The sequence below is a fragment of the Sphingomonas sp. ERG5 genome (genome assembly GCF_000803065.1).
Lineage (GTDB): Bacteria > Pseudomonadota > Alphaproteobacteria > Sphingomonadales > Sphingomonadaceae > Sphingomonas.
In genome coordinates, this window is sequence record NZ_JSXI01000056.1 from 1 (window position 1) to 54,596 (window position 54,596).

At 64.6% G+C, this 54,596-nt stretch carries 59 protein-coding genes and 1 tRNA gene (1 of these 60 running past the window's edge); 25 read left to right on the plus strand and 35 right to left on the minus strand.

The features are described from left to right. From OO12_RS17820 to OO12_RS27055, 4 genes are all read right to left on the minus strand, one after another. Nucleotides 1–779: TIGR04222 domain-containing membrane protein (locus OO12_RS17820; RefSeq protein WP_034160084.1), on the minus strand; the 779-nt coding region annotated here is incomplete at its 3' end. A 13-nt stretch (nt 780–792) separates the two neighbouring features. Beyond that, a complete protein-coding gene (locus tag OO12_RS17825) occupies nt 793–1,368 on the minus strand; it encodes a glycine-rich domain-containing protein (RefSeq protein ID WP_034160085.1) in 576 nt (191 codons plus the stop codon). A 105-nt stretch (nt 1,369–1,473) separates the two neighbouring features. Continuing rightward, on the minus strand, nt 1,474–2,049 hold the full coding sequence (locus OO12_RS27050) for a hypothetical protein (protein WP_052216008.1): 576 nt from the start codon (nt 2,047–2,049) through the stop codon (nt 1,474–1,476). After that, entirely contained in the window at nt 2,049–2,696 is a 648-nt protein-coding gene (locus OO12_RS27055; RefSeq protein WP_052216009.1) for a hypothetical protein, read from the minus strand. The genes OO12_RS27050 and OO12_RS27055 overlap by 1 nt, the downstream gene beginning before the upstream one ends. A gap of 165 nt (nt 2,697–2,861) precedes the next feature. Between OO12_RS27055 and OO12_RS17840 the strand changes: the two genes are divergently transcribed. Both OO12_RS17840 and OO12_RS17845 read left to right on the plus strand, forming a co-directional pair. Further along, the gene (locus OO12_RS17840) at nt 2,862–4,913 is read left to right on the plus strand and encodes a S9 family peptidase (RefSeq protein ID WP_034160086.1); all 2,052 of its coding nucleotides are present in this window, start codon (nt 2,862–2,864) and stop codon (nt 4,911–4,913) included. Nucleotides 4,914–5,024: 111 nt separating this feature from the next. Next, nucleotides 5,025–5,414, plus strand: a complete 390-nt coding sequence (locus tag OO12_RS17845) for an acyl-CoA thioesterase (protein WP_034160087.1) — start codon at nt 5,025–5,027, stop codon at nt 5,412–5,414. Here the strand turns inward: OO12_RS17845 and ppc are convergent, their stop codons facing one another. From ppc to OO12_RS17865, 4 genes are all read right to left on the minus strand, one after another. Beyond that, nucleotides 5,415–8,090: a phosphoenolpyruvate carboxylase gene (gene ppc / locus OO12_RS17850; RefSeq protein ID WP_034160088.1), complete on the minus strand. Its 2,676-nt coding sequence runs from the start codon at nt 8,088–8,090 to the stop codon at nt 5,415–5,417. It lies immediately after the preceding gene. 64 nt (nt 8,091–8,154) lie between these two features. Then, nucleotides 8,155–8,508 carry a hypothetical protein gene (locus OO12_RS17855; protein ID WP_052216010.1) on the minus strand — a complete coding sequence of 118 codons (354 nt, stop codon included), beginning with the start codon at nt 8,506–8,508 and terminating at the stop codon, nt 8,155–8,157. 52 nt (nt 8,509–8,560) lie between these two features. Continuing rightward, entirely contained in the window at nt 8,561–8,887 is a 327-nt protein-coding gene (locus OO12_RS17860) for a glyoxalase superfamily protein (protein ID WP_034160089.1), read from the minus strand. After that, complete coding sequence (locus OO12_RS17865) at nt 8,884–9,450, minus strand: HNH endonuclease (protein WP_034160090.1); 567 nt, start codon at nt 9,448–9,450, stop codon at nt 8,884–8,886. The genes OO12_RS17860 and OO12_RS17865 overlap by 4 nt, the downstream gene beginning before the upstream one ends. Before the next feature lie 95 nt (nt 9,451–9,545). Here OO12_RS17865 and gluQRS point away from each other — a divergent pair, with 95 nt between their 5' ends. Next, nucleotides 9,546–10,418 carry a tRNA glutamyl-Q(34) synthetase GluQRS gene (gene gluQRS / locus OO12_RS17870; protein WP_034160091.1) on the plus strand — a complete coding sequence of 291 codons (873 nt, stop codon included), beginning with the start codon at nt 9,546–9,548 and terminating at the stop codon, nt 10,416–10,418. On the opposite strand, the gene OO12_RS17875 is transcribed toward gluQRS, so the two are convergent. Then, on the minus strand, nt 10,415–10,777 hold the full coding sequence (locus tag OO12_RS17875) for a putative quinol monooxygenase (protein WP_200887503.1): 363 nt from the start codon (nt 10,775–10,777) through the stop codon (nt 10,415–10,417). The two genes, gluQRS and OO12_RS17875, sit on opposite strands and share 4 nt — an antisense overlap. Nucleotides 10,778–10,834: 57 nt before the next feature. On the opposite strand from OO12_RS17875, the gene OO12_RS27060 reads away from it, so the two are divergent. From OO12_RS27060 to egtD, 5 genes are read left to right on the plus strand one after another with little or no spacing between them, the layout of a single operon-like run. Beyond that, nucleotides 10,835–11,803, plus strand: a complete 969-nt coding sequence (locus OO12_RS27060) for a hypothetical protein (RefSeq protein WP_152616506.1) — start codon at nt 10,835–10,837, stop codon at nt 11,801–11,803. A 44-nt stretch (nt 11,804–11,847) separates the two neighbouring features. Then, complete coding sequence (locus tag OO12_RS17890; protein ID WP_034160094.1) at nt 11,848–12,081, plus strand: twin transmembrane helix small protein; 234 nt, start codon at nt 11,848–11,850, stop codon at nt 12,079–12,081. A gap of 18 nt (nt 12,082–12,099) precedes the next feature. Beyond that, nucleotides 12,100–12,669, plus strand: a complete 570-nt coding sequence (locus tag OO12_RS17895) for a cob(I)yrinic acid a,c-diamide adenosyltransferase (protein WP_034160095.1) — start codon at nt 12,100–12,102, stop codon at nt 12,667–12,669. Nucleotides 12,670–12,720: 51 nt separating this feature from the next. Beyond that, a complete protein-coding gene (gene egtB, locus OO12_RS17900; RefSeq protein WP_052216012.1) occupies nt 12,721–13,980 on the plus strand; it encodes an ergothioneine biosynthesis protein EgtB in 1,260 nt (419 codons plus the stop codon). A gap of 1 nt (nt 13,981) precedes the next feature. Next, complete coding sequence (gene egtD / locus OO12_RS17905; protein ID WP_034160096.1) at nt 13,982–14,959, plus strand: L-histidine N(alpha)-methyltransferase; 978 nt, start codon at nt 13,982–13,984, stop codon at nt 14,957–14,959. 24 nt (nt 14,960–14,983) lie between these two features. Here egtD and OO12_RS17910 read toward each other — a convergent pair whose 3' ends face one another. Both OO12_RS17910 and OO12_RS17915 read right to left on the minus strand, forming a co-directional pair. Further along, on the minus strand, nt 14,984–15,991 hold the full coding sequence (locus OO12_RS17910; RefSeq protein ID WP_034160097.1) for a DUF1176 domain-containing protein: 1,008 nt from the start codon (nt 15,989–15,991) through the stop codon (nt 14,984–14,986). A 124-nt stretch (nt 15,992–16,115) separates the two neighbouring features. Then, entirely contained in the window at nt 16,116–17,135 is a 1,020-nt protein-coding gene (locus OO12_RS17915; protein ID WP_034160098.1) for a DUF1176 domain-containing protein, read from the minus strand. Between the two features lie 71 nt (nt 17,136–17,206). On the opposite strand from OO12_RS17915, the gene OO12_RS17920 reads away from it, so the two are divergent. After that, a complete protein-coding gene (locus OO12_RS17920; RefSeq protein ID WP_034160099.1) occupies nt 17,207–18,076 on the plus strand; it encodes a 3-hydroxybutyryl-CoA dehydrogenase in 870 nt (289 codons plus the stop codon). A 29-nt stretch (nt 18,077–18,105) separates the two neighbouring features. Continuing rightward, nucleotides 18,106–18,603, plus strand: coding sequence for a YbjN domain-containing protein (locus tag OO12_RS17925; RefSeq protein ID WP_152616507.1), 498 nt, complete (start codon nt 18,106–18,108; stop codon nt 18,601–18,603). Here OO12_RS17925 and OO12_RS17930 read toward each other — a convergent pair. The 6 genes from OO12_RS17930 to OO12_RS17955 are packed head-to-tail and all read right to left on the minus strand — an operon-like array spanning nt 18,593 to nt 23,260. Next, nucleotides 18,593–19,045, minus strand: coding sequence for an SRPBCC family protein (locus OO12_RS17930; RefSeq protein WP_052216013.1), 453 nt, complete (start codon nt 19,043–19,045; stop codon nt 18,593–18,595). The two genes, OO12_RS17925 and OO12_RS17930, sit on opposite strands and share 11 nt — an antisense overlap. Further along, on the minus strand, nt 19,042–19,461 hold the full coding sequence (locus OO12_RS28665) for a hypothetical protein (RefSeq protein WP_034160101.1): 420 nt from the start codon (nt 19,459–19,461) through the stop codon (nt 19,042–19,044). The genes OO12_RS17930 and OO12_RS28665 overlap by 4 nt, the downstream gene beginning before the upstream one ends. Further along, on the minus strand, nt 19,458–20,669 hold the full coding sequence (locus OO12_RS17940; protein WP_034160102.1) for a molybdopterin-dependent oxidoreductase: 1,212 nt from the start codon (nt 20,667–20,669) through the stop codon (nt 19,458–19,460). The genes OO12_RS28665 and OO12_RS17940 overlap by 4 nt, the downstream gene beginning before the upstream one ends. Then, nucleotides 20,662–21,267 carry an NADPH-dependent FMN reductase gene (locus OO12_RS17945; protein WP_034160103.1) on the minus strand — a complete coding sequence of 202 codons (606 nt, stop codon included), beginning with the start codon at nt 21,265–21,267 and terminating at the stop codon, nt 20,662–20,664. Before OO12_RS17945 ends, OO12_RS17940 begins: the two co-directional genes overlap by 8 nt. Nucleotides 21,268–21,278: 11 nt before the next feature. Further along, the gene (locus tag OO12_RS17950; RefSeq protein WP_034160104.1) at nt 21,279–22,355 is read right to left on the minus strand and encodes an LLM class flavin-dependent oxidoreductase; all 1,077 of its coding nucleotides are present in this window, start codon (nt 22,353–22,355) and stop codon (nt 21,279–21,281) included. Next, nucleotides 22,352–23,260 (minus strand): aldo/keto reductase, encoded by a 909-nt coding sequence (locus OO12_RS17955; RefSeq protein ID WP_034160164.1) that lies wholly within the window; start codon nt 23,258–23,260, stop codon nt 22,352–22,354. Before OO12_RS17955 ends, OO12_RS17950 begins: the two co-directional genes overlap by 4 nt. A 36-nt stretch (nt 23,261–23,296) precedes the next feature. Between OO12_RS17955 and OO12_RS17960 the strand changes: the two genes are divergently transcribed. The 5 genes from OO12_RS17960 (at nt 23,297) to OO12_RS17980 (ending at nt 30,008) form a co-directional block, all read left to right on the plus strand. Further along, nucleotides 23,297–24,373 (plus strand): Gfo/Idh/MocA family protein, encoded by a 1,077-nt coding sequence (locus tag OO12_RS17960; RefSeq protein ID WP_034160105.1) that lies wholly within the window; start codon nt 23,297–23,299, stop codon nt 24,371–24,373. Between the two features lie 98 nt (nt 24,374–24,471). Next, nucleotides 24,472–26,808, plus strand: a complete 2,337-nt coding sequence (locus OO12_RS17965; RefSeq protein ID WP_034160106.1) for a TonB-dependent receptor — start codon at nt 24,472–24,474, stop codon at nt 26,806–26,808. Between the two features lie 15 nt (nt 26,809–26,823). Continuing rightward, nucleotides 26,824–27,576 carry a phytanoyl-CoA dioxygenase family protein gene (locus OO12_RS17970; RefSeq protein ID WP_034160107.1) on the plus strand — a complete coding sequence of 251 codons (753 nt, stop codon included), beginning with the start codon at nt 26,824–26,826 and terminating at the stop codon, nt 27,574–27,576. Between the two features lie 57 nt (nt 27,577–27,633). Next, a complete protein-coding gene (locus OO12_RS17975; protein WP_052216015.1) occupies nt 27,634–28,887 on the plus strand; it encodes an MFS transporter in 1,254 nt (417 codons plus the stop codon). A 74-nt stretch (nt 28,888–28,961) separates the two neighbouring features. Further along, nucleotides 28,962–30,008 carry a YeiH family protein gene (locus OO12_RS17980; protein ID WP_235364854.1) on the plus strand — a complete coding sequence of 349 codons (1,047 nt, stop codon included), beginning with the start codon at nt 28,962–28,964 and terminating at the stop codon, nt 30,006–30,008. Nucleotides 30,009–30,115: 107 nt separating this feature from the next. Here the strand turns inward: OO12_RS17980 and OO12_RS17985 are convergent, their stop codons facing one another. Then, nucleotides 30,116–31,120, minus strand: a complete 1,005-nt coding sequence (locus OO12_RS17985) for a LacI family DNA-binding transcriptional regulator (RefSeq protein WP_034160109.1) — start codon at nt 31,118–31,120, stop codon at nt 30,116–30,118. A gap of 153 nt (nt 31,121–31,273) precedes the next feature. On the opposite strand from OO12_RS17985, the gene OO12_RS17990 reads away from it, so the two are divergent. Further along, complete coding sequence (locus tag OO12_RS17990) at nt 31,274–33,433, plus strand: PBP1A family penicillin-binding protein (protein WP_052216016.1); 2,160 nt, start codon at nt 31,274–31,276, stop codon at nt 33,431–33,433. A gap of 131 nt (nt 33,434–33,564) precedes the next feature. After that, nucleotides 33,565–34,566, plus strand: coding sequence for a threonine aldolase family protein (locus OO12_RS17995; protein ID WP_034160110.1), 1,002 nt, complete (start codon nt 33,565–33,567; stop codon nt 34,564–34,566). Between the two features lie 24 nt (nt 34,567–34,590). On the opposite strand, the gene OO12_RS29315 is transcribed toward OO12_RS17995, so the two are convergent. The 3 genes from OO12_RS29315 to OO12_RS18010 all read right to left on the minus strand — a co-directional run bounded on the left by OO12_RS29315 (nt 34,591) and on the right by OO12_RS18010 (nt 39,366). Beyond that, on the minus strand, nt 34,591–34,725 hold the full coding sequence (locus tag OO12_RS29315) for a hypothetical protein (RefSeq protein WP_268747928.1): 135 nt from the start codon (nt 34,723–34,725) through the stop codon (nt 34,591–34,593). Nucleotides 34,726–34,903: 178 nt separating this feature from the next. Further along, nucleotides 34,904–37,051 (minus strand): TonB-dependent receptor, encoded by a 2,148-nt coding sequence (locus OO12_RS18005; RefSeq protein ID WP_200887504.1) that lies wholly within the window; start codon nt 37,049–37,051, stop codon nt 34,904–34,906. Nucleotides 37,052–37,215: 164 nt separating this feature from the next. Then, nucleotides 37,216–39,366: a TonB-dependent receptor gene (locus tag OO12_RS18010; RefSeq protein WP_034160168.1), complete on the minus strand. Its 2,151-nt coding sequence runs from the start codon at nt 39,364–39,366 to the stop codon at nt 37,216–37,218. 280 nt (nt 39,367–39,646) lie between these two features. Between OO12_RS18010 and OO12_RS18015 the strand changes: the two genes are divergently transcribed. Beyond that, on the plus strand, nt 39,647–40,477 hold the full coding sequence (locus OO12_RS18015) for an HpcH/HpaI aldolase/citrate lyase family protein (protein WP_034160169.1): 831 nt from the start codon (nt 39,647–39,649) through the stop codon (nt 40,475–40,477). Here the strand turns inward: OO12_RS18015 and OO12_RS18020 are convergent. From OO12_RS18020 to folK, 4 genes are all read right to left on the minus strand, one after another. Beyond that, entirely contained in the window at nt 40,460–41,209 is a 750-nt protein-coding gene (locus tag OO12_RS18020; protein ID WP_082006623.1) for a phosphatase PAP2 family protein, read from the minus strand. The two genes, OO12_RS18015 and OO12_RS18020, sit on opposite strands and share 18 nt — an antisense overlap. Nucleotides 41,210–41,270: 61 nt before the next feature. Continuing rightward, nucleotides 41,271–41,579, minus strand: a complete 309-nt coding sequence (locus OO12_RS18025; RefSeq protein WP_152616509.1) for a hypothetical protein — start codon at nt 41,577–41,579, stop codon at nt 41,271–41,273. 158 nt (nt 41,580–41,737) lie between these two features. Further along, nucleotides 41,738–41,813, minus strand: a tRNA-Lys gene (locus OO12_RS18030). Nucleotides 41,814–41,840: 27 nt separating this feature from the next. Then, on the minus strand, nt 41,841–42,326 hold the full coding sequence (gene folK / locus OO12_RS18035) for a 2-amino-4-hydroxy-6-hydroxymethyldihydropteridine diphosphokinase (protein WP_034160171.1): 486 nt from the start codon (nt 42,324–42,326) through the stop codon (nt 41,841–41,843). A 23-nt stretch (nt 42,327–42,349) separates the two neighbouring features. Here folK and OO12_RS18040 point away from each other — a divergent pair, with 23 nt between their 5' ends. From OO12_RS18040 to OO12_RS28155, 3 genes are all read left to right on the plus strand, one after another. Next, entirely contained in the window at nt 42,350–43,009 is a 660-nt protein-coding gene (locus tag OO12_RS18040) for a uracil-DNA glycosylase (protein ID WP_034160113.1), read from the plus strand. Continuing rightward, entirely contained in the window at nt 43,006–43,350 is a 345-nt protein-coding gene (locus OO12_RS18045) for a low molecular weight protein tyrosine phosphatase family protein (protein WP_034160114.1), read from the plus strand. Before OO12_RS18040 ends, OO12_RS18045 begins: the two co-directional genes overlap by 4 nt. 182 nt (nt 43,351–43,532) lie before the next feature. Next, a complete protein-coding gene (locus tag OO12_RS28155; RefSeq protein WP_152616510.1) occupies nt 43,533–43,769 on the plus strand; it encodes a hypothetical protein in 237 nt (78 codons plus the stop codon). Between the two features lie 307 nt (nt 43,770–44,076). On the opposite strand, the gene OO12_RS28670 is transcribed toward OO12_RS28155, so the two are convergent. Both OO12_RS28670 and aguB read right to left on the minus strand, forming a co-directional pair. Beyond that, nucleotides 44,077–44,220 carry a hypothetical protein gene (locus tag OO12_RS28670; RefSeq protein ID WP_160296841.1) on the minus strand — a complete coding sequence of 48 codons (144 nt, stop codon included), beginning with the start codon at nt 44,218–44,220 and terminating at the stop codon, nt 44,077–44,079. 40 nt (nt 44,221–44,260) lie between these two features. Further along, the gene (gene aguB / locus OO12_RS18055; RefSeq protein WP_034160116.1) at nt 44,261–45,109 is read right to left on the minus strand and encodes an N-carbamoylputrescine amidase; all 849 of its coding nucleotides are present in this window, start codon (nt 45,107–45,109) and stop codon (nt 44,261–44,263) included. Nucleotides 45,110–45,159: 50 nt separating this feature from the next. Between aguB and OO12_RS18060 the strand changes: the two genes are divergently transcribed. Together OO12_RS18060 and OO12_RS18065 are read left to right on the plus strand one after the other, a co-directional pair. Beyond that, nucleotides 45,160–45,558, plus strand: a complete 399-nt coding sequence (locus OO12_RS18060; RefSeq protein WP_034160117.1) for a low affinity iron permease family protein — start codon at nt 45,160–45,162, stop codon at nt 45,556–45,558. Next, nucleotides 45,555–45,923: a GFA family protein gene (locus tag OO12_RS18065; RefSeq protein WP_034160118.1), complete on the plus strand. Its 369-nt coding sequence runs from the start codon at nt 45,555–45,557 to the stop codon at nt 45,921–45,923. Before OO12_RS18060 ends, OO12_RS18065 begins: the two co-directional genes overlap by 4 nt. 39 nt (nt 45,924–45,962) lie before the next feature. Here the strand turns inward: OO12_RS18065 and OO12_RS18070 are convergent, their stop codons facing one another. Both OO12_RS18070 and OO12_RS18075 read right to left on the minus strand, forming a co-directional pair. Beyond that, nucleotides 45,963–46,937, minus strand: a complete 975-nt coding sequence (locus OO12_RS18070) for an agmatine deiminase family protein (RefSeq protein ID WP_034160119.1) — start codon at nt 46,935–46,937, stop codon at nt 45,963–45,965. A gap of 10 nt (nt 46,938–46,947) precedes the next feature. Then, nucleotides 46,948–48,579 (minus strand): M28 family metallopeptidase, encoded by a 1,632-nt coding sequence (locus tag OO12_RS18075; RefSeq protein WP_034160120.1) that lies wholly within the window; start codon nt 48,577–48,579, stop codon nt 46,948–46,950. A gap of 132 nt (nt 48,580–48,711) precedes the next feature. Here OO12_RS18075 and OO12_RS18080 point away from each other — a divergent pair, with 132 nt between their 5' ends. Beyond that, nucleotides 48,712–50,688, plus strand: coding sequence for an alpha/beta hydrolase family protein (locus OO12_RS18080; protein WP_052216017.1), 1,977 nt, complete (start codon nt 48,712–48,714; stop codon nt 50,686–50,688). 57 nt (nt 50,689–50,745) lie between these two features. Here OO12_RS18080 and rpsD read toward each other — a convergent pair whose 3' ends face one another. After that, entirely contained in the window at nt 50,746–51,360 is a 615-nt protein-coding gene (gene rpsD / locus OO12_RS18085) for a 30S ribosomal protein S4 (protein WP_034160122.1), read from the minus strand. 243 nt (nt 51,361–51,603) lie between these two features. Between rpsD and OO12_RS18090 the strand changes: the two genes are divergently transcribed. Further along, nucleotides 51,604–51,909 carry a chorismate mutase gene (locus OO12_RS18090; RefSeq protein ID WP_034160123.1) on the plus strand — a complete coding sequence of 102 codons (306 nt, stop codon included), beginning with the start codon at nt 51,604–51,606 and terminating at the stop codon, nt 51,907–51,909. 30 nt (nt 51,910–51,939) lie between these two features. Here OO12_RS18090 and OO12_RS18095 read toward each other — a convergent pair whose 3' ends face one another. The 5 genes in view from OO12_RS18095 to glyA are tightly spaced (at most 43 nt apart) and all read right to left on the minus strand, a layout consistent with a single transcriptional unit that may run on beyond the window. Continuing rightward, a complete protein-coding gene (locus OO12_RS18095; protein WP_152616511.1) occupies nt 51,940–52,251 on the minus strand; it encodes a hypothetical protein in 312 nt (103 codons plus the stop codon). A gap of 43 nt (nt 52,252–52,294) precedes the next feature. Then, nucleotides 52,295–53,041: an RNA methyltransferase gene (locus OO12_RS18100; protein ID WP_200887505.1), complete on the minus strand. Its 747-nt coding sequence runs from the start codon at nt 53,039–53,041 to the stop codon at nt 52,295–52,297. Then, complete coding sequence (gene nrdR / locus OO12_RS18105; protein ID WP_034160125.1) at nt 53,038–53,499, minus strand: transcriptional regulator NrdR; 462 nt, start codon at nt 53,497–53,499, stop codon at nt 53,038–53,040. Before nrdR ends, OO12_RS18100 begins: the two co-directional genes overlap by 4 nt. Nucleotides 53,500–53,503: 4 nt before the next feature. Then, nucleotides 53,504–53,833 (minus strand): hypothetical protein, encoded by a 330-nt coding sequence (locus tag OO12_RS18110; protein ID WP_034160126.1) that lies wholly within the window; start codon nt 53,831–53,833, stop codon nt 53,504–53,506. Between the two features lie 4 nt (nt 53,834–53,837). After that, on the minus strand, nt 53,838–54,596 hold the 3' portion of the coding sequence (glyA, locus tag OO12_RS18115) for a serine hydroxymethyltransferase (protein ID WP_034160127.1). It continues 558 nt past the right edge of the window; 759 of the gene's 1,317 nt are visible here — the last part of the coding sequence; the start codon falls outside the window, past its right edge — the gene reads right to left on this strand; the stop codon is at nt 53,838–53,840.

Below are 54,596 nucleotides of genomic sequence, written 5' to 3' on the forward strand. Positions count from 1 at the left end.
CCATCACCCCCGCCGCCGCTCGATCCGCTATCGCTGCCCGACTGGCTGCGCATGGTGTGAAAGCCCGACCAGCTCGACCCGACCAGCACGGTCGTCCCGAACAGCGCGACCGCGAGATCGGTTTCCTGCGGCAAGGGCGCGCGGCGCAGGCGATCCGCCCCGTCACGGGCGCGCCTGAGGGCTGCGGAGCCGCCGCGCGTCAGCCGGTCGATGGTCACCCAACGAATGACGGTGAAGACCAAAGTGATCACCAGCAGGATCGACAGGTAGCCGACCGGCTTGTCGCGTAGCGTACCCACTTCCCATTTGGTGGCGCCAAAGACGAGCAACATCAGATAGGGCAAAGTCTGCCAGAAGCGCATCTGCAGCATGGTCGTCTTGTCCATCAGCAACCCGCGGTCGATCAATGCGCGTTCGACCGGCCCGGCATTCCTGCCGATCGTTATGGCAAGAGTGGGCCAGTGGAGTGGTGTGGGCAGCGCGAGCACCGCGCGTTCGAGCGCATTCTGTCCGCTGGGGAAGCCGGCGATCGCGAAGCCGTGCCTGTCGGGCACGTTGAGCAGCCCCTTGTTCAGCAGCCGGGTGACGACGGTATCGGCGAGGCGCAGCTTGCCGCCGGCAAGCAGGGCAAGCTGATCGGGATCGTCAAGTATGACATCGCGTCCTTCGGGCTTCAGCCAGCGCGGGATGATCCGCCCGGCGGCGGCGACCAGGAACAACAGGATGACGTAGAGAAGCAGGAATTCGTGTCCGGGCAGGTCGAAAGGTCCGAGCGACATCACGTCTTCTCCTTCAGGTCAGGGACAGCCACAAGATCGAAAGCGTAAGCAGGGCAAGCGCGCCGGTGGCGATGAGCGTCGGACGGCGCGGCAGGATGAAGGCCTCGGCTGGATCGACCCGGCGCATCTGCGGGTCGCGAAAGAAGCGGCGCCGCGCATCGGGCCAGATATCAGCCGGCGGCGTCTGGCCGAACCAGCGTTCATAGGCGGCGAGCGTCGCGGCATATTGGTCGAAGAAGCGGTGCTGCTCATTCGCGCCGCCGGCGGCCGGGCCGTGATGCAGCGGTCGCCCGATGACGGTGGGGCAGAAGCGCTCCCAATAGTCGCGCGTGTAGGTGAGGTGCAGATGCCAGGCCTGATCGACGGCATCGGACGGGGTGACTTCGTGGCCCGCGACGGTCGCGAGAAAGACGAAGCGACGATATTCTTCGACCACCTGCCGGGTGAAATCGGCGCGCCAGCCATTCTCACGCGCAAGGCGATACTCGAAGGGGAGCGAGGCGGTTTCAGGGCCGATGATATAATGGGAGAGCTTCGACCAGACTGGGTGGTCAAGAACCGCAACGGGCAGACACGTAGTCTCGCTCATCTGATACCCTACTAAATCAATATGATTGATTTGTCAATCAACGGGTGACGTTGATCGGCTTGGGCAACCCTTGAAATGGGGGGCAAGTCTATCGCGTCCGCTCCGTTATTTCGGCGCCACAGCCGCCCGAAACCCTGGGTCCGCGAACAATTTGGCGACAAGCGTGTTGGACAGCGAGCTATGCGTTCGGAACGCGGCGGGAATGGCGATCGCGCCGATAAAAGAGGATGTCCAGTCGACCTCCGCCCTGATCGGTTCTTCGAAGATGGTTTGGCCGTCCCGGGTAACCCGAAACGTCGCAGCCGAGACGCCGGTGCCCTGCTTGAATCCCTCGCTCGCCCTGTTCTCGGTCAGCACCGCCGAAACGATCGTCGGCGATGTGGGATCATAGCGTCCGGCGGCACGCAGCTCGGTGATCAGCACTTCGCGCAGATACAGCGAGAAGCGTCCGGACGGAGGGCTCATCGTTGATCCGCGAATGACGATGCTGCGGTCGAACGACGCGTCTGCTGGACTGGAGACGACCGGGCCGACCGCCAGCGGGATCATCTCGAAGCCATTCGCCGCCTTCATTGCCGCGATACTCGGCTGCGCCTCGGTCATCTTGTCGTGCACGCATCCGCCAAGCAGCGTGAATGACGCCAGCAGGGTCAGACGCGAGAGCGCGATCGACCGGTTCATCACTGCCCGGCCGGCGCGGCCGTCGGCGTCATCTTGCCGGCAAGGCAGTTGACGCCGTGGGCCATCACCTGGTTGATGATCATCTTGATGCCGACATCGGTATTCTTCACCGGTATGCCGATCGACGGATCCTCTTTCTTGCCCATCGTCATGATGAACGCATGTTCGATATCACAGGCGATTGGAGCAACCCCTGGTCCCTGCAGCAATTCGAAATGGACCTGATAGCGGTCGGCGATCTGCAGCGCGGCAAGACCGAAGGTCAGACCGGTCTTGAAGCCCTTGCCTGCCGCGCCCTTTTCCGTGACGTTATTGAAGACGATCGTCAGCAGCGATTTACTGGGCACTGGCTGCTCGGCCAGTTCGGCAAAGACATGACGCTCGGTGATCGCCGTCGCCGCGAGTGGTTTCACCACTTTGGTCGCCTTGGCATTGGCGACGCCATCGGTCTGGAATTCGAGCAGGAACTGGGTCGGCTTTGGATCGGTCACCGTAACGACCTGTTCGGGTTTCAGATCGCCGAGCCGGTTGTCGACATAATATTTCGCCGCCATCGCCGGGCCGGTGCCGAACGATATAATGACCGCAAACACCGTGACAAAGCGTGCGCGCAGTCGTGCGGCGCGGCTGATCGGCCCAGAGTGCATGTGAATCCCCCGTGATGCCGCCCCCTGCGGCGCCTTATTGCTATTACAGGATTCTCGGAGCGCCAAATGGAAATAGCCTGAAAGGAAACGGGATAGTGCGGTGGCCGCTTCGCGATCGACAGACAAAGGGTTGCGCCTCCGCCTTGCGTCTCCCAATAACCGCCGATGACCAAGCCTCCCGTCGCCGAACGGCGCCAGCACAGCTTCACCACGCACGGCGTCACGATTGAAGACCCTTATGCCTGGCTCAAGGATCCGGGCTATCCCGATGTCGCCGACAAGGATGTGCTCGCCTATCTCGAGGCGGAAAACGCCTATTTCGAGAGCGTGATGGCACCGCACAAGGCGCTGACTGACCGGCTCTATGAGGAGATGAAGGGCCGCATCAAGGAAGACGATGCGTCGGTGCCGCAAAAGGACGGCGACTGGCTTTACTGGACCGCGTTCGAGACCGGTGGCCAGTATCGCAAATGGTGGCGCAAGCCCGTGGCGGGCGGCGACGACGTGCTGATCCTCGACGAGCCGGCGCTGGCCGAGGGCAAGGAGTATTTCCGCCTCGGCGCTTTCTCGGTCAGCGAGGATGGGCGGTATCTCGCTTATGCGATCGACGATAACGGCTCGGAGCGATTCGAGGTACGGGTCAAGGACCTGGCCAGCGGCGAGCATTTGCCCGACGTCATTCCCGGCATGTTGTCGGAAATCGTCTGGACGACCGACTCGACCGGCTTCCTCTACGGCCTCGCCAACGAACAATGGCGCACCGACAATGCTCGCTATCACCGACTCGGTACCCCGATTGCCGAGGATGTGGAGTTGTTCAAGGAAGCCGATGAAGGCTTTCGCGTTGGCGTGTCGGAAACCAGTTCGCGCAAATGGATCGTCATCGCCAGCGGCGACCATGTCACGAGCGAAATCTATCTTCTACCCGCCAACGAACCGCTCGCGACGCCGATCTTGGTATCGCCGCGCAAGGTCGGGCGCGAATATGATGTCGACGAACATGACGGCACCCTGTTCATCCACACCAACGATACCGATCCGAACTTTCGCCTGTGCACCGCGAATATCGCGGCACCCGGTGAGTGGGCCGAGCTGATCGGCCCGTCGCGGCATTTCTATATGACCGGCGTCGAGTGTTTCCGCGACTTCTTCATCGTCGACGGGCGCGAGGATGGGCTCGATCAGATCGAGATCCATGCGTACGAGGGTGGCCTGCCCAAGCGGATCGCTTTCCCCGAGGCGAGCTATGATGCGGGGCTTGGCAACAATCCCGAATATGACATGCAGGTGCTGCGCGTCGGCTATGAATCGATGGTCACGCCGGGCACCGAATATGATTATGACGTGGCGACCGGCACCCTGACCACGCTCAAGGTGCAGGAAATCCCCAGCGGCTATGATGCATCGAAATACGGCACCGAGCGGCTCAAGATCGTCGCGCGTGACGGTACCGAGGTGCCGGTGTCGATCGTCTATCCGAAGGACTTTCCGCGCGACGGGTCGGCACCGCTCTTCCTCTATGCCTATGGCGCGTACGGCTATGCCATCCCGCCGGGCTTCTCGACTGGGCGACTTTCCTTGCTCGATCGCGGCTTTGCGTATGCCATCGCGCATATCCGCGGCGGCGACGATCTCGGGCAGCAATGGTATCTCGACGGCAAGCTCGAGAAGCGCGCCAACACCTTCAACGACTTTGTCGACGTCGCGAAGGGACTGATCGCGGATGGCTGGACCAGCGCGGGCAAGATCGCCATCGCCGGGCGCTCGGCCGGCGGCGAGCTGATGGGCGCGGTGGTCAACAGCGATCCCGGGCTATGGGGTGCGGTGATCGCCGATGTGCCGTTCGTCGACGTACTCAACACCATGCTCGATGCCGATCTGCCGCTGACGCCGGGCGAATGGCCCGAATGGGGCAACCCGATCGAGGACAAGGCGGCGTTCGACCTGATCCGCGGCTATTCGCCCTATGACCAGGTGACGGCGCAGGATTACCCGCCGATGTTCATCTCGGGCGGCCTCAACGATCCGCGCGTAACCTATTGGGAACCGGCGAAATGGGCGGCCAAGCTACGCGAGCTGAAGACCGACGACAATATCCTGTTGCTCAAGACCAATATGGGCGCTGGCCATGGCGGCAAGTCGGGCCGGTTCGAAAGCCTGCGCGAAGCAGCCGAGGAGCATGCGTTCGTGCTATGGCAGCTTGGCGTGGAAGAGTGATCCCAGCCCGTTCGGCATGAGCCTGTCGAACGGCCGTTCTTTCTCCTTCATCCGTCGAAAGTGGAAAGCGGGGCTTCGACAAGCTCAGCCCTAACGGTTTAGGAAGCTGGCATGGTCTTCACTCTCACCATCACCGCGACTCCCGACGACATCGATGAGCTCGGCCATGTCAACAATGCGGTATGGGTGAAGTGGATCCAGGACATTGCCGTCGCGCATTGGACCGCGGTCGCGACGGTGGCGCAGCAAGCGGCCTATATCTGGGTCGTGACCCGGCACGAGATCGACTATCGCGGCAATGTGGGTGCGGGCGAGACGGTGACCGGCGAGACCTGGGTGCCGGACGCGCCGAAGGGCGCGCGCTTCGACCGCCATGTCCGCTTCACAGGCACCGATGGCAAGGTGAAGGTCGAGGCGGTATCGACCTGGGCGCTGATCGATCGCATGACCGGACGGTTGCTGCGCGTGCGGCCCGAACTGGCCGCGCCGTTCCTGGCCTGATTAGCCCGAATTGCGCAACGCGGTCGCGATCGCGTTGATCGACAGCAGGATGCCCTCGCCGATGCGCTCGTCGGTCTCGCCCGCACGGCGGCGCTTGATCAGTTCGATCTGCAGCAGGTTGAGCGGCTCGATATAGGGCAAGCGCAGCCGGATCGATTCATCGAGTGCGGGGTGTTTGGCAAGCAAGCGTGACTGACCGGTGATCTCCAGCAGCCCGTCACGCGCCTTGTCCCAGCCTGATCGGATCGCCCCGAACACGGGTTCGCGCAGCGCTTCGTCCTCGACCAGGGCGGCATAGCGTTCGGCGATGCGCATGTCCGACTTGGCCAGCACCATCTCCATATTGGCGAGGCTCGCGGCAAAGAACGGCCAGCCCTCGGCCATGTCCGCCAGCAATGCCCTGTCGGGAAAGGCGGTGATGGCATGGCCGACACCGTACCAGCCGGGCAGCATGACGCGTGCCTGCGCCCAGCTGAACACCCAGGGAATCGCGCGCAGATCCTCGATCGCATCGGACTGTTTGCGGCTTGCCGGACGGCTGCCGATCTTCAGGCCGGAGATCTCGGCGATCGGCGTCATCTGGCGAAAGAAGGTACGGAACCCCTCGGTGCCATAAACCAGGTTGCGATACGCCTTGAACGCGGTGCCTGAGATCGTGTCCATCGCCGCGCCGAACCGTGCGGTGTCGGCTGGAGACAGTTGGTCGGGTTCCAGGCTGGCGAGCAGCGTCGCCGACGCCATCGCTTCGAGATTGGTCGCGGCGCTTTCGCGCGTACCATATTTGCCCGCGATCACCTCGCCCTGCTCGGTGATGCGGATGCGGCCCTGTACCGTGCCGGGCGGTTGTGCGCGGATCGCGGCGAAGGATGATCCGCCGCCGCGCCCGACCGCGCCGCCGCGGCCATGGAACAGCTGCATTGCCACGCCGGCCTGCTCGAATACCGGCTTCAATGCGGTCGAGGCCTTGCTCAGGCTCCAGGTCGAGGTGAGATAGCCGCCATCCTTGTTCGAATCGGAATAGCCGATCATCACTTCCTGATGGCCACGGGCGCGTGCGATGATGGCGATCTCGGGCAGGCCGAGCCAGTCGGTCATGATCGCGGGCGCCGCCTCCAGATCGCCGATCGTCTCGAATAGCGGCACTGCCATGATCGCGGCGGTGGGCGTTGCGCCCGATCGGTAGAGCCCGAATTCCTTCAGCAGCAGGTTGATCTCGAGCAGGTCGGACACTGACTGCGCCATCGAAACGATATAATTGGTGATACAGCCCGGGCCATATTTGCCATGCGCCTCGGCGGCGGCGCGGACGATGGCCAGTTCGCCGGTCGTTTCCTCCGAATATTCGGCAAAGCTGCTGGTCAACGGTCGCGCATTGGACAGTTCGGCGCGCAGCAGCTTGACCCGCGCCGCCTCGTCGAGCGCAAGATAGTCCGGCTCGACGCCGGCGACCTTGAGCAATTCGGCGACGACGCGTTCATGCACTGCGCTGTTCTGGCGCAGATCGAGCGTGGCGAGGTGGAAGCCGAAGGTCTCGACCGCGCGGATCAGCCGGCCGAGCGCGCCGCCCGACGACAGCGCGCCGCCGCCGTCCGCCGCCAGGCCGTGCGCAATCGCAACGAGATCCGCGCGGAACGCCTTGGGATCGGGATAGGCCTCGCCCTTGAGCAGCGACGGGCGCGGGGCGGGCTTGCCGGTCAGCGTGAGATGTGTCGCGGTGAGCCGCGCGTAGATGCCCGATAGCGCGCGGCGATACGGCTCGTCGGCGCGGCTTTGGGCGCTGTCGCCGCTCGCATCGGCCAGCCGGCGCACTTCGGCATCGGTATCGGCGATGTCGGTCGAGATCGACAATTCCGCGCCCAGAGCGTTCACTGCATCGAGATAATGGCCAAGCACCGCCTCGCTCGCCTTGGCCAGCGCGGTGCGCAGGCTGTCGGCGGTGACGAAGGGATTGCCATCGCGGTCGCCGCCGATCCAGCTGCCGGGGCGCAGGAAGCTCGGTGTGCGCTCACCCAGGGCCCGGTCCCATTTCTGGTAGAGCGCCGGCAACGTGGGGAGGAAGACGTTGCGCAGATAGCTTAGCGCGGTCTCGACCTCGTCGGTAACGTAAAGCCGCTCCCGGCGCAGCACCCGGGTCTGCCACAACAGAGCGATCTGGCGCAGGATCGCTTCGTCGACCTGGTCGCCCTCGATCGTTGCGTCGATCCCGCGATCCTTCAGCGCCATCAATTCGGCGATGCGATTGCGATGGTCGATCATGCTCTTGCGCCGTACTTCGGTCGGGTGCGCCGTGAGCACGGGGACGACCAGCGCACGCTCGAGCAGCGCCATCACCGCCTGATGATCGATACCTTCGTCGGCGAGCCGCTTGAGCGCGGATTCGAGGTCGGCGCCAGCTTCGGCCGCGACACCCTGGCGATCCTCGGCGAGATTGGCGAGCATGGAGAAGAGCATGAAGCCGCGGACGAAATCGAGCGTCTCGTCGAGGCTGAGCCGGTCGAGCCCCAGATCGGTTTCGCCGGCGCCCTCGACCCCACGATGCCGGTCGACCGAGGCGGCACGGATATATTCGGTGCGCAGGAACAGTTTCTCGCCGCCATAAGCGCGAATCACGTCGCCAAGCAGCTTGCCGAGGAAGCGGATATCAGGATTGTTGGTGATTGGAGGCAATTCGGTCATGAGTTTTATGCTGCGCTGCGGCAAGCCTCAGGTCAACCGTTTCGGTACCAAAATAACGCGGATTTCAGCGTTCGAGTAATTTTGCTGCGTCGCGTTCGGGCGTTGTCAACGTTCCGTCGTGATTGGCGTTGGTCTGGTCGAAACGGGCAAGCTGCACGGTCTTGTACTCGTCGCGCGTGATGGTGCCGTCATTATTGGTATCGAGCCGCTTGGTCCGGGCGAGCCGTTCCGGGGCAACCTCGCTCAGTTCGACCGTGCCGTTCCTGTCGCGGTCGAGTCGGTCGAAGCGTCTGTCGAACCCGGCGACCAGATCGGCGCGCAAGATATTGACTGGTGGCTTGAACCCGGCGGCGTTCGTGTCGTCATCCTTGGAACAGGCGGTGAGCAGCATCTGCGCCAGGGCGGAAAGAACGATCATGTGGCGCATATGGACAAGCTCCCAAGGCCCGCGAAACGGCGGAGCCGGTCAATCAGTTTCGGCTGCCGTCAAAGCGCAGCATATTGCCGAATGGGTCGGTCAGGGTCGCCTCGTCGCTATCCACGCCCGGCCGTGCGAAACGTGCCTGTTTGGTGTGCAGCTCCTCGAACAGCGAACGGGAGTTCTTGACCTTGATCCACACCGCCGTTCCCGGCGTACCGTCGCCATAATGCTCCGACGGATGCAGCGCCATGCCGCCGGCGAAGCGATGTTCCCAATCGACCGTGCACCCGAGGAAATCGCGGTAGAATTCCAGCGCCTTATCTTTGTCGTAGATACGCAGGGTCGGGATTGCCGCATGCAGGACAGGCGCGCTCATGCCTCCAGCTCTACGTCCCAATAGAGCCAGTCGTGCCAGGTATCGTGGAGATAATGAGGCGGGAAGCGCCGGCCATGTTCCTGCATCTGCCAACTGGTCGGGCGGATCGCCGCGATGTGCAGCGGCATGTTCGCCTGTTTCGGCGTGCGCCCGCCCTTTTTCAGATTGCATGGTGCGCAGGCGGTCGCGACATTCTCCCAGGTCGTCCGCCCACCTTGCGCGCGGGGAATGATATGGTCGAAAGTCAGATCGTGCCCGCTGCCGCAATATTGGCACGTGAATTTGTCGCGCAGGAACAGGTTGAAGCGCGTAAAGGCCGGAAAGGCGCTTGGCCGCACATAGGATTTGAGCGCGATGACCGAGGGCAGCTTGACCGAATGGGTCGGGCTGCGCACTTCGCGCTCATATTGCGCGACGATGTCGACACGGTCGAGGAACACCGCCTTGATCGCGGTCTGCCACGGCCAGACCGAAAGCGGGTAATAGCTCAGCGGTGTATAGTCGGCGTTCAAGACGAGCGCCGGGCAACTGTCGGGGTGCCGGATCAGATCGGGATGATACATTTACAACCCCCCTTGCTTCCTGATGCGGCCTTCGCCGATCAGGATGACGCCATGATGACAGCATATCGCGCGACTCGCGGTCAAGAGCCGGTTTGATGCCGGGCAGCCTCGTCACGCGTTTCGCGCCGAGCCCGACCGGAGCGTTGCATCTGGGCCACGCTTTTTCCGCGATTCAGGCGCATGACCGTGCGCGACGCGCCGGGGGCACGTTCCTGTTGAGGATCGAGGATATCGACGGCACGCGCTCGCGGCCCGAGCATGTGCAGGGTATCTTCGATGATCTCGCCACGCTTGGCCTGACCTGGGACGGGGCGGCGTCGTTCCAGTCGGCGCGGCTTGCTGTCTATGAACAATCATTGTCGCGGTTGCGCGACAAGGGCTTGCTCTATCCCTGTTTCTGCACTCGCGCCGACATCGCGGCGAGCGGCGCCGCGCCGCATGGGTCCGCCGGTGCGGTCTATCCCGGCACGTGCCGCATGCTCGACCCGGCGACCCGGCGCGCGCGACTGGCAGCCGAGCCGCACGCCTGGCGGATCGACATGGCGCGGGCGGTCGCCGCGATCGGGGGAACCGGGGGGCTGGCGTGGCATGACGAACTGGCCGGGGTCGTGCAGGCCGACCCGCTGGCGCATGGCGATGTGGTGCTGGCGCGCAAGGACGCGCCGGCAAGCTATCACCTTGCGGTGACGGTCGACGATGCGGCGCAGGGCGTGACGCATATCGTGCGCGGTGTAGATCTGTTCGAGGCGACGCATGTGCATCGCGTGTTGCAGGCGCTGCTCGACCTGCCGGTGCCGCTTTATCGCCATCATGCGCTGCTGACTGATGCGGCGGGCAACCGGCTTGCCAAACGCAACGGCGCGCCCACCCTGGCGAGCTTGTACGCGGCGGGGCAGGATGGCCCGGCACTCGCCGACATGCTGCGCCGCGGACAGACGCCGCCCGGCTTTGCGCTGCCTCGGGATTAAGCGGCGGCGCCTTTGATCCATTGCGGCTGCAGCACTTCCACCTGTGGTGGCCCTTCGAGCAACGATGCTACTTCCTGCTCATAGTCGAGATAGGCCCGGGATTTCAGGAAGGCGCTCGCTTCCTCGGCGCTGCTATAGACTTGGAAAGCGCAGATCCGGTCGGGATCGCCGCCGAACGAATAGACATAAACCTCATGGGCTGCGTTCGCGTCGATCGCCGGCTGCATATGTTTCTGCCAGATCTTCTGAACTTCCGCGCGCATGCCGGGTTTGGTGCGGTGCTGAAGGAAAACTGCGTGCCCGCTCATATCGTATCTCCATGGTTTCACGAACCGGTGGTCCGGCACTTCCAGGTACATGACGATCTTGGCGCGGGAGATGTGACATCGAGACGAAAAAACAAAGGATCGAAACCGATGCGTCATTGCCGACCTGCCTGCCTGACCTTGTTGCCGATCCTGGCGTTCGCCGCGCCGGCGGCTGCCGCGCCCTGGTGGTATGTCGGGCGCGGCGTCGATCGCGCCGTGTTCATCGATGCAGGCTCGATCGAGCGGGACGGGAACAGCATCACCTATTCGGCGAAGACTATCATTCGCCAACCAGGCGACCCGGTGGCGATGACGCTCAATTTCATGCAGGCCGATTGCGCCGCGCGGAAGCTCGGCTGGTACGGCCTGCAGCGCTATGGTCATGACGAGGCGGTGATCGACACCTCGACGCGCAAGGCAAAGCTGGAGGATGTGCCGGCGGACACGCTCGAAAATGTCGAACTGAGCTTTGTCTGCGTGAGCGGGGAAGATCGCGAGACGAGTGGCTTTTTCCCGCTCACCATCGATGATGCGAGCTTTACCGACGCACTGCTGGCCCAGGCCAGCCAGAGCCTGTCGCCACGAGAGCTGCACGACCGGATGGCGGCGGATCCCGGCGTGACGGTGATTCGCTCCACCGCGGCGGATCCGTCGACCTTCGGCCAGGTCCAGACCGTGAAGCTCGGCCAGCCACTGGTGCCGCCGCGCGATTATTCCAAAGGCGCAGCACTTCCCAACCCGGCCGATTATTCATCGATTGAGGTCGGCAGAATCTACGATATCGCCTATGACGGTATCAAGAACGGCGAAATTCGGTTCGAGGTCCGCGGCTATTCGATCGACGACCTGGTCCATCCCGGTTCGGGTCAGATCGAAACCGCTGATCTCAGGCAGAAAAAGGCTCGTATTCGAGACCTTGCCGTCACCATCAAGCAGGCGCTGCCCGATCGGATCACCTATAGCGTGGCGATCGAAAAAACGGCGCCGGTGACACCCGATTGCCCGGTCGGCGATTGCAGCGCCACGGAAGTCACGACCGAACCCGTCACCGCCGAAGTCGCCGATACGCCGCGGTGACGCGTCCCATTGGCTTTGCGCCGTCAAAAGCCTAAATAGGATCCATGAACACTTTCCTCGCAATCCTCCTCATCGCCGCGATGATCGCGGTGGTGGTCGTCTTCATCCGCGGCCTGGTGATCTTCATGATGAATGCCAGCGCAGAGGCGAAAGGCGGTCAGGCCGGGCCAAGCGCGGCGGCGGTCAAGTCGAACAAGATGATGCAGTATCGCATCTTCTTTCAGGCGATCGCGATCGTGATCGTCGTGCTGATCCTGATACTCGCAGGGCGCAGCTGAACCGCCTGGCGGGCACCGGTGGTCAAGCTCAACAAAATCTATACGCGTACCGGTGATGACGGCACGACCGGCCTGGTCGACGGGTCGCGCGTCGCCAAGACCGATCCGCGCATGGCGGCGATTGGCGATGTTGATGAGGCAAACAGTGCGATCGGCCTTGCCATCGCCGCACTTGAGGCAGGCGGCACCGCAGCGGCGCTGACGCGCATCCAGAACGACCTGTTCGATCTCGGCGCCGATCTCGCCACGCCGGGCGAAGATTTTGCGCCGTCCGAGATGACCCTGCGCATCGTCGCGACTCAAGTGGCGCGACTCGAGGTTGAAATCGACGTGATGAACAGCGGCATGCCGCCGCTGACCAGCTTCATCCTGCCGGGCGGCACGACTGCCGCTGCCGCGATCCACGTCGCGCGCGCCACCGTACGCCGGGCTGAGCGGACCGTGGTCGCGGCGGCGCAATCGGTGTCGCTCAATCCCTTAACGGTCTCATATCTCAACCGTTTGTCCGATTATCTGTTCGTTGCCGCGCGCTTTGTGAACCAAAGTGCCGGTGGCGACGTTCTGTGGGTTCCCGGCGCTTCGCGGTAAACCCTGCCAGATCAATTGATTCGCGTCTGTATTCTGGATATGGAGAACAGAATGCGAACGAAAACGCTTCTTGCTCCGTCGCTTTCGGCTCTGGCCGAAGGGTTCGCGCGAGTCCGTGCGCTGACCGAAGCGCTGGTCGCGCCGCTCTCCGATGCCGATGCCACGGTCCAGTCGATGTCGGATGCGTCGCCCGCCAAATGGCATCTGGCGCACACCACCTGGTTCCTCGAAACCTTCATTCTGCGCGATTTCGTTGCCGGCTATGCGCTGCACGACGAACGCTTCCCTTTCCTGTTCAACAGCTATTACGAGGCGGAAGGACGCCGCCATGCCCGTGGCCGGCGCGGCATGGTTACGCGGCCCACGCTCGATGAGGTGCTGGCCTATCGCCATCATGTCGCTGCCGCGCTGCTGGCGGCGCTGCCCGATCTGCCCGCCGCCGCGATCGAATTGGTGATCCTCGGTTGCCATCATGAGGAACAGCATCAGGAACTGCTCGTCACCGACATGTTGCACCTGATGTCGGAAAATCCGCTCGAACCGGCGATCTGGCCGGCGGCGCGCAAGGTGCCGGTAGCGATGCCCGGGCCGATAGGCTGGATCGAGGGCAAGGCCGGGATCGTCGATATCGGCCATGACGGCGAGGATTTCGCATTCGATTGCGAGGCGCCGCGTCATCAGGCCCTGCTCGCCCCGCACGCGATCGCCGAGCGTACCGTCACGAATGGCGAATGGGCCGCGTTCATCGCTGACGGCGGTTATGCCGATCCGCGTCACTGGCTGTCCGATGGCTGGGCCTGGGTGAAGGCCGAAGCGATCGTCGCGCCGCTCTATTGGGAGCAGACCGACGGCAGCTGGACGCGCTTCGGGCTCGACGGGCGGCGCGCAATCGATCCCGCGGCACCGGTCACGCATATCAGCTTCTATGAGGCAGACGCCTATGCCAGCTGGGCGGGTGCGCGCCTGCCGACCGAGGCCGAATGGGAAGCGGCGGCGAGCGCGCATGATCCGGCCGGCGGCAATCAGCTGGACGGTCCCGGCCCCGTTGAGCCGCGCCCATCGGTCGGCGGCCCGGCATTTTTCGGTGATGTCTGGCAATGGACTGGCAGCGCCTATCGACCCTATCCCGGCTTCACTCCCGCAGAAGGTGCGGTCGGCGAATATAATGGCAAATTCATGTCGGGGCAGTGTGTGCTGCGCGGCGGATCCTGCGCCACGCCACGCGGCCATGCGCGGGCGAGCTACCGTAATTTCTTTTACCCGCATCAGCGCTGGCAATTCACCGGCCTGCGTCTGGCCAAGGATCTTTAGGATGCTGAAGCGTGAGATCGAGGATGGCGACGTCACCCTGGCCGACCCGGCGTTCCGCGCCGATGTGCTGCGCGGTTTCGCGCTGCGGCCGCGCGCGATTCCGGCACGCTGGTTCTATGACCGGCGCGGATCGGAATTGTTCGAGGCGATCACCGACTTGCCCGAATATTATCCGACCCGGACCGAGACCGCGATCCTGCGCGAGGTAACGCCGCAGGTCGCCGCATTGGCCGGGGAAGGCCGCGCGGTGGTGGAATTCGGTTCGGGCTCCTCGACCAAGACGCCGATCCTGCTCAACGCGGTGGCCCCTGCCGCTTATGTGCCGATCGATATTTCGGGCGATTTCCTGCGCGACTCCGCCGCCGGGCTCGCTTCGGCCTTTCCCGGCCTGCCCGTGCTGCCGGTCGAGGCGGATTTCCTCCACCCGATCGCCCTGCCCGCGCAGGTCGCCGCGTTACCCAAGCTCGGCTTCTTTCCCGGTTCGACGATCGGCAACATGATCCCGCACGCGTCGGTCGATCTGCTGCGTGCGATGAAGCAGTCGCTTGGCGAAGGGGCGATGCTGCTGATCGGCATGGATCGGGTGAAGGATGTGGACACCCTGGTCGCGGCCTATGATGACGCGGCCGGCGTGACGGCCGGGTTCAACCTGAACCTGCTCGAGCGCATCAATCGCGAGCTGGGTGCGACGATCCCGATCGACCGGTTCCGCCACCGCGCGCTGTGGAACGATGACCGCGCGCGAATCGAAATGCATCTCGAGGCACAGGACGATCTCGACTTCACGATCGAGGGGCGGCCTTTCTCAATCGGGGCGGGCGAGACGATCCACACCGAGAACAGCCATAAATATGGCCCACGCGATGCGCGCATCCTGCTGCGCAGCGGGGGCTGGACGCCGATCGCCGAATGGACCGATCCCGCCGGGCTGTTCGCGGTGATCCTGGCGGAGGCACAGCCAATGCGGCTCGCGCCGTAGCGGGGAGAATCAGGCCGATTGGGATCAGGGGCGCGTCACCCGTGCCCGCCAGGTGGTGATGAAGTTCGTATTGCCGCGGCAGCTATCCATGTCGGATTGCGCGCTGAGACGGAATTTCGCGCCGTCCCACACAAAGCTTTGCCCCGTCCCGCAATCGGCCTGACCGCGATTCTTGCCGTAGCTGGTCAATGTTCCGCCCTTGTATTTGGCGTTGAGCACCAGCGGCACGATCGTCGCTTCGCCCGACCCCGTGGGCGAATCGAAGCGCGCAGGGCGCGGCTTGCCATTGTCGATGATGAACACCGCGTATGAGATATTGTAGACCGCCGCGACGCACTGGACCAGCACCAGCGCCTTGTCCGCGCCGAGCGCGAAGGCATCGGCTTTGCCCGGGATTGTGGGATCGACATGGCATTTGGCCGAGCGGGCGAGCGCCGTGATTTGCTGCGCGGTCGGGCGTGCCGCCTGGCCGGACGGGCGCATCGCGATGATCATCGGCAGGATCGGTGCGGCGGGCACTGCGCTGGCCGGTTTCGCGCCCTTGGCGACGAGCGCGGTGACGCCGCCGTCGCGGCCCTGCGCCGTGTCGATCTGGCGCAACGCGGCGGCGAGGCCGTTTGGCGATAATGTCGCGATGCGCTTGCCGCTCGCATCGGTCACGGTCAGGGCCTTGCTGGTGCCGAGTAGCGCAGCGACGGCCATTGCGCCGGTTCCGTCGAGCGTTACGCCGCGCGCCGTTGACTTGAACGTCTTGCCGACCGGTTTTCCGTCGATCGACAGACCCGCCGGCACTGCGCCATCGACGACCGCGGAGAGACTGATGCGCAACCCGCCCTCGGGTCCGGCGTCGCGGGTCAGGTTCAGCGTTGCATTGACGCTCGCGCCGATGACCGGATCGAGCGAGGCGAGGCTGCAGCTATTGCCATTGTCGCACGCGACCACCCAATCCTTATATGTCTTGAGTTCGGCGGGATGCGGGGATGGGTCCGGGAGTGGAGCAGCAGCCAGCACCAGCATAGCGAATGTCAGCATCGAACCTCTCCCATCATCCGGCGGCTATGGGATAGGCGAGTGAAATTGAACAATGCCAAAACGCGCGGCCTTGGCAAAAAGACGGTATGGCGGGCGTTCCATGCGACGAGGTCGTCCGGGGTGTTCAAGGCCTGGCCGGTGTCGCCCGCCACACCGCGAGCCAGTTGACCGACCCCTGGCATTCATCCATCCGCCGCGCTTCGATCAGGCGAAACAAGGTGCCGTCCCAGACATAGGCCTCGCTCGTCCCGCAATCGCCGAGACCGCGTCCCTTGCTGTAGCTTTGCAGCCGTGCGGCCGTCACGTCCCAACCGGCATTGACCAGGGTCGGTGTGCCGCCGGCCTCGGTCCCGCCCGGCGGGAAATCGAACCGGGCGAGCACTGGCTTGCTGCCGGATACGATCAAGGCGACGGTCGAAAAATTATAGGCGCCGCTACCGCAGGGCAGCAGCACCAGCGTCTTGCCGCCGGCAAGCGCGTCGCCTCTGATCGGATCGCTGACCTGGGTGTCCTCCGTGTCGCAGCCTGACAGGTCGACCATCCGTTTGAGCAAGGCGGGCGTGATCGTGGCGGCCTTGCCTGACGCCGGGAGCGAGGGAATCCGTGGCGGGGGCAGGGCGGCCGGTACCGCGCTGGCCGGCTTGCCGCCCTTGGCCACGGCCGCGGTGACGCCGCCGGCGCGGCCCTGGTCGGCGTCGATGAAGCGCAAGGCCGCCGCCGATCCGGCGAGCGACGCATGGGCGATCTCCGTGCCGGCGGCGTCGGTCAGGCTGAGCCTTTTGCCATTGGCCAGCGCCGCCACGATCGCCATCGCTCTGGCGCCGGTCAGCGTCAGCGAATCCCTGACGATCGTCCCGCCGGCCACGACCTTGCCGTCGATGCGGATCGAGGCCGCGCCATCGTGACCGCCATTGCTCGAAATCTCGAACATGAATCCGCCGTCCTGGCCCGCTGCCCGCGCAATCGAGAAATAGCCGCCGCTATCGCTGCCATCGGCCATCTCCTGTGTCGGAATGAGCGAGGTCATCTCGCAGGCATGGACATTGTCGCACGCGACCGCCCAGTCGCCAAAGGTCTTGATCGGGCCGGGCCTGGGCGACGCGGGGCCGGCCGCTGCGGCAAACAAAAGCAGCGAAAGGATCATCCGCGCGTCCTAGCTCAACGCCGCCCAAGTCGATAGGAGCGATGCGACATGAGGCAGGACGGAGCGAAACGATGCAATCGGTAGGCGTGATCGGGGCAGGGCAGATGGGTGCGGGGATCGCGCAGGTATCGGCACAGGCGGGCTATCATGTGCTGCTCACCGATGTGTCGAAGGAGCGCGCCGAGGCGGGCAAGCTCGGCATCGCCAAGGCGCTCGACCGGCTGGTGTCGAAGGAGAAGATCGACGGCGCCGCGCGCGACCAGGCGCTGGCGCGGATCGAACCGATCGAGGGCGTGCAGGGCATGTCGTCCTGCGGTCTGGTGATCGAGGCGGCAACCGAGCGCGAGGAGATCAAGCGCAGCATCTTCGCCGAAGTCGGTAAGGTGCTTGGCCATCAGGCAGTGCTCGCGTCGAACACCTCGTCGATTCCCATCACGCGCCTTGCGCAATCCTCGCCCGACCCAAAGCGCTTCATCGGCGTGCATTTCTTCAATCCGGTGCCGGTGATGGGCCTGATCGAGGTCATTCGCGGCCTCGCCACCACGGACAGCACCGTCGCGCTGATCGAAACCTATGCCAGGGCGCTGGGCAAGCAGGTGGTGCGCGCCAATGACGCGCCCGGCTTCATCGTCAACCGCGTGCTGATGCCGATGCTCAACGAAGCGTGCTTCGCGCTCGGCGAGGGCGTCGCGACGATCCGCGACATCGATCTTGCCTGCCAGCTTGGCCTCAACCATCCGATGGGCCCGCTGACGCTGGCCGATTTCATCGGCCTCGATACCTGCCTGGAGATCACCCGCGTGCTGTTCGAAGGCACGGGCGATCCCAAGTTCCGACCCGCCCCGGTGCTGGTCAAATATGTCGAAGCCGGCTGGTACGGCCGCAAGACCGGACGTGGTTTCTACGATTATTCCGGCGATGAGCCCGTGCCGACGCGCTGAGATTTCGCCCGGTCGGAAAGGAATAACCGGTGGCCCATCCCATGCTTCTCGCGCTCGCGCTGCTTGGCGCGGGCGCGCCATCCGAGGCTCCGATCGACGCAAGTGACCCCGGAAAATTCGAACAGCAATTGCGCGACATGGGCTATGCGCCCAGCAAATTCGAAATCACCGGCGAAACCGCGACGACCACGATCCAGCTCGGCCATGGCGACAAGCTCAGCATCGCCCTTGGTGGATGCACCAAGGGGGCGGGATGCTTGTACATCACGCTGGTCGGGGCCTTTTCTGATGTGGAAAAGCCCCCGGCCGACTGGGTCGCCCGGATGAATGTCGACTATGATCTGCTCAAGGTCTGGGTCAACGACACGGGGCAGCTGGCCTATTCGTCCGGGAGCGTCATGACGGGCGCTTCCCGGTCAACGCTGCGCAACTGGATCGACCTGGTCCGTGAATCGAGCCTTTATCTCGCACGACAGGCGATGACCGATAAACTCACCACGAACACGAAACCGCCGCTCAAGCGCTGAGCGCTTCAAGCCATTTCTGGTGCCAATGCTCCATCCGGCGCGGGAAAAGCAGGCGGCCGGCGCGGGCGATGAGGCCGTGCTGGGTTTCCTCGGTCAGGATGGTGCAGCCGCCACCGTCGCGCGGGGTGATCAGCCAGGCGTGATAGGCGCGTACGCCGGAAGATTCGGCGAGCCAGGCGATGCGCGTCTCAGGGTCGAACTCAGTCACCCGCGTCTTCAGCGCCACGCCGAAGGTTCTCCACGTGAAATGCGCCCCGGCGAACAGATCCGCGCCGCCGCCCTCGATCTTCACCTTGCTGGCGTTGGCGTAGATCAGCGGCCAGTCGGCAGCGCGAATCAGACGCCGCCAGACGATCTGCGGATTGGTCGCGGTCTCGATGCGGTTGACGACATGCACCGGGCTGTTTGCCGGCGCGAAACCGTCCGGCCAGCGTATCGTCACTTGGCGGCGGTCCTGGCGGGCTGCTGAAAGGAGACCAGCGCCGCGACCAGCGCCAGGTCGTCGCCGGGCGCGATCGGCGCCTTGTAGACGGCACGCATCTTTTCGACCGTCGCCTGCCATTTCTCCGGCGCCAGATGCGGCTGGGTGGTGATCATCTCGACCGAATGGCATGCGGTGCAATTGCGCGTGACCAGTTCACCCGCCGGGCCCTCCGGCAGAACGGCGGTGGCGTCGGGCAGGGCGATCGTATCAGAAGCCAGTGTGATGCCGCCGCCCGAGATGGACGGCCCCTTCGTCACCGCTGCCGGCGCGGCGGTCGGATCGACCCGGCGGATCAGGAAATGCCAGCCTGCCGCGAGCAGCGTGAACGTCAGCAAGGCGGCCATTGCGACCTTGAAGCCGATCGACCGCATCACGCGACCCGGACCGCGATCGATTCGATCGCGCTGCGCATGAAGCCGCTCGGGTTCCAGATCGGATCGGCGACCTGAGTCTCGCCGGCGGTGTTGGTGCAACGCACCGCCAGATGGTAGCTGCCGGGTTTCAGCGCCGGGATCGTGGCGTTCCACAGCCGGAAGCCATATTTGCCTTCGTCCGGCCCCAGCGGTGCCGCGTGCCAGCTCGCGCCGCCATCCATCGACAGATCGACCCGCGCGACGCCCGATGCGCCGCCCATGGCAAGGCCGCGCACGAAAAAGGGCGAGTTCGCCATCACGCTCGCGCCGTCGGCCATGTTGGTGACGAAGGACCGCGGCACCATGCGGTTGATCGGCACGGTCGGGAAATCCTTCGCGCCCGGCGCGACATTGGCGCGCGGTGCGGTCGGGATGCGATACGCCTTGTCCATCCAATAGCCGGTGTCCGGTGTCGTCAGCACCTCGATCCGGTCGAGCGCCTTGATCCAATAAGTCGAATACCAGCCGGGCACGACGAGCCGGAGCGGGAAGCCGTTGAGCATCGGCAATTGCGCGCCGTTCATCTGGAACGCGATCATCACCTCGCCGTCGCGGGCATGATCGATCGCCAGCGACTTCTCGAACGCCGGCGCACCGGGCGGCGGCTTGTCGAGCCCGCCGAGCCGCACCGCGGCCGCGCCCGGCGCGACACCGGCGCGGTCGAGCACGTCCTTCAATCGCACGCCAACCCATTTGGCATTGCCGATCGCGCCGTTGCTCCACTGCGCGCCCGGCACGCGGGGAAAGAAATGGCCGCGCGAATTGCCCGAGCATTGGTTGATCGCGGCGAGCTCGACGCGCGGCATGGCAAGCAGGTCGGCGAGCGACAGCGCGATCGGCTGGCGCACCGCGCCGCCGACTCTCAGGCGGAAGCGGGTGACATCGACCGAAGTCGGGATGTCGTCATAATGCCAGCGCACGAAGAAACGGTCATTGGGCGTGAAGACAGTGCCGTCGAACGCCTCGAGCGGCGTTTCGAGCAACGGCGCGCGGCCGCGCTGCAGGATCATGGCGCCCTTGCCCGGAAAGGCAGTGGTCAGCGGGCGGCTGCCATTGCCGCCGGGCAGGCCGAGATCGGCGAGTGCCTGCGCCCAGGCCGGCGCGGTCGCCAGGCCGGCGCCGCCAAGCCCGATCAGTCCGAGAGCGCGGCGGCGGTCCATTTCAGCCATTGGTCCTGAGCGACATCTGCATCGACAGCGGCGCGAAGCGGGCGACCTGCCGGCCGACCATGCAGAGCTGTTCGACTACGGCGGGTTCGCTTGCGCCGCCTTCCTCGTCGAACTTGGTCAGCTGGCTGTTGATCGCCGCGGCGAAGGGCGTCGGCCAGCCGCGCAGCGCATGGACGATCGAGCGCAATGCCGCGATCGTGCTGCCGGTCGCTTGCCAGCCATAGGCGGTGGCGATCAGCCCGACCGGCATATCGGCGAGATAAGGGCGATCGGCGTCGCGCGCGGTCTCCTCGAGCAGGTCGAGCGCATTCTTGACCACGCCTGAGATACTGCCGTGATAGCCCGGGCTGGCGATGATCAGCGCGGATGCCTGGCGTATCGTTTCGACGAATTCGATCTCGTCCGGCGTCCGGGTCGTGGCGCGCGGATCATAGAGCGGCAGTCGCGCCATGTCGGCGCCACCGAACATGCGCGTGCGGAACCCCTCGCGCCCGGCCGCATCGAGCGCGATGCGCAGCGCGCGTTCAGTCGAGGAGATGCCGCCGATCGTCCCGCCGATTCCGACAACCAGGGGAGCATCGGCAGGAGCATCGGCCATGGGCAAACCTTTTACAGCGGGGCGTGATCGATCCGTGGCAGCACGTGCCGGGCGAACAGATCGGCTTCGGTGGCATGGGGATAGCCCGACAGGATGAATGCCTCAATGCCCATGTCGCGATAGGCGTTGAGCTTGGCCAGCACCTGGTCGGGATCGCCGACGATCGCCGCGCCGCAGCCGGAGCGCGCGCGGCCCACGCCGGTCCACAAATTGGGCTCGGCATAGCCGTCATCGGCGGCGTTTTCGCGCAACGCCGCCTGGGCGGCGACGCCGGTCGAGGTCGAATCGAGCGACTTGGCGCGGATCGCCGCGCCTTCCGCCGCATCGAGCTTGGACAGCAGCCGGTCGGCGGCGGTGCGCGCCTCGGCCTCGGTCTCGCGCACGATGACATGCGCGCGATAGCCGAATCGCAAGGTGCGGCCATGTTTTGCGGCGCGGGACTTCATGTCGGCGATGATCGCGGCGACAGTCTCCTGCTTGTCGGGCCACATCAGGAACACGTCGCAACCCTTGGCCGCCGCTTCGCGTGCATCTTCTGACAAGCCGCCGAAATAGAGCAAAGGCGCCTTGCCCGACACGGTGCCGATGCTCGGCGGGGCGAGCTTCAATTTCCAGAAGTCGCCGTCATGGTCGAGGCTCTCGCCGTCGAGCAGGGTCTTGAGGATCCGCATCGCCTCGACCGTGCGGGCATAGCGCGGCGCTGACGGCATGGTTTCGCCGGGCCTGTCGGACGAGATGATGTTGATCTTCAGCCTGCCGCCCGACATCTGGTCGATCGTCGCGATCTGGCGCGCGAGCTGTGGCGGCCAGGCCTCGCCGATGCGTACCGCCATCAACAGGTTGATCCGGCTTGTCGCGGCGGCGATCGCGGCGGCAAAGGCCGTGGTATCGATGCCCAGCGCGTAACCCGACGGCAGCAGGATATTGTCGAACCCGCCGGTCTCCGCCTGCATCACGATGTCGCGGCAATGCTCCCAGCTCGACCTCAGCCTCGGATCGGGCACGCCGAGAAATTCATAATCATCGTCACACAGGGCCGAGAACCAGCTGATCTCGCACGCGCCCCTGCGCGTCGTATCGGTCGTCATGGCAGTCTTTCTCCCCGTGACGCGATCAGCACGTCGTACCAGGCCTTGCGCGTCCAGCGCGGTTTGAAGGCATCGCCGATCGCGGCGATCCGTTCGGCATTCTGCGTGCCGACGATCGGGATCGCGCGCGCCGGATGCGCCATCACCCAGCTATAGGCGGCCGCTGCGCGGTCGACGCCCGCCTCGGCCGCGACACTGTCGAGCGCTGCGGCGACCTTGCGGCTGCGTTCATCCTGCGGATCGCCGATCCGGCCGCCGCCAAGCGGCGACCAGGCGAGGATGGCAATATCGCGCGCCATTGCGAGGTCGAGCAGCCCGCCGGTGATCGGCTCAAGCTCGAGCGGCGAAAATTCCGGCTGGTGGCTGGCAAGCGCTATGCTCAGCAAGCTGGCCAGCGCCTCGGTCTGCGCGACGGTATAGTTGGACACGCCGACCGCGCGGACCTTGCCCGATGTGACCATGTCCTCAAGCGCGCGCGCCACTTCCTGTGGATGCGCGAGGATGTCGGGGCGGTGGATCTGGTAGAGATCGACCTGCTCGACGTTCAGCCGCCTGAGTGATGCGTCGAGCGCGGCGGAAAGATAGGCGGCACTCGAATCATAGGGCACTGGCGGGGTGATCCCGCCCTTGGTCGCGAGGACCATGCGCTCGCGCAGGCCAGGCGTTTCGGCGAAAATCCGTCCCAGCAGCGACTCGGCATCGCCGAACCCGCCCGTGCCGTTGAAGCCATAGATATCGGCGGTGTCGAACAGGGTGACCCCGGCTGAAAACGCCGCTTCGATCAGCGCGCGTCCCTCATTTGCGGTGGAGTGGCCGAAGCGCCACATCCCCCAGGCAATCGGGCTGACCATCAATCCGCTCTTGCCGAGCGGGCGGGAATCGGGTGTAAGCATGATTTCAGACATCGCTGTCATATAGGATCGATCCTCGTGGTAGAGCAAGTGCGTTATGGTTTGGTGGGCGCGGGTATGATGGGCGTGGAGCACATCAACAACCTTGCGATCACGCCCGGCGCGGTGGTGACGGCGCTGGCCGATCCGACTCGCGGCTCGCTCGACGGGGCGAAGAATGCGCTGAAGGATCGCGCTGACGGCGTGGCCGTGTTCGACGATGCGGCGACGCTCGCCGCGAGCGGACGATGCGATGCGGTGATCGTCGCCAGCCCCAATTTCACCCATCGCGAGGTGCTGGTGCCGCTGTTCGATGCGGGCCTGCATATCCTGTGTGAGAAGCCTATCGCCACCACCATCGCTGATGCGCGCTGGATCGTCGATCGTGCGGCCCAGTCGGACAAGGTATTCTGGACCGCGATGGAATATCGCTTCATGCCGCCGGCCGCCGCGTTCATCGCCGAGGTGAAGGCGGGGCGGATCGGCGCGCTGCGGATGCTCTCGATCCGCGAGCACCGCTTTCCCTTCCTGCCCAAGGTCGGCGACTGGAATCGTTTCAGCCGCAATACCGGCGGCACGATGGTCGAGAAATGCTGCCATTTCTTTGACCTGATGCGGCTGATTACCGGGGCCGAGGCGGTGCGCGTCTATTGCTCGGGCGCGATGGACGTGAACCATCTCGATGAGGATTATGCCGGGGAGCGTCCCGACATCATCGACAACAGCTATACGACGGTCGATTTCGACAATGGCGTGCGCGCGATGCTCGACCTGTCGATGTTCGCCGACGGCGCGGAGAATCAGGAGGAGATCGCCGCGGTCGGCGACCAGGCCCGGCTGGAGGTGCTGATCCCCGAAGGCGCGATCATCTATTCGCCGCGCGTCGGCTTCATGAATCCGAAGCGAGCCGAACGCCGCCTGGTCGCGGTCGATGAAGCGGCGCTCAAGGCCGGCAGTCATCACGGATCGACCTTTTACGAACATCAGAAATTCAACGCCGCGGTGCGCGGCGCCGGCCCGGTCGAGGTCAGCGCGCATGACGGGATGATGGCGGTCGCGATCGGCGCGGCGGCGGAAATCAGCGCGCGCGAACATCGCGTGGTGGAGATGAGCGAACTGGGCTTCTGACCCAAGCCGAGCTTTACGACCGCCTAGTCTGATTACGCTGTCAGATCGGGCCAATAACGATAATACCCACCAATCGAATGGGAATTGAGGGAGGATTTATGAAGCGAGCTTTCCATCTGTCCGGCGCGGCGCTGTTCGCGTTGATCGCCGCGACGCCTGCGTTCGCGCAGGATGCCGCACCCGCTGCCGCGGAAGAGACCGCGACGGCGGACACCGTCGATTCGGGCGACATCATCGTCACCGCGCAGAAGCGCTCGGAGAATCTGCAAAAGGTCCCGGCCGCGATCAGCGTGATCAGCGCCGAGCAGTTCGACGCGCGCGGCGGCGTCAACGTCCAGTCACTGCAGCAGCTCGTGCCCAGTCTCAACTTCAAGGAAAGCGCGACGACGATCGATTCGTCGCTGTTCCTGCGCGGCGTCGGCACGATCAACTTTTCGATCGCCGCCGAACCGAGTGTCGGTTTCGTCGTTGATGGCGTGACCTATGCCCGCTCCGGCGAAGCGTTTGGCGACCTGTACGATGTCGAGCGGATCGAAGTGCTGCGCGGGCCGCAGGGCACGCTGTTCGGCAAAAATTCCTCGGCCGGCGTGGTCAACATCGTCACCAAAAGGCCGGGCGACAAATTCGGCGGTTATGTCGAGGCGCAGGCGACGACCGACGACGAATATAAGCTCAAGGCGGCGATCGACATCCCGCTGGGCGAGGGAATCAGCAGCCGTTTCACCGGCACCTATGCCAATTTCGACGGCACGGTGCGCAACGTCACGCTCAACCGCACGGTCAATGGCTATGAGCGCTATGGCATACGCGGCATGATCGTCGCCGAGGCGACCGATGCGCTGACCTTCACCCTGATCGGCGACTGGCGCCACACCAATGCCGATTGCTGCGCCGAGGTGATCGGCATGGTGCCTGGCAATGGCCTGGCTGGATCGCTCAGCGGCATCAAGCTCGCTGCGGAGAAGACCCGCGAGATCCGCCAGAACACACTGACCGAGACGCGCGAAACCAGCTGGGGCGGGTCGCTCCAGGCCGATCTCGATATCGGATCGGCGGGCACGCTGACGTCGATCACCGCATATCGTGATTACAAGAATTACGGCATCCGCGATGGCGACTTCATCGATCAGGTCTATGTCAATCCGCCGGGTATCACCGGCCGCAATCAGTTGAACGATTTCGGACCGCAGCCATCGACCACCTTTACGCAGGAAGTTCGTCTGGCTTCGCCCGGCAACCAAACGGTCGAATATGTTTTGGGAGGATTTTACTACAAGGCGAAGCAGGAGCGGACATTCGAGCGCGACGATATCGTCTGCACGGCATCCACCCTGCCGCCGCTATCGTCGGGTCTCATTCCCTGCGCTCCGGGCTCCTCGACGCTGACGTTCCCGAGCGCGGTCGGCAATTTCGGCTCCACGATCGAGAATGTGGCGGCTTACGGCAATGTCACCGTGCGCGCGACCGACTGGCTGCGACTGATCGCCGGCGGGCGCTTTACCCATGACCGGATCAGCGCGTTCAACGTCCGCTCGGCCGCGACCGGGGCGGGCCCGGGCCTGGTCGGGGCGGCGGCGAACTATCGGCTGAAGACCAGCCAGAGCGACTTCTCCGGCAAGCTCGGCATTCAGGCCGACATCACCAATGGGCTGATGGCCTATGCCACCTTCAGCCAGGGCTATAAGGGCCCGGCGTTCAACGTCTTCTTCAACCAGAATGACAATCAGCTCGCACCGATCGCGGCGGAAACGTCGAATGCCTATGAACTCGGCACCAAGTTCAAGACCGCCGATGGCAGCTTCACGCTCAACACCGCTGTCTTCTACGCCAAGTACGACCATTTCCAGGCCAACAGCTTCGTCAATCTGAACGGATCGGTCGTCACTCAGCTGACCGATGCGGGCTCGGTATCGACCAAGGGCGTGGAGATCGAATCGGTGATCCGGCCGGCGCGCAACTTCACCATCAATGCCGGCATCGCTTATACCGATGCGCAGATCGACAAGTTCAACATCCCGGCGGGCTCGCCCGCGACCGCGACTGACCGGCGCGGCGAGCAATTGCCGCTGGCCCCGACCTGGAAGGGCAATATCGGCGCGACCTGGAAGATCGAGACCGGCGGCTTCGCCAATGTCGAGATCGGCAGCAATATCTCGCTGACCAGCGATCAGGTCTCCTCGCTGCAGGCCGGTGTGACCCCGGGCGATCTTGCGGTGCGCCGCGCGATCACCATCGACGGTTATGCGCTGGTCGATGCCAATATCGCGCTGGTCGATCCGAACGGGGTGTGGCGGGTCAATTTCATCGGCCGCAATCTGACTGACAAAAGCTATGCGTCGCTGATCACCACCGGCGGTCCCGGCGGCAGCTATCGCTATCTCCTGCCGCGCGATGTCGATCGCTATTTCGGCGTCGCGGTGCGGTTCAACTACTGACACGGAGGGCCGGGGATGAAATATCAGCAACAGGCGCGCCAGTTTGTCGAGCAGGGCTATGCCGTGTTCGAAGGCGCGCTGGCCGGTGACGCGCTGACCCTGTTGCGCGGCGAATGCGATGCGTTCGTCGCGCGGGAGGATGCGCGAATGGATGCGCTTGGCGTCGACACGATCGGCATCAGCCATCGCGGCAAACGCTATTTCGCCAATGAATGCCAACGCGTCGCGCCCGAAATCCGGCACATGCTGTTCAGCGACACGATGGCGGAAGTCTGCCGCGCGACGATCGGCGACACGGCCTATTTCTTCTTCGATCAGTTCGTCGTGAAGGGGCCGGAGGGTGGGCTGCCATTTTCCTGGCATCAGGATTCAGGATATGTCGTCGGTAATGGCGGTCCGGTCGATCACGCACCCTATGTCACCTGCTGGTGCCCGCTCGACGATGCCACGATCGAGAACGGCACGGTGCGGCTGATGCCGGGCAGCCATCGGAACGGTATCGTGCCGCATGAGCGTCAGACGGGGAGCAACGATCTGGTCGGTGCGCCGGCCGAGACCGAAGGGCTCATCGTCGAGGCGAAGGCGGGCGACATCGTCGCTTTCTCCAGCCTGTTGCTCCACGCGACGGGCGCGAACCGTACCGATCGCGCGCGGCGCGTGTTCCTGGCGCAATATACACCCGAAGCGATGCTCAATCCCGGCACGAAGCAGCTGCGCCGCAACGCGATCGCACTGCTGCAGAATGGCGAGCAGGTGACTTTTGCTTAGCAAGGCGGCACCAGCCAGTGTTTCGGGAAGCGCTTCTGATTCCCGGATTTTTTCCTGATGATCCTGTCTCCGGCGCGGCGGAATGTGATCTTCGCGCTGGCGATCACCGCAACGTTGCTCAATCTGGTCGACCGGCAGATCATCGCCGTGCTCAAGCCCGACATCGCCCATGACATGGGCTGGACCGACAATGATTACGGCACGCTCGCCGCCTGGTTCCAGGGGTCGGCGGCGGTGGCGTTCCTGTTCACTGGCTTTGCGGTCGACAAGCTCGGGGTGAAATGGGCCAACCCGATCGGCGTCGCGCTGTGGAGCCTTGCGGCGATGGCGCATGCCTTTGCGCGCGGCTTCAGCAGTTTCGTGTTCTGCCGCATCGCGCTCGGCGCGACCGAGGCGATGGGCACGCCGGCGGCGATCAAGACCATCGCGGTGATCTTTCCGCCGACCCTGCGCTCGTTCGGCTATGGCCTGGTCAATACCGTGGGCAGCCTCGGCGCGATCGTCACGCCGCTGCTCATCCCGACGGTCGCCCTGCTCTGGGGCTGGCGTGCGGCGTTCCTGATCGGCGGCGGCCTCGGCCTGGTCTGGGCCGGCGTCTGGCTGCTCGCGGTAAAAGGAGTTCGGTTCGAAGGCGATGACGCATCGACGCGAAGCGACGCAACCGCGACGACCACCCTCGGGCGGAGCATCTTTGTCGAGCGGCGCACCTGGGCGATCGCGATCGCCAAATTCCTGTCCGACGCGACCTGGTGGCTGATGCTGTTCTGGATGCCCGATTTCTTCCATCGCAGTTTCGGGCTGACCGGCATTGCGCTCGGCACGCCATTGGCGATCGCCTATACCTGCAGCGCGATCGGGTCATTGATCGCGGGGGCGACTGCCTCGCGGCTGATCCGCCAGGGGTATAGCGTCGAGAAAGTCCGCAAGGGCTCATTGCTGGTCGCGGCCTTGCTGGCCTTGCCGTTGCCATTCGCCGACACGGTGCACAGCTATGCGCTGGCGGTCGCGCTGATCGGGCTGGTGATGGCCGCGCATCAGGCTTTCTCGGTCAATCTGTTCGCGCTGATTGCCGATGTCTCGCGGCCCGAGAAGATCGGTCGCGTGACCAGCTTCGGCGCGTTCAGCGGCAATATCGGCGGGATGGTGATCGCCAAGGCGGCGGGGCTGACGCTTGCCGCCGGGCTCGGCTATCTGCCGCTGTTCCTGTTCGCGGGGGGATCCTATCTGCTGGCGGTGATCGCGATCCAGATCCTGTTGCCGCGGCTGCCGCTCGATGGGATGGGCACGGCGATGCCGGCGGCACCGCATTGACAGGTGTATTTTCGGGACGGGTGTATTTCGGGGCGGCACTGGCCTAGCCTCGGCAGAAGCGAATAAGGGCGACCATGGCGACGAGACAACCCCGACCCCTGCCGATGGCGGCGGATCTCTATGGCGATATCGAGCCGTCACCCAAATCGAGCTGGCAGGGCTATCTTCCCGGCCTGGCGATCGTCGCGGCGGGGACGCTCGCGGCGGCCTTTCTGTCGGATCATTACGGCGCGCCACTGACCCTGATGGCGCTGCTCATTGGGCTTGCGCTCAATTTCCTCAGCGCCGATACGCGCCTCACGCCGGGGCTCGCCTTTGCCTCGCGCTCGCTGCTGCGCTGGGGCATCGTGCTGGTCGGGGTGCGCATCACCTTCGGGCAGATCGTCGCGCTTGGGCCGGTCGCCTTGCTGTGTGTGCTGGCGATCGTCGCGCTGACCATCGGCGTGGGGATTCTCGCCGCCCGGCGTTTCGGCTTTGATACCGCCTTCGGCACGCTGGCCGGCGGCGCGGTGGCGATCTGCGGCGCGTCGGCGGCGATGGCGCTGGCCACGACGCTGGGCGAAAAGCGCACCAGCCAGGCGCAGCTGACCATGGTGCTGGTCGGCATTTCGGCGCTGAGCGCGCTGGCGATGGTACTCTACCCGATCGCGGCGCACGCACTGGCGATGAGCGATCTCAAGGCCGGCTTCATGCTCGGCGCGGCGATCCATGATGTCGCTCAGGCGCTGGGCGCGGGCTATTCCTATTCCAAGGATGCCGGCGATATTGCCGCGATCGTCAAGCTGACGCGCGTCGCGATGCTCGCGCCGGTGCTGGCGATCGTCGCCCTGTTCCTGCGCGGCGATCCGTCGCGCGCCAAGGGGCCGGGAATTCCCTGGTTCGTGGTCGGCTTCTTCGTGCTCGCCGGGATCAATTCCTTCGGCGTGATCCCGATGGTGGTGGCGAAAGGCGCGGAACAGATCGCCGGCGGCCTGCTCGCCGCGGCGGTGACGGCGACCGCAATCCGCTCGCCTCTGTCGCAACTGCTTGAGGCGGGGCCGAAGCCGCTGTTCGTCATCCTGGCGGCGACGGTGGTCGCGTTCCTGCTTTCGCTGGGCGCGGCGCTGATGTTCGTCGGATAGCACGCTGTCGAGCAGGGCTGATCCACTACCCGTTCGCACTGAGCTCGTCGCAGCCCATGCGCTGCACGTGCCCTTCGACAGGCTCAGGCGAGCCGACCTGTGCGGGCTTATTTCGGCGCTGGTCCCGTAGAATCCCGCACCACCAGCTCGAACCCGATCTCGCGCCGCTCGACCGGCGCATCTTCGCCCGCAAGCAACAGATCCGCCGCCTGAAACGCCATTTGCCGGGTCGGCTGGCGGATCGTGGTCAAGGGCGGCCACACGAAACCGGCCAGCGCGGTATCATCGAAGCCAGCGACCGACAATTGCCCCGGCACGCTGATGCCGCGCCGGTGCGCGACGGTCAGGGCGCCCGCCGCCATGTCGTCGCTCGACGCGAAGATCGCGCTCGGCGGCACGTCCAGCGACAGCAATATCTCGGCGGCCGCGGCGCCCGAGGCGAAATCGTAGCTGCCCTCGGCCATCAGTGCCGGGTCGGGGGCGATGCCCGTGGCCTGCATGGCCTTGAGATAGCCGTTCCGCCGCTGCCCGCTCGTCGCATAGCTCGGATGCCCGGCGATAAAGCCGATGCGGCGATGGCCCAGCCCGATCAGATGCTCGGTCATCATCTGCGCCGCTTGCTCATTGTCGATGAAGGTCGAGGAGGTCAGGTCGACATCGCCGCCAGGCGACACGCGCACGAAACGCACCCCGCGCCGCGCGAGCAGGTCGAGCACCGCCGGATAGTCGGTCACTGGCGGCGTGAGGATTAATCCATCCACATTGGTTGCATCTACCAGGCTCTCGACATCGTCGAGCAAGGTGGTGGAGTCGCGGTCATAGGGCTGGGCGATCATCCGCACGCCGTCGGCCTCGCAGCGGTCGCGGATTCCCGACTGCATTTCATAGACATAATAGGGGCTGGGATTGTCGCAGATCAGCGCGATCTGGAAGCTGCGGCGCCCGGCGAGCGACCGCGCGGCGGTGCTGGGGCGGAAGTTGAGCAAGGCGACCGCGGCCTGGACACGGGCGCGGGTCTCCTGGCCGACATAACGTTCATTGTTGAGGACGCGCGATACCGTCTTGATCGACACCCCCGCTTCGCGGGATACGTCCTTGATGGTCGCACGCACTTTGTCGCTCCGCGGTTTCGCTTCTTCCCCGGGTGTGCCCGAGCGGACCGGTGACGTCCATCCCCGTACGCCAATCGCTTGCGGTCACTGTTTTATCGATGTAATACAGCTCTCCGCCATGCTGGCGGCCTGACTCGGAAACGATCGAACCAGATGCGCCCCTACCCCTTCGATCCGGCGACCGCCCCGTCCGGCAATGCCCCTGTCGGACGGACCGTGGGCGGCACTCGGGCGCCGCTCGAATTGTCCGACGGCATGCCCCCGCCCGCCGGCCATGGCGCGCAGGATCCGCAGGGCGATGGCTATGCGACGAACCTGCCGGTGCCGTACCGGCGGTCACGCTGGCGCTGGCCGATGCGCATCCTGGGCGGCGGCATCATCCTGTTCGTGCTGGCGGTGATCTGGCTGGCCTTCACGGCGCCCTTGTCCAAATCGCTTGAGCCGCTGACCCCGCCGAGCATCACGTTGCTGGCCGAGGATGGCACGCCGATCGCGCGGCGCGGGGCGATCATCGGTACCCCGGTCGATGCGTCGAAATTGCCCGCCAATGTCACCAACGCGTTCCTGGCGATCGAGGACCGGCGCTTCAAATCGCATTGGGGCGTCGATCCGCGCGGCATCGCACGCGCCTTCTGGCATAATATGACCAGCAGCGGGCGCAGCCAGGGCGGCAGCACGATCACCCAGCAACTCGCCAAGAACGCGTTCCTCGATTCGGACCGCACCGCGGCGCGCAAGATTCGCGAAGTGATGATCGCCTTCTGGCTCGAGGCGTGGCTGTCGAAGGACGAAATCCTCTCGCGTTATCTGTCGAACGTCTATTTCGGCGATAATGTGTACGGCCTGCGCGCGGCGGCGAAGCATTATTTCAGCCGCGATCCGGAAAATCTGTCGATCGGTCAGGCGGCAATGCTTGCCGGACTGGTCAAGGCGCCGTCGAAGCTCGCGCCGACGGTCAATCTGAAGGGCGCGCGCGACCGGCAGAAGCTGGTGGTCGGGGCAATGGTCGAGGGCGGTTTCCTCGACAAGGCGACTGCCGCCGATGTGTCGCCGGCGCGGCTGTCGATGAGCACGACCAGGCAATTGCCCGACGGCACCTATTTCGCCGACTGGGTGCTGCCCGAGGCGCGCGATCGCGCCGGTGCGATCGCGACCGAAACCACCGTCAAGACGACGCTCGACCGGCGGCTGCAAAAGGCGGCGGAGCGTGCGATCCGCGGTGCGGGCCTGAAACAGGCGCAAATCGCCTTGGTCGCGATGCGGCCCGATGGCCGGGTGGTCGCGATGGTCGGCGGCAAATCCTATGCCGACAGTCCGTTCAACCGCGCGGTCCAGGCGCGACGCCAGCCGGGATCCGCCTTCAAGCTGTTCGTCTATCTCGCCGCGTTGCGCAGCGGCCTGACCCCGGATTCGATGATCGAGGACGAACCGGTCACCATCGCCGACTGGTCGCCGAAGAATAGCGATGGGCGCTATGAAGGGCAGATCACGCTGCGCCGCGCCTTTGCCAAATCGAGCAATGTCGCCGCCGCGCGGCTGATCCAGCAAGTCGGGGTGAAGAATGTCATCCGCGCCGCGCGCGACCTGGGCATTTCCACCCCGATCGCCAATGAAGCGACGATCGCGCTCGGCACCTCGACCGTGTCGTTGCTCGAACTGACCTCGGCCTTTGCCGCCGTCGCCAATCAGAGCTATCCGATTCGCGCCAGCGGGCTCGAACCGAATGGCGATCGCAGCTGGCTGCAAAGCCTGACCGATCGCACACATCCGCTGACCGGCGATCTGCACGACCATATGCTCGACCTGCTCTCCGCCTCGGCCGAGACCGGCACCGGGCGGCAAGCGGCATTGTCGGTCAAGACCTATGGCAAGACCGGCACGACGCAGGACAGTCGCGATGCGCTGTTCATCGGTTTCGCCGGCGACCTGGTGGTCGGGGTATGGGTCGGCAATGACGACAATACGCCCAATGCCGGCCTGTCGGGCGGCGGCGTCCCGGCGCGGGTCTGGCGCGATTTCATGACGCGTGCGCTCAACGTCGGTGCCGCCGTCGCGCCGGTGACCGAAGCGGCCGACAATGAGATGGATCCCGACGCCGCCAACGCCCTCGGCCTGGACGGAATCAATATCCCGCTGGAAGGCGAGATTGAGGGGCTGGGTCTCAATCTGCGCGTCGGCCCCGACGGCATCGAGCTCAACCGGTCGAATCGCGACAATCGCGGCGACCGGCCCGGCGACCGACCGCGTCGCGAGGATCGCGCGCCAGCCGGTGGCGAGCCACCACCCGACGAACCGCCGCCCGATCCGCGTTAAGACAGGATTCGGGTTGAACCGATCCGCCACCCCCGGTTCGTTTCGAGCGACGTCGAGAAACGAACGGAAGGATGGCAACCGCTCAATCGCCACGGTTGACGAGACCCGGGTGGCGCAGCAAGGCTCCGCTCATGCGCTTCTTCTCCGACAATGCCGCCCCGGTCCATCCCGCCGTCTTCGCGGCGCTCGAACAGGCCAATACGCTCGACACCGCTTATGATGGCGATGGCTGGAGCCGCCAGCTCGACGCGCGCTTCTCCGACCTGTTCGAGGCTGAAGTGCGCGCGCTCTGGGTGCCGACGGGCACCTCGGCGAATTGCCTGGCGCTTGCCGCGCTGTGCCCGCCGCATGGCGCGGTGGTGTGCCACCGCGATGCGCATATCCAGAATGACGAATGCGGCGCGCCGGAATTCTATACCCATGGCGCGAAGCTGCTGCTTGGTGACGGGGAAGGCGCGAAATTGACCCCCGACCGCATCGCCGCGATCCTCGATGCGACGCGCGACGATGTCCATCAGGTTCAGCCGCACGCGATCTCGATCACCAACGCGACCGAATATGGCTGCGTTTATACCCCCAATGAAGTGGCGGCGATCGGCCATCTGGCGCGCGAGCGCCGGCTGGGGCTGCATATGGACGGCGCGCGCTTCGCCAATGCGGTGGCGCATCTCGGCTGCACCCCGGCCGACCTGACCTGGCGTGCCGGCGTCGATGTGTTGAGCTTCGGCTTCGTCAAGAATGGCGGGATGAGCGCCGAAGCGTTGATCTTCTTCAGGCCCGAACTGGCGGCCGCGACGCTGTACCGCCGCAAGCGCGCCGGGTTGCTGCTGTCGAAAGGCCGCTATCTTGCCGCGCAGATCCATGCCTTGCTCGACAATGACCTGTGGCTCGACAATGCGCGTGCGTCGAACGCCGGGGCGACGCTGCTGGCCCAGGCGGCGGGCGACCGGCTGGTCCATCCGGTCGAGGCGAATGAAGTGTTTCTGCGCGTCACCGCGGCCGAAGCGGAAAAGCTGCGCGCCAAGGGTTTCGACTTTTACGACTGGGGCCCGGGCGAGGCGCGGCTGGTGATTTCCTGGGACCATCAGCCCGACGCGATCCGCCCGCTCGCCGAGGCGATTGCGGGACTTTAGGGTCGTTTCAGCAAGACGGCGCCATCACGCGAACCACCAGAACACACCGAACCAGAAGGCCGGACTGCTCGCCAATATGGCAAGCAGTATCACGCGGTCGAACAGGGTCATGCCCCGGCGCGGCGATTGCTCTACGAGTTCGGAAGGTGGCGTCCTCATGTCCTGCCCCCCTGGCCAGGTCTGCCTGAAAGCGGCGCGCTCATCCTGAATGCCGACCGGCACCGGCATGCGCTGCGCCGTTGCGGCTCACGCGATCAATCTGTCGCGCCGTTCGCCCCGGCACTGGTCCGGGGCGGCGGCGATACGGGCATGCAGGTTGTGCCCAGGGCGATCGGCCCTACAGGCTGAAGCGCAGCGTCGCCCGGATGTCGCGCCCGGCGAGCGGCGCGAAGTCCTTCAGGAAGCTCGCATGGCGGCGCGCATCGACATCGAAGATGTTGTTGGCGCTGATGTTGAGCGTGGTCTTGTTGTCCGCGCCGAACGGGCTGAACGAGATCGAGGCGTTGACCATGGTATAGCCCTTGGTCGGGGTCTCGAAATTGGTCACGCGATTCTGGTCGAAGACGCGCTCGGCTTCGATCCGGCCGGTGAGGCGGTCGGATTGCGCCTCGAGCCCGCCCAGAATGCGCGGTGCGGGGATCCGCGGGATCGGACCCTGGTCGACGATATTGGCATGGACATAATCGCCCAGCAGGTCGGCATTGATCTTGTAGGTGCCGATCCGCGCCAGCACGACCGACCCCTGCGCTTCGACGCCGTAATAGCGTGCATCGGCCTGGCTGAACTGGAAGCAGGGGAATTCGACCTCGCGGCCGCTAGGCGCCGCGGCGGCTTCGCACACCGCCTGGTTGACTTGAGTCTCCGAGATATAGTTGGAGAATTTATTGTAATAGGCCGAGGCGTCGAAGCTGAAGCCTTCGCCATGTGCGTGCAGCGTGGCTTCCAGCCCCCAGCTCTTTTCGAGCCGGAAATCGGCGCTGCCCAGTTCATAGGCTTGCGTTCCGGCATGGCCGCCATTGGCGAACAATTCCTCCGCCGATGGCGCGCGTTCGGTGTGCGACAGGTTGAGGCCGATGCGGATCCCGTCGCTCAGGCCGTAGGACGCACCGATCGACCCCGACAGCGCCTCGAAATGGCGGCTGCCGCGGAAGAAGCGCAGATCGTCGACTGGCGTGCGCGACGCGACATCGGTCAGTTCATAGCGCAGGCCGCCTTCGGCCTTGAACGCGCCGAGATCGAGCTGCTGCAGCGTGAAGAAGCCGGTCTGGTTGGTTTCGTTCTTGGGCAGGAACGCTTCGTCGCCCTTCACGTTGAAGATGCGGTTGAAGAATTGCACGCCCGATGCGCCCTTCCAGCCGCCATGATCGGCCTGGATCACTTCAAGCCGGCCCTCCAGGCCCTTGTTGTAGAAAGCGGTGCCGACCGAACCATCCTGTTCCAGTTCGAAGTGGCGATAGCTTGCCTGGCCGGCGCGGATCTTGATCTTGTCGAGGAAACCACCGCCGGTATCGACTTCGCCACGCAGGTCGAAGCGGTTCTGCACGACCGACAAACGCGGCGCTTCCTGGCCTTCGCCGGGCAAGGTCGCATAGCGGATCGGCACGCCGTACAGGCTGTCATAATGGCTGTAGGAAATGCCGAGATTGCCCGTGTCGGTGATGATCGACGCGCCGACGCCGGCGGTCCAGGTCTCGCTCGCCGAATTGGGCAGCTTGCCCTTGATCGCGGCATTGCCGGCATAATCGATCGGTTCGGGATTCGCCGGGTCGACCGGCAACAGGCTGGTCGCCAGCGCTTCGCGGCGGCGTTCCGGCGTCAGGGCATAGCCGCCGATGCGCAAATCGTCGCTCTTCGAATAGGAGCCATCGGCATGGAGCACGAGGTGCTGGCCGACCGCGACGTCGCCCGCGCCGCCGATCGTGCGCTCATTGGCCGCCGAGCCATAGGTGGCGGTGCCGCTGAGCCGATAGCCTTTTTCCGGCACGCTGCGCGGGATGCGCGTGTCGATGACGTTGACCACGCCGCCGACCGCCGAGGAGCCGAACAGCAGGGCGGAGGGGCCGCGCAGCACTTCGATGCGCTCGGCGAGCAGCGGATCGATGATCACGGCGTGATCGACCGAGGTGTTGGACACGTCGATCGAGCCGATCCCGTCGGTCAGCACGCGGATACGTTCACCCTGAAAGCCGCGCAGGATCGGGCGCGATGCGCTGGGGCCGAACGAGGTTGCGGAAACGCCGGGCAGATGCGCGAGCGTTTCACCGATGGTCGGCTTCAGGCTGCGGGTCAGCTCCACGCCGGACAGAACCGACGTGCCCGACAGGACATCGGCTTCGCTCTGTTCGAACGGCGCGGTGATGATGATGTCGCGGCTGTCATCGTTCGCTGTCTTTGCGGGGGCGGCGGTGTCGGCGGGCCCTTCCTGGGCAAGCGCCGGTTGAGCGAAGGCAAAGGCGGCACTGGCAAGCAGGAGCGGACGAATCATGAGGACCCTTTCTTATTTGATGCGGCGCAATATATGAGATGATATTAAGTATCAATGCCGTTCGTCGTTGCGACGGCACGGCTCGACGCTGCGCGCATCGCCGCTCATTTTTTCGCAGATCAATGGAGGCCGGTCGACGTCCTCCCAACCGGCCCCCACCGCCGTCAGATCTTCTCGCTGATGCCGAAGAAGAAACCGCGCCGCTGGCCGAATTGCGGCGCGCCGACGCCAATGCCGGACCCGTCGCGGATCTCGTAGACATGATCCGCGACGTTGAAGATGTCGGCGCGAACCTCCAGGCCGGTGCCGGCGAAATGATGGCTCGCGGTCAGATTGAACACGGCATAGGGCGGCAGCTTGCCGCCATTGGGCACATCGCCATCCCTGCGCAGCCCCGACCCATAGATCATGCTCGTGCCCAATTTGGTGCCGTCGCTGAAGCGGTACGACGCGCCGCCCGACCCGGTATAGGTCTGGTCATGGTCGAGATAGATATAATGGTTCTGGATATAGGCGACATCGGCAGGGTCGAAGTTGAACTCTCCCGATGCGATCGTCTGGCCCTGCGCCTTGGCATAAGCGATATTGCCGTAGATCTGCCATGCGCCATGCGCGTAGCTGATATTGCCCTCCACCCCGTCGATCCGGCCATGGGCATAGTTGAACGGGGTGAGGATGATCGGCGCACCGAACTGTCCCTCATCGATCAGATTCTTCGAGCGGCGATGATAGGCATCGATGCCGATCGTCACATCGCCCAATTTCTGTTCGGCGCCGATATCGAGATAATCCTGCCGCTCGGCGAACGGCGTCGTCGATGTCAGGCCGTTCGGCGCTTCCGCGCTGGTGTTGACGAATTTGGCGACGCTGGTCGTCGCGACATTGGCGAACGGCGCGGGTGAGAAATAACGCGCATAACCGGCATGGAGCGTCAGCCCATGGATCGGGGTCAGCACCGCGTTGATCCGTGGCGAGAACTGCGATTCGGCGCGGAAGCCATTATAATGATCGAACCGGCCGCCAAAATTGACCGTCAGCGCCCGGGACAATTTCCATTCGTCCTGCAGATAGGCGCTGTACGTCCATTCGGTCGCCGCGCCATTATCGGCGATGCTGATCGGCTCGCCGCTCTGATGGAAATCGCCATTGTCATCGACCGTGCCGGGGAAAACCTGGCTTGTCGTCCGGCTGTTGCCACGATCGCGCGAGATGATCACCCCGCCGCGCAATGTGTGCGCATCGCCGGCGCGATAGACGCCCTCAAGCTGTCCGCCGACGCTGAAATCCTGCTTGAACGCGGCTTGCGCAATACCGTTGAACAGCAATTCGCCCAGCGTGTCCGGCGTGTAGCGCAAGCTCGAATAGCGCGCGAACAGCGATGCCTGCAGCGTCACCGGCCCGGCGTCGTGCAGGAAGCTGGCAATGCCGAACGCGGTGCGTTCACGCTGCCGCTCGTCGAGATTGTCGCTGAGGAAATCGGTCACGCCCCCGACGCTATAGGTGCCGTCGGGATGCAGTCCGCGCGGATTGGGGATCTGGAAGCTCTGGTCGGAATAGCCGCCGATGAACGACACGCGATTGCCTTCGTCCAGCGTGTGGTCGAGATAGACAAAGCCCTGATACTGGTTGGTCTTGTCGTGCAGCGCGGTTCGGTCGGGATCGACCGCCTCGATGCCCAGGTCGCTGTGGCGATAGCTGCCGGTGACGTAATAATTCGTCGCGCCGGTCGATCCGCCATATTCGATGCTTGGCTCGATCGTGCCGTGACTGCCGCCATAGAGCGACAGCTCGCCGCCATTGTTGAAGCCGCTCTTGGTCGTGATGTCGATGATCCCGGCGGTGCGCAGGCCATATTGCGCGGGCAGCGCGCCGGTCCGCAGATCGAAGCGATCGACCAGCCGTGGCGACAATGTCTGGCCGAACACCGCGACGCCTTCGGGCAGGATCGTCCCGTTGATGCGATATTGCAGGTTGTTGTGATCGTCGCGGACATGGAACTGGCCGAACCCGTCCTGCACCACGCCGGGCAGTTGCAGCAGGATCTGGTTCAATTGCTGATTGTCGCCGCCCGGCAACGCCTGAATCGTCTCATTGGTGATGGTGTAGGTGGTTGCGCCAAGGCTTGGCTGAATCGAGGCACGGGCGCGATCGAGGCGCGTGGTCACGACGATGTCGCGGCCATCATTGGCGATCTTGCCGGCTTTGGCCGGCGCGCCGGCTGCGGCGGGCGGATCAGCGGCGGGCGGCGCCTCCTGGGCGAGTGCGGGTTGAGCGAGAATAACGGCAACACTGGCAAGCAGGAGAGAACGGATCATGGCGAACCTTTCATATCGTATCCGCGCCATAAATGGTATGTTATAAGGTCACAATACTGCTTGCCGCAGCTGGGAACCGGACTGGCGCTGTTATGACGCCGGACCGGGACGGCAGCGCTCAAACCCCCCCAGGCCGGACGGCGGCGAGCCCGGACCCCGGCGGCACCCCATGGCCGCCCCCCGGGCTTGTTCCAGGGGTCACGGTGCCGCAAAGACGCGTCGCGCCCGCCCGTCCCGCCGGATGTCGATCGGTTCCTGGGCGCACGATATGGAGATTCACATGCCCCGCCTGCGCTCATTGCTGTTCGTTCCCGGCGATCGTCCCGACCGGATGGAGAAAGCGCTCGCACTCGGCGCCGATGTGCTGATCCTCGATCTGGAGGATTCGGTCAGCCCGGCGGCGAAGCCCGAAGCGCGTGCGGCGGTGGCGGCATTTCTGCGCCGGCCGCGCACCGCGACGCTTTATGTCCGGGTCAATCCACTCGATTCGGGGCTGATCGACGACGATCTGGCGGCTGTCCTGCCGGCTGGCCCTGACGGGCTGCTGCTGCCCAAGGCGGAAGGGGCGGCGTCGCTCGCCGCGCTCGATGCGCGGCTGTCGGGCGATATCGCGATCCTGCCGATCGCGACCGAGACGCCGGCGGCGATTTTTTCGCTGGGCAGCTATGGCGGCGTCACCTCCCGGCTCGCCGGGCTGACCTGGGGCGCGGAGGATCTGCCCGCCGCGATCGGGGCGGCAACCTCGCGTGAGGCCGATGGCAGCTATACCGCACCCTATCAACTCGCCCGCTCGCTCACCCTGTTCGGCGCGCATGCGGCGGGCGTGCTGGCGATCGAGACGGTCTATCCCGATTTCCGCGATCTCGATGGCCTGGCCGCCTATGCCGCGCGGGCACGGCGCGACGGCTTTACCGGCATGATGGCGATCCATCCGGCGCAGGTGCCGGTGATCAACGCCGCCTTCACGCCAAGCGCGGCGGAGATCGAGCATGCCCGCCAAGTCGTTGCCCTGTTCGACGCGAACCCGGGAGCGGGGGCGCTGGCGCTCGACGGCAAGATGGTCGACGCGCCGCACCTGAAATCGGCGAAGCGGCTACTCGCCGGGGTGTAACACCGAAACCCCGGCGCGCCTGAGCCTGGCCCAGGCGCCGATCGCCCACCAGCCGATCGCCCACAGCGTCCCGAATGCCCAGCCGCCAAGCACATCGCTTGGCCAGTGCACGCCAAGATAGACCCGGCTCATGCCGATCGCAGTGACCAGCACCACCGCGACGCTCAGGATATAGCGGCGCGATCCGCTCCCTGGCGCGATCTGCATGACCAGCGTCGCGATGGTCAGATAGATGATCGCGCTGTTGGCGGCATGGCCGCTCGGGAAACTGGCCGAGCTGACCTGGACGAGATGATCGGTCAGCTCGGGGCGCGGGCGACCGACCAGCGACTTGACGATGCCGACCGCGATCGAGCCGCTGATCGTGCCGCCCAGCACCAGCCACATCGTCAGCCACAGCCGCCGCACGGCCAGGAAGCCCGCAGTGATGATGACGATCAGCACCAGCACGGTCTCGCCGCCCAGCGCCGTCACATCGATGGCCGCCTGCTTCATCCAGAACGGGCCGACCGGCACGCCATGCGCCTCGCCATGCCGCGCGGCGAGCAGCAGCGCCGAATCGAACGCGAAACGATGGCCACGATCGACAAACAGGCCGATCAGCGTGACGATCAGCGCCGCCAGCGCGACCGCGCCGCCCGCGGCAAGCAACCAGCGTGGCTGCCGAACGCCGCCGGGCACCTGTCCAACGGCATCGGCGCCTTCGGCATGAAGCGGATCTTCAGCGATCATATGACTCGATCATGGCTGTTCTCGCGGTGATGGCTGGGCTGTCGGGATTCGACCCGGAGACCTACAGATTAAAGCCCGCTGGCCGGTATACATCGGTGGTACCCTCTTCCGGCTGCAGGACCAGAATGACGTTCTCCGGTTGCGACCAGTCGCGCGACATCACAAATGCCGCAAACTCGTTGACGTTCGCGAAATGATTAATGCCCGCGGCCATCGCCCGGAATTGCGGATGCTTTGAGCCGCCTGCCAGATCAGCGACATCGACAAGCTGAGCACCGTCGCAATGATCGGCCAGCCAGTCCTGTATTGGCTGCAACGGGTAATCCTCGCCAAACATCACGATCAACATTACTCCTGTGACGACCGACATGAGGCGTATCCATCAAAATGCCGAGCAAGCGGTCATGGTCCTCATGACTCGGCCGCTTTTCATCGTAACCATGTCAGCGAAAATGCGAAGTCGGAACGACAGACGTTCAACGAAGGCAGGCCTTTCAAAAACGCAAGGCTTTGCACGGTGTTCGGCGATGGTGGGCCCGTCGGGATTCGAACCCGAGACCTACAGATTAAAAGTCCGTTGCTCTACCAACTGAGCTACGGGCCCCCACACATGCCGGGCAAGTGACGCGCGTTAGGGGGGCGAGGCGCGCTGGTCAACCGCGCGCAGGCGGTAAGCGAGCTGCCGCACGCTCAGCCCGGTGATCGGATCGCGCCAGCCGGGTGCGATCCGGGTCAGCGGATCGAGCACGAAGCGACGCGCGCGAAAGCCGATATGCGGGACGGTCAGGCCGGCCCCGCCCCAGCTGCCGCCCGACCACAGGATGATGTCGAGGTCGATCACCCGTGCGCCCCAGCGCTGCCCGCGCCGTCGCCCGAATTCGCGCTCGATCGCTTTCAATCGCGCGAGCAAGGCGGGCGGATCGTCGCGGGTTTCGATCAGCACGGCCGTATTGGCGAAACGCCGGATCGACGGGCCGATCGGCGCGCTGGCGATGATCGGCGCCACCGCCACCACGTTCGGCAGGAGGCGGATCGCGGCGATTACCTCGGCTTCGGGGCGGCCATGGCGGCCCGGGCGGTTCGACCCGATGGAAATGGCATAAGTTGAGATCGGCACGGCAACCTGCGTATCGCTTTTCGATGAACTTCGCACCCAGCCCGATTCCGCACACCGAAGCGCCGCATGATTGCCCGCGCTGCCCACGTCTCGTTGCCTTTCGCGACGATCTTCGCATCGAACATCCCGATTGGTGGAATGCGCCGGTCAATGCGTTCGGCGATCCCGATGGCTGGCTCGCGATCGTCGGGCTCGCGCCGGGCAAGCACGGCGCCAACCGCACCGGGCGGCCCTTTACCGGCGATCGGTCGGGGCCGCTGCTGTTCGACACGCTGGCGAAGTTCGGGCTGGCCAGCGGCACTTATGAGGGCACGCCGGAGGACTCGCTCCGGCTCGACGGCGCGATCATCATCAACGCGGTCAAATGCCTGCCGCCACAGAACAAGCCGACACCCGAGGAAATCCGCGCCTGCCGTCCATTCCTCGCCGGCCAGGCGGCGGCATTGCCCAGGGCACGCGTGTACATCGCGCTCGGCCAGATCGCGCACCAGTCGGCGGTGAAGATTCTCGGCGGCAAATTGCCCAAATGCCGCTTCGCGCATCTCGCGGAACACCGCGTGCCCGACGGGCGCATCCTGATCGATAGCTATCACTGCTCGCGCTACAATCAGAATACCGGACGGCTGACCGCCGAGATGTTCGAGGCGGTGTTCGCGCGGGCGCTGGAGTTGCGGCCGGCATGAGGAAAATCCTTTTCGTGTGCAGCCAGAACCGGCTGCGCAGCCCGACCGCGGAACAGATTTTCGCATCGCGGCCCGACATGGAGGTCGAGTCGGCCGGCACCAATCACGACGCCGACAACCCGCTCACCGCCGAACTGGTCGAATGGGCGGATATGATCTTCGTGATGGAGAAGGTGCATCGTACCAAACTACAGAAGCGCTTTCGTTCGGCGCTGAAGACGACGCGGATCATCAGCCTCGATATTCCGGACGATTATGACTTCATGCAACCGGAACTGATCCGCCTGCTCGAGGCGAAGATGGCGCGCTATCTTCCTGTGTCTCCCGTCGCCGGCCAATAAATCCTGCCGGTGCGCGCCGCCGATCTGTCCAACCTTCGCGCCAACGGCATTCGGCGGCATCCCGGTTCGATTCAGATCTCTTTCAACGGGCGTCATGACGGGTTTCCGGCGCGGGTGTCGCGCGTCGGTTAAAGCCTGTCCGACGGACCAGTTGAATCAGCAGAACCGGAAAACACGCAGCCATGACGACCGCCCCCAATTTCCCGATATTCCCGCAGCACACCCCAAAAATTCCCGTGCGGATCCATCAAAATTCCCGCAGCTTTTCCCGCAGATTCCCGCAGAACGCTCGAAAAGGCATTTTCCCGCAGCGATTCCCGTCACTGCGGGAATTTGCAACGCTGGCGCAGCGCACCAACAGGCTGCGGTTTCGAACCGACATGATCCCGCCGATTCAACCCCGCGTCTCGAACCGCTAGCGCGGTTTCGAGCTGAGTTGATCCACTCACCTTTCCGTTCGCTCTGAGCTTGTCGAAGGGCCGTTCTTCTTCGGCTGCCTGTGCTGCAAGAAAGAACGGGGCTTCGAGAAGCTCAGCCCGAACGGCGAGGGGTGATTCCACGCAAGCCAATGTTGCTCAGCAGGCCTCGATATGGCGGCCCGCCCCGCTCTTTCTCACTGTTGGTAAGCCTGCACTGGCTGTTCCGGCCGTTTGGCTGGCCGTTATTCGATAACAGTCAGCCAATCCGACACGAAACGCCGCGTCGCCGGAACCGCTCGGTTGATGCTTAGAAGCTGTTCCACCACCGACGCGCCGTGAGGGCGATGGCGGCTGCGATGACGAACGTGATCAGCGCTGCGACGCTATGGGTCGGGGAAGGCGCCACCAACGCGCTGGCGAGAGCAGCCAGCGCCATAACGACCGACAGCAAAAGAGCGGCGTATATCAGCCGCCCAATCTGTCGATCCCGCTCAGACATCCTGCACCAGCCGCCCGTAAAGCTCGGGTCGCCGGTCGCGGAAGAAGCCGAAAGCGGCGCGGTGGCGCTTGACCCGGTCGAGGTCGATCGTCGCGGTGATCACGCCGGTCTCCTCCCGGCCCAGCTCGGCCAGGATGTCGCCGCGCTCGTCGGCGATGAAGCTGGTGCCGTAGAAAGTTTGCCCATGTTCCACGCCGATCCGGTTGGCGGCGACGATCGGCACTACGTTCGACACGGCATGGCCGACCATCGCGCGACGCCACAGCCGCGCGGTGTCGAGCGAGGTGTCGTGCGGCTCGCTGCCGATCGCGGTCGGGTAGAACAGGATCTCCGCACCCATCAGCATCATCGCGCGCGCGGTTTCGGGATACCATTGATCCCAGCAGATCCCGACGCCGAGCGTGGCGGAGGGCCCCGGCCAGACCTTGAAGCCGGTATTGCCGGGACGGAAATAGAATTTCTCCTCATATCCCGGCCCGTCGGGGATATGGCTCTTGCGATACACGCCCATGACCGCACCGTCGGGGCCGATCATCGCCAGGCTGTTGTAATGATGCGGCCCGTCCGCCTCGAAGAAGCTGGTCGGGATATAGACCTGCAATTCGGCGGCGAGTTTCTGCATCGCCAGCACCGCCTTGTGCTCGGCGGTCGGCTTCGCCTTGGCGAACAGCCCCTCATCCTCGACGCGGCAGAAATATTCGCCTTCGAACAATTCGGGCGGCAGGATCACTTGCGCGCCCTTGCCCGCGGCTTCGCGCACGAGGTCGGAGACATGGGCGATGTTCGCGTCCATATCGTTGGTGAAGGCAGTCTGGAGCGCGGCGACGGTGATTTCGGTCATGGAGCGTACTTAGCGGTTCAGCGTTCGGTTTCAAATCGAGGGACGAAGATATGGATCGGTTTTTCGAAGCGGTCGCGCAGAGAGTGGCGAGCTGGGCGGGGCGTCCGCCCGCGTTCATGCTGGCGTTCCTGATCGTCGTCGTGTGGGGCATTACCGGGCCGGTGTTCCACTATTCCGACACCTGGCAGCTGGTGATCAACACCGGCACCACGATCGTCACCTTCCTGATGGTGTTCCTGATCCAGAATGCCCAGAATCGCGATGCCAGCGCGATCCAGGCCAAGCTCGACGAACTGATTCGCGCCAATATCGAAGCGCGCACCGACTTTATCGGCATCGAGCATCTGACCGAAAAGGAACTGGAGAAGATCAAGGCGATGCTCGAACGCGAATGCGGCGATAACGAGACGCATCACGAATCGATCGAGCGCATGCTGGCGCGGCTATGACCGTCGGCAGCTGCCATTGCGGGACGGTGTGCTTCACCGTGCCGGCGCCGCCGGTCGAGGTGACTGAATGCCATTGCTCGATCTGTACGAAGCTCGGCTCGCTATGCTGCTATTATCCGCCCGACCAGTTCGCCATCACGCAGGGCGAAGCGGAGCTGTCGATCTATCAATGGGGCGACCGGCTGCTCGATTTCCGCTTCTGCTCGCACTGCAGCGCGATGATCGGCTGGCGCATCCATCCGGGACTGGAAGAGGAATGCTATCCCGGCGGCGTCGGGGCGAAAGTCGGCGTCAATGCGCGGCTGATCGACGGCATCGACGCGCGGGCCTTGCCGCGCCGGGTGATCGGTAGCCCCCAGGGCTGATCGGGCGGGCTGATCAGACGGGTCTATCGGGTGGGCTGATCAGCCCGGGATCTGCTGGCTGATGCAGTGGAAGCTGCCGCCGCCGGTCAGGATATGGTCGGCATGCAGGCCGACCGTCTCGCGGTCCGGGAACAGCGCACCGATCGCCACCACCGCCGCCGCGTCGTTCGGCGCGCCATATTGCGGCACGACCACCGTCGCATTGCCGATATAGAAATTCATATAGCTCGCCGGTACGATCTCCTCGTCGCGCAGCACGCGGCCGGGCGAGGGGATCGGCACGATCTCGACCTCATGCCGCGCCGCGGCGCGCGCGGCGTGCTGATAGACCAGCCAGTTGGGGTCATTGTCCGCCGCCACCGGGATGGCGAGCTTGCCCGGCGCGACGAAGCGCGCGAGATTGTCGACATGGCCATCGGTATGGTCGTGCATCAGCCCGTCGCCGAGCCAGATCACTTCCGAAAAGCCCAGATCCTCGCGCAGCCGCGCTTCGATCTCGGTCCGCGACAGGCCGGGATTGCGGTTATGGTTGAGCAGGCATTGCTCGGTCGTGACGACCAGGCCGGTGCCGTCGCTGTCGATCGCGCCGCCCTCCAGGATCCAGTCGCATCGCTCGGTGCGGATATTGCGCCGCGCGGCGAGCCGGGAACCGATATCATCGTCGCCGGGCAAGTCGTATTTGCCGCCCCAGCCATTAAAGCCGAAGTCGCGCCCGCTATGATCGCTGAGGATGATCGCCGCGGTATCGCGCAGCCAGATATCGCCGAACGGTTCGACCACGACGTCGGCCACGTCCTTCGCCATCGCCCGAGCAGCTATGGCCGCCTCTTCATCGGCCGCCACCAGGATGACGCGCTCGCCCCGGCCCTCGGCATGGACGGCGCGCGCAAAGGCGGTGACCTCCGCGCGCGCCGGTTCGAGATCGTCGAGCCAGAGTTCGGGATGGCTGGGAAAGCCGATCCACACTGCCTTGTGACGAGCCCATTCGGCGGGCTGGGTAATGCGTTTCGGCATCGGCTATCCCTTAGTTCGTGGCCGCGCGGCTCTTGTCACGAATGCTGCGGAATTCGGCACTGGGATACCAGTTGGGCCAGCGATCGCTCTGCGCCAGCTCACGCCCGAGGCCGTAATAGATTCGCAGGTCGGACAGCGCGCCATTCCAGTCCCATTTGGCGTCATATTCATCCTGCGGCTTGTGATAGCGGTTGATGATATAATCCTCGGTCGCGGCCTTGCCTGCCGCCGTTCCGCCGACGACCAGATCTTCGCCGCTTTCGCCATACAGCATCGGCACGCCGAGCTTGGCGAAGCTGAAATGGTCGGAGCGGTAATAGGAGCCGCGCTCGGGATTGGCTTCGAGCGTGATGACCCGGCCTTCGGCGGCGACCATCGGCTTGACCAGATCCTCGAGCTCCGACTTGCCCGCGCCGACCAGCACGAAGTCCTTCGCCTTGCCGATCACGTTGAGCCCGTCCATGTTCACGCCGCCGACCGTCTTGGCGAGCGGGAAGATCGGGTTCTCGGCATAGAATTTGGAGCCGAGCAGGCCCGATTCCTCGCCGGTCACGGCAAGGAACACCTGGCTGCGCTTGGCCGGTCCCGCCTTCACCGCGGCTTCGGCCAGGGCAACAAGGCCCGCGGAGCCGGAGGCATTGTCGACCGCGCCATTGCAGATGTCGTCGCCCTTGACCGCGTCGCAATGGCCGAGGTGATCCCAATGCGCCGAATAAAGCACGACCTCATCGGGCTTGCTGGTGCCGGGCAGGATGCCGACGACATTCTTCGATGCCTGGCGGCGGATCGTGTTGCTCCACGACACCGACGCCTTCACGCCGAGCGGGACGGCCTTGAAGCCCTTGGTCGCCGCTGCCCTGGACAAAGTGGCGAGATCCTGGCCCGCGCTGGCGAACAGCGCTTCGGCGACCGGCTTCTGGATCCAGCCGATCGCGTCGCTCTGGTCCATATGGTTGCCGGGCGTGTCCTGTTCGAGCTGCGGCCCGGTCCAGGACGATTGCACCACGCCCCAGCCATAAGCGGCGGGTTCGGTGTCATGAACGATGATCGCGGCGGCGGCGCCCTGCCGCGCGGCTTCCTCGAACTTGTAGGTCCAGCGGCCATAATAGGTCATTGCCCGGCCGCCGAAATCGCCGTCGAGCGTCATCGTCCGCCAGTCGGGATCGTTGACCAGGATGATCACGGTCTTCCCCTTCACATCGATCCCGGCATAATCGTTCCAGCCGCGTTCGGGCGCGTTGATGCCGTACCCGACAAAGACCACGTCGCTGTCCTTGATCGCGACCTTGGGCGTGACGCGATAGGTGCCGATGACCAGGTCGGTGCGATAGGCGGCCGAAACCGGGGTCTTGCCACCGGTGAAGGTCATCGGCGTCACATTGTTGGCGGTAATCTCGACCAGCGGCACGTCCTGGTACCAGCTGCCCTTGTTGGCGGGTTTGAGGCCGGCCTTTTTGAAGCGTTCGACGATATAGGCGGTCGTCTTGTCCTCGGCCGGGGTGGTGGGCTTGCGGCCCTCAAAGGCATCCGACGACAGGGTTTGCGTCACGTCCTTCAGCGTCTGGAGCGAAATGTCGGGCTTGTTCTCTGCCCAGGCGGGGGCGGCGACGGCAAGAAGCAGGGCGGCTGTGGCAACACGCATGGGCGAGGGCTCCGATCGGTGAGGCGACCGTTTGGCAGTCGCAAACGCCCCGCGCAAGACTTCACCCCGCATTCGCGTTGACCGCCCGGTGGGCGTCATTAGGGTAAGCGGATCAATCGGGGGGTTATCAGTATGAAGAGATCAGCGGCGGTCCTGGCGGCGGCATTTTCCTGTGTCCTGGTGTCGGGGCCGGCCTTGGCGGCCGATGATGTCGCGGCGCGTTTCGGCGCGCGCGAGGCGATCCAGCAGATCAGCCTGTCGCCCGATGGAACACGGGTCGCGTTCATCGCGCCGGTGGGGCGAGGCAGCGTGCTGATGATCGGGGATCTCGTCAAAGGGGGCGACCCGAAGCGGCTCATCGCGGCGTCCGGGAAGGACGACAAGTTGAGCGACTGTCATTGGTCGACCAACGCCGCCCTGATCTGCAAGATTTACATGTATGAGGCTGGTCCCAGCGGCGACCGGCTCACTTTCTCGCGCCTCGTTACGGTCGACAGCAACAGCGGTGCCGTCAAGCTGCTGAGCGTCGATGGCAGCTCGCGGGCTCTCGACATCATGCAGAATGGCGGCGAGATCATCGACTGGGTCCCGGACGGCGCCGAGGGTACGGCCTTGCTGACGCGCCAATATGTCCCGGAAAGGACCATTGGCACCAATATCGCCAGCACCCGCGACGGGCTTGGCGTCGAACAGGTCAATATTGCCACCCTGTCGCGCAAGGGGGTCGAGCCGCCCCGGGCCGACGCGGTGGAATATATCACCGACGGCCTGGGCAAGGTTCGCATCATGGGAATGCGGCCGAGGACAGCAAGCGGCTATGACGGCAAGACGATCAAATATTTCTATCGCGTGCCGGACAAAAAGGATTGGGAACCGCTCGGTAACCTGGTGATCGACGCCGGCACGACGACGGGGTTCAACCCCTGGGCAGTCGATCGCAAATTGAACGTGGCCTATGGCTTCGACAATCATCAGGGGCGTACCGCGCTCTTCAGTGTCGCGCTCGACGCGACGTTGAAGCGCGATCTGGTGGCGGCGCGTGATGATGTCGATGGATTGGTGCGAATTGGCCGCCAGAACCGCGTTGTTGGCGTAAGCTATGTGACCGATCGGCGGCAAACCGAGTTCTTCGATCCTGCCCTGCGCAAGCTTGGTGTGGCTTTGGCCAAGGCGTTGCCGGGACAGCCGCTGATCAGTTTCGTTGACGCCAATAGCGATGAGAGCAAGCTTTTGCTGTTCGCGGGCGGCGATACGAACCCCGGCGCCTATTATGTCTATGACAAAGTGACCCGGGGTCTTGCAGAGGTGATGCCGGTGCGGCCGCTGCTTGCCCAGACCGCGCTCGCAAGCGTCAAGGCGATCACGTTCGCTGCGGCGGATGGGACGCAAATTCCCGCCTATCTGACACTTCCGCCGGGGAGTGATGGCAAGAATCTGCCGTCGATCGTCATGCCGCATGGCGGGCCGGGCGCGAGAGACGAATGGGGTTTCGACTGGCTTGCGCAGTATTTCGCGGCTCGTGGCTTTGCCGTGCTCCAGCCGAATTTCCGCGGCTCGGCTGGTTATGGCGAGGCGTGGTTCAACAAAAACGGCTTCCAGTCATGGCGTACCGCGGTTGGTGACGTGAACGATGGCGGGCGCTGGCTGACGAGCCAGGGGATTGCCGCGCCGGGCAAGCTGGCGATCGTCGGCTGGTCCTATGGCGGCTATGCCGCGCTGCAATCGTCAGTGCTCGATGCGGCGTTGTTCAAGGCAATCGTCGCGATCGCGCCGGTGACCGATCTGGAGACGCTGCGCGCCGAGTCACAGGGCTTCACCAATTTCACGATGGTCGATGCCTTTATCGGCCACGGCGCCCATGTCGTACAGGGGTCACCAGCGCGCAACGCGAGCCGGATCAAGGCGCCTGTGTTGATGTTCCACGGCGACCAGGACCGCAATGTCGGTATCGGGCAGTCGCGACTGATGGCGAGACAGATGAAGGAAGCGGGCGGGCAGGCCGAACTGGTCGAGTTCAAGGGGCTCGATCATCAACTCGATGACGGTGAGGCACGCGCGATGATGCTCGACAAGGCCAACACCTTCCTGCGGCAATCGCTTGGCCTGTGAACGAAAAAGGGCGGCCCCGACAGGACCGCCCTTCTTTGAATTCGTCGGAATGAAACGTTAGCGCGAGTAGAACTCGACCACCAGATTCGGTTCCATCTTCACCGGATAGGGCACTTCGTCGAGCGTCGGCACGCGGGTGAAGGTCACCTTCGCATTGCCGTCGGGTGCGACGTAATCGGGGATTTCGCGCTCGGCGAGACCCTGTGCTTCCATCACCAGCGCCATTTCCTGCGCCTTCGATCCAAGCGTGATTTCCATGCCCGGGAAGCAGCGGCGCGACGCGATGTTGCACTTCACGCCGTTGACGCGGATGTGGCCATGCGAAACGAGCTGGCGCGCGGCGAACACGGTCGGTGCGAACTTGGCGCGATAGACGATCATGTCGAGACGCTGTTCGAGCAGGCCGATCAGGTTCTGGCCGGTATCGCCCTTCATCCGCGCTGCTTCATGATAGCAGGCACGGAACTGCTTTTCGGTCACGTCGCCATAATAGCCCTTGAGCTTCTGCTTGGCGCGCAGCTGGATGCCGAAATCGGAAACCTTGCCCTTGCGGCGCTGGCCGTGCTGGCCGGGACCATATTCGCGCTTGTTGACGGGCGACTTGGGACGGCCCCAGATATTCTCGCCCATCCGGCGATCGAGCTTGTACTTTGCGCTTGAACGCTTCGACATGTGTAATTCCTTGCAAGTGCCAACAACAAGACCGGCGTCGCTGTGAAGCTAGGCTGATCGATACCCGGTCATCGCTCCGTCGAACCCTGGGGTTCGATCGGGGCCACCGCTTCACCGGGGTGCGGGGCCTTTTGCGAAGGCGGGCGGTTAGCGGGGGTATGTCGCCGAGTCAAGTTTAGGGGGATTCAGGTTTGAGCGGAGTCGCGCTGGACAGTCGTCCGCGGGCTCGCCAAGAGCGTGCGCATGAACGATACCATTCTTGCCGGTGCCGACTGCACGACGATGATCGAGGTGCGCCATGGCGTCGATCAGGTCGACCGCGAACTGATCGCCCTGCTCGCGCGCCGCTTCGCCTATATGGACGCGGCAGCGCGCATCAAGCCGGATCGCAACGCAGTGCGAGACGAAGCGCGCAAGTCGCAGGTCATCGCCAATGCCCGGGCTGCCGCCGAGGCGGCGGGGTTGCCGGTTGCGGCAATCGGCCAGCTTTGGGATCAGCTCGTCGAAGCGTCGATCGCGTATGAGATGGTGGCGTTCGACCGGCGTTGAGAAGCGCCGGTCGACCGCCCCGATCGCGGATCAGTTATCGCGCAGCGTGTTGATGCCGCCATTGGTCGACCGGCTCTGCTCGTGCCATTCCGCCGCCGTCTTGCAGATCTTCTTGGAGATGCGCGTCTCCGAACGGGGGTCATTGCGGCAGATTTTACGCTCGCTTTCGACCTTTGCGGGCGCCGGCTGGCTGGCGGTCGTGGCAGGCTGTTCAGCCGTTGCCGTCTGAGCCATGGCAGGCGAAGCAAGGACAAATGCCGAGGCGATAAGCAGTTTCATCAAGCTCTCCACTACAGAATCGGACAGCGCCATAATGCCAATGGCTCGCTGGCGGAAGGACATATCTACATCTTTGCAGGGATGTCGGTTTTGCGGCAACCGGATGTCAGGATTGACGCGGCGGCTTCGCCTTCTTCGCGCCGGCCAAAGCGCTCAGCACGCCGCGAAAGGTTCTGACCTCCTGGCTCGACCAGCCGGGCTTGGTCAGCAGCGTGCGCAGCGTCCGCTTCGTCACCGGGGTGCGATCGGGTGGATAGAAGAAATGCGCCGCCTCAAGCATCGCATCGAGCTGCAGGATCATTCCTTCCAGTTCTTCATGCGGAGCCGGGTCGGGCAGTTCGGTTTCCGGGGGCGATGCAAGCACCGTTCCCTTCGACCATTCATAGGCGACCAGAATTACCGCCTGGGCGAGGTTGAGCGATCCGAATTCGGCATTGATCGGCACGGTGATGATCGTGCGTGCCAGCGCGACATCGTCGGTTTCCAGTCCCGATCGCTCCGGTCCGAACAGGATCGCCGAGCGTACCGGCGCGGCATGGATATCTGTGGCGGCGCGTTCGGGTGTGACGACGGGCTTGGTCACGCCGCGCTTGCGTACCGTGGTGGCATAGACCTGGGCGCAATCCGCCACCGCGTCGGCGACGCTGTCGAACACACGAGCCTGTTCGAGCACGATATCGGCGCCGCTCGCGGCCGGGCCGGCGGACGGATTGGGCCAGCCGTCGCGCGGCGCGACCAGGCGCATCTCGGTCAGCCCGAAATTGAGCATCGCGCGCGCCGCCTTGCCGATATTCTCGCCCAGTTGCGGGCGGACCAGGACGATGACCGGGGGTGGGGCCAGCTTGGCGTTCACCCCTTGCCCACCTCGCTCACATTGCCGGCGAATTCCTCGAAATCGCGCGCTTCGCGGAAATCCTTATAGACGCTGGCGAAGCGGATATAGGCGACCGAATCCAGGCCTTTCAGCCCTTCCATCACCATCTCGCCGATGCGCTGCGAATGGACTTCATTCTCGCCCTGCGTTTCCAACTGCCGCTGGATGCCGGACACCAGCTTCTCGATCCGTACCGCATCGATCGGCCGCTTGCGCGCCGCGATCGACACCGAGCGCAGCAGCTTTTCACGGTCGAACGGTTCGCGCTTGTCCTCGCTTTTCAACACATAGAGTTCGCGCAACTGGATGCGTTCGAAGGTGGTGAAGCGCGCCGCGCAACCCTCGCATTGCCGCCGGCGGCGGATCGCCGCACCATCTTCGGTCGGACGGCTGTCCTTTACCTGGCTGTCTTCATGTCCGCAAAAGGGGCAACGCAAAAAATCAGTCCTTTGTCAGTTTCTGGAACGCGGCGACGCCGGCACCGACCACCGCCCCGGCCAGCGGGCCGATCAACGGCACCGGCAATGCCACCACCGCCCCGATCGCCGCGCCCTTGGCCATGCTTGATCCCAGCGTATCGGGCCGGGCATGGCGCGCGCGCGCATCGGCGGCAAAGGCACGTGCGGCACGGATATCGTCATCGATCGCGCCGTCCGACACATGCGCCGGGTCCGGCCTGGCCGGCGACGCGCCTTCCACGACGGTCACGCCGCATTGTGCGCAGAACCGCGCGGTCCTGGCGATGGTCGTGTTGCACGCCCGGCACTTCATCAGCTCACATGCCCTCGGGATAGATTGGGAAGCGCGCGCACAAGGCAAGGACGCGCTCGCGGACATTGGCCTCGACCTGTGCATCGCCGGCTTCACCATTCTTGCGCAGGCCGTCGAGCACATCAGCGACCATATTGCCGATCTCACGGAATTCGGCCGGGCCGAAGCCGCGCGTGGTGCCGGCGGGCGATCCGACGCGGATGCCGCTGGTCTTGGTCGGCGGCAGCGGATCGTTGGGGATGCCGTTCTTGTTGCAGGTGATGCCGGCGCGCTCGAGCGCTTCATCGGCATCCTTGCCGGTCACGCCGAGCGGCGACAGGTCGATCAGCGCGAGATGCGTGTCGGTCCCGCCCGAGACGACTTCCGCGCCGCGTTCCTTGAGGGTCGCGGCGAGGATCTTGGCATTCTCGACGATTGCCGCGGCATAGAGTTTGAAATCGGGCTGCAGCGCTTCGCCGAACGCCACCGCCTTGGCGGCGATGACATGCATCAGCGGACCGCCCTGCAGGCCGGGGAACACCGCCGAGTTGATCTTCTTGGCGATCGCCTCGTCATTGGTGAACACCGCGCCGCCCCGCGGACCGCGCAGCGTCTTGTGCGTGGTGGTGGTGACGACATGGGCGTGCGGCAGTGGCGAGGGATGGACGCCGCCGGCGACCAGCCCGGCGAAATGCGCCATATCGACCATGAAGATCGCACCGACTTCATCGGCGATCGTCCGGAAGGTCGCAAAGTCGATCTCGCGCGGATAAGCCGACCCGCC

What these genes read in the sequence shown, in the direction of transcription:
- OO12_RS18010 (WP_034160168.1), bottom strand. Translation starts at nt 39,366, where the DNA reads ATGATCCGTTCTCTCCTGCTTGCCAGTGTTGCCGTTATTCTCGCTCAA.
- OO12_RS18045 (WP_034160114.1), top strand. Translation starts at nt 43,006, where the DNA reads ATGAGGAAAATCCTTTTCGTGTGCAGCCAGAACCGGCTGCGCAGCCCG.
- OO12_RS27055 (WP_052216009.1), bottom strand. Translation starts at nt 2,696, where the DNA reads ATGCACTCTGGGCCGATCAGCCGCGCCGCACGACTGCGCGCACGCTTT.
- OO12_RS29315 (WP_268747928.1), bottom strand. Translation starts at nt 34,725, where the DNA reads ATGAGGACGCCACCTTCCGAACTCGTAGAGCAATCGCCGCGCCGGGGC.
- OO12_RS17910 (WP_034160097.1), bottom strand. Translation starts at nt 15,991, where the DNA reads ATGCTGACATTCGCTATGCTGGTGCTGGCTGCTGCTCCACTCCCGGAC.
- OO12_RS17920 (WP_034160099.1), top strand. Translation starts at nt 17,207, where the DNA reads ATGCAATCGGTAGGCGTGATCGGGGCAGGGCAGATGGGTGCGGGGATC.
- egtB (WP_052216012.1), top strand. Translation starts at nt 12,721, where the DNA reads ATGCGAACGAAAACGCTTCTTGCTCCGTCGCTTTCGGCTCTGGCCGAA.
- OO12_RS17890 (WP_034160094.1), top strand. Translation starts at nt 11,848, where the DNA reads ATGAACACTTTCCTCGCAATCCTCCTCATCGCCGCGATGATCGCGGTG.
- OO12_RS17945 (WP_034160103.1), bottom strand. Translation starts at nt 21,267, where the DNA reads ATGGCCGATGCTCCTGCCGATGCTCCCCTGGTTGTCGGAATCGGCGGG.
- OO12_RS18070 (WP_034160119.1), bottom strand. Translation starts at nt 46,937, where the DNA reads ATGCCGAAACGCATTACCCAGCCCGCCGAATGGGCTCGTCACAAGGCA.
- egtD (WP_034160096.1), top strand. Translation starts at nt 13,982, where the DNA reads ATGCTGAAGCGTGAGATCGAGGATGGCGACGTCACCCTGGCCGACCCG.
- OO12_RS18015 (WP_034160169.1), top strand. Translation starts at nt 39,647, where the DNA reads ATGCCCCGCCTGCGCTCATTGCTGTTCGTTCCCGGCGATCGTCCCGAC.
- aguB (WP_034160116.1), bottom strand. Translation starts at nt 45,109, where the DNA reads ATGACCGAAATCACCGTCGCCGCGCTCCAGACTGCCTTCACCAACGAT.
- OO12_RS17965 (WP_034160106.1), top strand. Translation starts at nt 24,472, where the DNA reads ATGAAGCGAGCTTTCCATCTGTCCGGCGCGGCGCTGTTCGCGTTGATC.
- OO12_RS17975 (WP_052216015.1), top strand. Translation starts at nt 27,634, where the DNA reads ATGATCCTGTCTCCGGCGCGGCGGAATGTGATCTTCGCGCTGGCGATC.
- OO12_RS17825 (WP_034160085.1), bottom strand. Translation starts at nt 1,368, where the DNA reads ATGAGCGAGACTACGTGTCTGCCCGTTGCGGTTCTTGACCACCCAGTC.
- OO12_RS27060 (WP_152616506.1), top strand. Translation starts at nt 10,835, where the DNA reads ATGCGTCATTGCCGACCTGCCTGCCTGACCTTGTTGCCGATCCTGGCG.
- OO12_RS17845 (WP_034160087.1), top strand. Translation starts at nt 5,025, where the DNA reads ATGGTCTTCACTCTCACCATCACCGCGACTCCCGACGACATCGATGAG.
- ppc (WP_034160088.1), bottom strand. Translation starts at nt 8,090, where the DNA reads ATGACCGAATTGCCTCCAATCACCAACAATCCTGATATCCGCTTCCTC.
- OO12_RS18095 (WP_152616511.1), bottom strand. Translation starts at nt 52,251, where the DNA reads ATGTCCTTCCGCCAGCGAGCCATTGGCATTATGGCGCTGTCCGATTCT.
- OO12_RS18040 (WP_034160113.1), top strand. Translation starts at nt 42,350, where the DNA reads ATGAACTTCGCACCCAGCCCGATTCCGCACACCGAAGCGCCGCATGAT.
- OO12_RS18020 (WP_082006623.1), bottom strand. Translation starts at nt 41,209, where the DNA reads ATGATCGCTGAAGATCCGCTTCATGCCGAAGGCGCCGATGCCGTTGGA.
- OO12_RS17915 (WP_034160098.1), bottom strand. Translation starts at nt 17,135, where the DNA reads ATGATCCTTTCGCTGCTTTTGTTTGCCGCAGCGGCCGGCCCCGCGTCG.
- gluQRS (WP_034160091.1), top strand. Translation starts at nt 9,546, where the DNA reads ATGCCGGGCAGCCTCGTCACGCGTTTCGCGCCGAGCCCGACCGGAGCG.
- OO12_RS18060 (WP_034160117.1), top strand. Translation starts at nt 45,160, where the DNA reads ATGGATCGGTTTTTCGAAGCGGTCGCGCAGAGAGTGGCGAGCTGGGCG.
- OO12_RS17970 (WP_034160107.1), top strand. Translation starts at nt 26,824, where the DNA reads ATGAAATATCAGCAACAGGCGCGCCAGTTTGTCGAGCAGGGCTATGCC.
- OO12_RS18080 (WP_052216017.1), top strand. Translation starts at nt 48,712, where the DNA reads ATGAAGAGATCAGCGGCGGTCCTGGCGGCGGCATTTTCCTGTGTCCTG.
- OO12_RS18025 (WP_152616509.1), bottom strand. Translation starts at nt 41,579, where the DNA reads ATGTCGGTCGTCACAGGAGTAATGTTGATCGTGATGTTTGGCGAGGAT.
- OO12_RS28155 (WP_152616510.1), top strand. Translation starts at nt 43,533, where the DNA reads ATGACGACCGCCCCCAATTTCCCGATATTCCCGCAGCACACCCCAAAA.
- OO12_RS18005 (WP_200887504.1), bottom strand. Translation starts at nt 37,051, where the DNA reads ATGATTCGTCCGCTCCTGCTTGCCAGTGCCGCCTTTGCCTTCGCTCAA.
- OO12_RS17950 (WP_034160104.1), bottom strand. Translation starts at nt 22,355, where the DNA reads ATGACGACCGATACGACGCGCAGGGGCGCGTGCGAGATCAGCTGGTTC.
- OO12_RS17995 (WP_034160110.1), top strand. Translation starts at nt 33,565, where the DNA reads ATGCGCTTCTTCTCCGACAATGCCGCCCCGGTCCATCCCGCCGTCTTC.
- OO12_RS17940 (WP_034160102.1), bottom strand. Translation starts at nt 20,669, where the DNA reads ATGGCTGAAATGGACCGCCGCCGCGCTCTCGGACTGATCGGGCTTGGC.
- OO12_RS18110 (WP_034160126.1), bottom strand. Translation starts at nt 53,833, where the DNA reads ATGAAGTGCCGGGCGTGCAACACGACCATCGCCAGGACCGCGCGGTTC.
- OO12_RS17955 (WP_034160164.1), bottom strand. Translation starts at nt 23,260, where the DNA reads ATGTCTGAAATCATGCTTACACCCGATTCCCGCCCGCTCGGCAAGAGC.
- OO12_RS17855 (WP_052216010.1), bottom strand. Translation starts at nt 8,508, where the DNA reads ATGATCGTTCTTTCCGCCCTGGCGCAGATGCTGCTCACCGCCTGTTCC.
- OO12_RS18090 (WP_034160123.1), top strand. Translation starts at nt 51,604, where the DNA reads ATGAACGATACCATTCTTGCCGGTGCCGACTGCACGACGATGATCGAG.
- OO12_RS18065 (WP_034160118.1), top strand. Translation starts at nt 45,555, where the DNA reads ATGACCGTCGGCAGCTGCCATTGCGGGACGGTGTGCTTCACCGTGCCG.
- rpsD (WP_034160122.1), bottom strand. Translation starts at nt 51,360, where the DNA reads ATGTCGAAGCGTTCAAGCGCAAAGTACAAGCTCGATCGCCGGATGGGC.
- OO12_RS17980 (WP_235364854.1), top strand. Translation starts at nt 28,962, where the DNA reads ATGGCGACGAGACAACCCCGACCCCTGCCGATGGCGGCGGATCTCTAT.
- OO12_RS17990 (WP_052216016.1), top strand. Translation starts at nt 31,274, where the DNA reads ATGCGCCCCTACCCCTTCGATCCGGCGACCGCCCCGTCCGGCAATGCC.
- OO12_RS17840 (WP_034160086.1), top strand. Translation starts at nt 2,862, where the DNA reads ATGACCAAGCCTCCCGTCGCCGAACGGCGCCAGCACAGCTTCACCACG.
- OO12_RS27050 (WP_052216008.1), bottom strand. Translation starts at nt 2,049, where the DNA reads ATGAACCGGTCGATCGCGCTCTCGCGTCTGACCCTGCTGGCGTCATTC.
- OO12_RS17875 (WP_200887503.1), bottom strand. Translation starts at nt 10,777, where the DNA reads ATGTACCTGGAAGTGCCGGACCACCGGTTCGTGAAACCATGGAGATAC.
- OO12_RS17860 (WP_034160089.1), bottom strand. Translation starts at nt 8,887, where the DNA reads ATGAGCGCGCCTGTCCTGCATGCGGCAATCCCGACCCTGCGTATCTAC.
- OO12_RS18075 (WP_034160120.1), bottom strand. Translation starts at nt 48,579, where the DNA reads ATGCGTGTTGCCACAGCCGCCCTGCTTCTTGCCGTCGCCGCCCCCGCC.
- OO12_RS17865 (WP_034160090.1), bottom strand. Translation starts at nt 9,450, where the DNA reads ATGTATCATCCCGATCTGATCCGGCACCCCGACAGTTGCCCGGCGCTC.